This is a genomic window from Stenotrophomonas maltophilia group sp. RNC7, from assembly GCF_030910085.1.
GTDB classification, from domain to species: Bacteria; Pseudomonadota; Gammaproteobacteria; order Xanthomonadales; family Xanthomonadaceae; genus Stenotrophomonas; species Stenotrophomonas sepilia.
This window is the reverse complement of the sequence record NZ_JAVFVN010000348.1, coordinates 57672-106302: the sequence shown is the minus strand read 5'-3', so window position 1 is coordinate 106302 and position 48631 is coordinate 57672. Positions and strand designations below refer to the sequence as shown.

Here is a 48631-nt window from a genome sequence, read left to right as displayed (position 1 = left end):
GCCACTACCCACTCAACGCCAGGACCATTGCAGGCCCACGCTGGCCCGGCGGCTGGGCCCCGGTTCGTAGAAGCGCCCGTTGCCGTCATTGACGATCACCGAGCCGATGTAGGCCTGGTCCAGCACGTTCTCCAGCCGGGCGAAGGCGCGCAGCTCGCCACCTGGCAGTGTCCAGCGACGGCCACCTTCCAGGTTCAGCAACGCGTAGCCCGGCGCCCGCTCGGTGGCCACGTCGTTGACCACGGTGTCGCTGCTGGCGGCGGCCTCCAGCGCCCACTGCCAGTCGGCCGGCGTCCACTGCAGCCGGGCAAACGCCTGCTGGCGCGGTACCCCGGGCAGGCGGCTGCCGGCGGAGACCCAGGTGTTCGAGGTCTGGTACGGCGCACGCACCTGCGCCTGCAGCCAGGTCCAGGCCACCTGCAGTTCCAACTGTTCTGCCAACGGCTGCCGGTAGCGCAGTTCCACACCCTGGCGGCGGGTGCGGCCGATGTTGCGATAGGTGCTGCGTCCGCCGATGTTGCTGGCAACTGCCAACTCATCGTCGGTATCTGCGCGGAACAGGCTGATATCGAGCTGGGTTCCATCCTGTGCATGCCATTTGCTGCCCACCTCCAGGCTGCGGCTGCGCGCCGCCGCCAGATCCAGCGCCAGTCCCGCCTGCCCGTCGGCGCGATACCCCAGCTCGTTGAAGGTGGGCGTCTCGAAGCCACGGCCCACCGCCGCGTGCAGCCGCCACTGCGGGCTGGCCGCGAAGCTGATCCCGGCCACCGGCGTGGTGGCCTGGTAGCGGCGGTGGCCGCTGTCGTCCGGGTTGCGGGCGGTGATGTAGCGATCGTCGGATTCGAAGCGCACGGCGCTGCGACGCACGCCAGCCAGCAATGACCAGCGTGGACTCCACTGCCACCACGCCTGGGCGAACTGATCGACGTTCTGCACGGTGTCGATCTGGTCTCTGCGCAGCCGCCCACGCACGCCGAGAGCGCTGCCGATGAAGTTCTCGTAGCCGGTGCGATGCTGGCGCTGGCGGTCGGCGCTGAGCCCGGCCACCAGATCCAGCGGCCGGCCGGCGAGGTCGCCGTGCCAGCCCCAGCGCGCGTCCAGCCCGCCATAGCCGCCCTCCAGGTCGATCACCCCGCCGGCATGCAACGGGCTGTTGGTCTGAGCTGCCGGCGGGATCGGCAGGTACTGGCGTACCGCGCGCTGGCCGGCATAGCCCATCAGCTGCCAACGCTGCGCCCTGGTTTCACGGGTCCAGCGCAGGCCGGCCTGCTGCTGGCGCACCGATTTACGGGTGTTGTACTGGTGCGCCACGGCGGTGGCCTGGCGCGGATCGGCCGTCACCTGGGCACGGCTCAGGCCCAGCGGGTCCTGCGCATCGGGGGCATCGAAGGCATTGAGCAGCAGCTCCAGCCGCCCCCCGCCGAGATCGCCACCGATACGCGCAGTGAGCGATTCGCGGCGGGCACGGCTGTGGTCGCGCCAGCCATCGGTGCGGAAGTGATTGGCGGCGATGTTGTAATCCAGAACACGGCCGGCACCCTTCAGTTGCGCGCCGACGCTGAGCGTGTTGTCGGCGCCAGCGTTGAGCCGCAACCGCCACGGGTCGCCGGCCTGGCCCTGCGCGCTCCAGACCTGCAGCACGCCACCGGAGGAGTTGCCGTACAGCGCCGAGAACGGCCCGCGCAGCACCTCGACGCGTTCGGCGCCCAACAGGCTGGCGTGTGACAGCTGGCCCTGGCCATCGGGCATGGTGGCCGGCACCCCGTCGATCAACACCCGCACCCCACGCACACCGAAGGTCGAGCGCGCACCAAAGCCACGGATCGACAGCTGGGTGTCCTGCGCGAAGTTCTGGCGGTCGCGGGCGACCAGGCCCGGGACCCCGGCCAGCGCCTCGGACAGCTGTGCGCCGGCGCCGGGACGGGCGGCGTCGATCCAGACCGTGTCCTGGCTGGCCGGCAGCGCGAACGGGTCGATGCCGGGCACGCGTGCGGCCTGCACCTGCACGCTGGGCAGGGCGGTCGGCGCGGACTCGGCCAGCGCCGCCCAAGGCGACAACAGCAGGGCAGCGAGCGGCAGGCAATGGCGGCGTGCGGCGGGATTCATGATTCAGGTTGATGGATCAGGCGGCAACGCACGCCATGGTACGGGGCCACGGATGACGATGGCGGCGGCCAGCCCCGGCAGGCTTTGTTACGATGGGCTGTTTCCGGCTGCAAGGCCGCAGACCGCGTAGCGCACTTCCTCCCCCTTTCCGTCTACCGAACGAGTACCGCCGTGTCCTTCTTTGCAAACGTGGAACTGGTCCCAGGCGACCCGATCCTGGGCCTGACCGAGGCGTACAACGCCGACAGCCGCCCGACCAAGGTCAACCTGGGTGTGGGCATCTACTACGACGAGAGCGGCCGCATCCCGCTGCTGCGCGCCGTCAAGCAGATCGAGCAGCAGCTTGCCGCTGACGCCAAACCGCGCGGCTACCTGCCGATCGATGGCCTGCCGGCATACACGCAGGCCACGCGAGAGCTGGTGTTCGGCAAGGACTCGCCGCTGCTGGCCGCCGGCCGCGTCACCACCGCACAGACCGTCGGTGGCAGCGGTGCGCTGCGCGTCGGCGCCGACGTGCTGAAGAAGCTGCTGCCGCACGCCACCGTTGCGCTGAGCAACCCCAGCTGGGAAAACCACCGCGCCGTGTTCAGCGCGGCCGGCTTCGAGGTGGTGGATTACACCTACTTCGACCCGACCACCCACGGCGTCAACTTCGACGGCCTGCTGGCCGACCTGGGCAAGCTGGAAGCCGGCACCGTGGTGCTGCTGCACGCCTGCTGCCACAACCCCACCGGTGCCGACCTCACGGTCAGCCAGTGGAAGCAGGTCGCGCAGCTGCTGAAGGACAAGCAGCTGTTCCCCTTCATCGACATGGCCTACCAGGGCTTCGACAAGGGCATCGAGCAGGATGGCGCCGCCGTGCGCATCATCGCCGAAGCCGGCATCGACAGCTTCATCGTCGCCAACTCGTACTCCAAGTCGTTCTCGCTGTATGGCGAGCGCGTGGGTGCGCTGTCGATGGTGGCGCCGACCGCTGCTGACGCCAAGGCCGTGCAGTCGCAGGTCAAGCGCGTGATCCGCACCATCTACTCCAGCCCGTCCACCCACGGTGCTGCGCTGGTGGCCGGCGTGCTGACCAATCCGGAACTGCGCGCGATGTGGGAGCAGGAGCTGACCGAGATGCGCGAGCGCATCCACGCCCTGCGCCAGGGCCTGGTCGAGAAGCTGGCCGCTGCCGGTGCGCCGCAGTTCGGCTTCATCAACGAACAGGCCGGCATGTTCTCCTACTCGGGCCTGAGCCGTGAGCAGGTCGAACGTCTGCGCGACGAGTTCGGCATCTACGCCGTCGGCACCGGCCGCATCTGCGTGGCCGCGCTGAACCAGAACAACCTGGAATACGTCGCCAAGGCCGTGGCCACCGTCGCCAAGGGCTGAAGCAAGGCTGCAGTGGTTTGAACAAAGGCGCCGAAAGGCGCCTTTGTTTTTTTGCGCCCAGGTCTCTGTGGAGCCGGGCTACGCTCGGCTTGTGCGGCATGAAGGACGAAGAGCAGCCGAGCGCGGGCTCGGCTCTACAGAAGGAAGGCGCCACCAGCGCAACGCATCTGGAAACGGTTACGCCTTCCCGCGCTCACGCACGCCCCCGCCAGACGGGCGACAATAGGCGTTTTCCCGCTGCCGAGACCTGCCCGACCATGTCCCGTACTTCGTTGACCCGCTTCCTGATCCAGGAACAGCACGCCGGCCGCATCAATGCCGACCTGCGCCAGCTGATCGCGGTCGTCGCCCGCGCCTGCACCAGCATCTCCATCGCCGTCAGCAAGGGCGCCCTCGGTGGCGTGCTCGGCGACGCCGGTACCGGCAACGTGCAGGGCGAAGCGCAGAAGAAGCTGGACGTCATCAGCAACGAGATCCTGCTCGAAGCCAATGCCTGGGGCGGCCACCTTGCCGCCTGCGCCTCGGAGGAAATGGACCACAGCCAGCCGGTGCCGGACATCTATCCGCGCGGTGATTTCCTGCTGCTGTTCGATCCCCTCGATGGCAGCTCCAACATCGACGTCAACGTCTCCGTCGGCACCATCTTCTCGGTGCTGCGCTGCCCGACCAACGTCGAGCTGCCGGGCGATGACGCCTTCCTGCAGCCGGGCAGCAAGCAGATCGCCGCTGGCTACTGCATCTACGGGCCCAGCACCCAGCTGGTGCTGACCGTCGGCCACGGCACGCACGCCTTCACTCTGGACCGCGAGAAGGGCGAGTTCGTGCTGACCACCGAGAACATGCAGATTCCGGCGACCACCCAGGAATTCGCCATCAACATGTCCAACCAGCGTCACTGGGAGGCGCCGATGCAGGCCTACGTCAGTGATCTGCTGGCCGGCAAGGAAGGCGCGCGCGGCAAGAACTTCAACATGCGCTGGATCGCCAGCATGGTGGCCGACGTGCATCGCATCCTGACCCGCGGCGGCATCTTCATCTACCCGTGGGACAAGAAGGATCCGTCCAAGGCCGGCAAGCTGCGCCTGATGTACGAAGCCAACCCGATGGGCCTGCTGGTCGAACAGGCCGGCGGCGCCGCCTGGACCGGCCGCGAGCGCATCCTCGACATCCAGCCCGACCAGCTGCACCAGCGCGTGCCGGTGTTCCTGGGTTCGCGCGAGGAAGTGGCCGAAGCGGTGCGTTACCACCACGCGCACGACGAAGCGAAGGGCTGACGGCTCAACGCCTGACGGCGGTCATGGCAGTTCGATGACATGACCGCAGGGTGACACCGCGGGCGGCAAACGGCACCATCAAGCCGTTGCCGCCGAAGGAATGCACGCATGCACGAGCAGGGCCCGGTCGATTTCATCGAGGTCATCCACAACGCCGTCCCCAGTGAGGTCTGCGCGGCCATCGTCGAGCGCATGCGTGCCACGCGTGGCCTGCTGCCCGGTGCGGTGGGCAGTGGCGTGTTCCCGGAACTCAAGCACAGCAAGGATCTGCGCATCAGTGGCCTGGACGGCTGGCAGGATGTTGATCAGCAGCTGCAGATTGCGGTGTTCAACGGCCTGCTGACTTATCTACGCCGTTATCCACAGGCGTTGATTGCCCCGCTGATGTTGCAGATCCAGGACAGCAATGGCCAACCGCGACGCCTGTCTGCCGAGGACTTCCCCGACATGCCGCAACAGCAGCTGGCCGACCTGGCCCGCACCTGCCTGCGTCCGGGCGCGATCAACCTGCAGTGGTATGCCGCGGGCGAGGGTGGCTACCCGTACTGGCACTGCGAGCTGTACCCGAAGGATGCGCAGGCCGAGACCCTGCACCGGCACGTGCTGTGGACGCTGTACCTCAATGACGACTTCGACGAAGGCGAAACCGAGTTCCTGTTCCAGGGGCGGAAGATCGCGCCACGCACCGGTAGCCTGCTGATTGCGCCGACGGCGTTCACCCACACCCATCGCGGCAATCGGCCACAGGGTGGCGACAAGTTCATCGCCACCAGCTGGATCCTGTTCCAGAGTGCGCAGAAGTTGTTTGGCGGGTGATCCCGAGCTGCTCGTCGGCCTTGATGTAGAGTCGAGCCATGCTCGACTGATGGCCTCAGAACAACGACCCCTGCGGCGAATCCTTCTTCGGCGGCAGCGGCTTCTGGAACCGGCTGCAATCCAGCTTCGGCCAATGGCTGTTCTGCGCATTGAATCCCAACCGCTTGCGCGCCAGCTTGAAGCGGTTGTTCAGCAGATCGGGCTACACACCCTGGCCGCGCATGCGGGTGCCGAACTGGCTGTCGTAGTCCTTGCCACCACGCAGCTGCTGGATGGTACTCATCACGTGCGCGGCGCGATCGGGATGATGGGTATCGAGCCAGTCGCGGAACAGCGGCGCCACTTCCAGCGGCAGGCGCAGCAGCACGTAGCCCGCGGTACTGGCGCCGGCATCGTGCGCAGCCTCCAGCACCGCTTCAAGTTCGCTGTCGTTGATCCACGGAATCACCGGCGCCACCATCACGCCCACCGGGATACCCGCGTCATGCAGACGCTTCATCGCGCGCAACCGTGCATGAGGTGCTGATGCGCGCGGTTCCAGCTTCGCGGAAAGATGCGGGTCCAGCGAGGTCACCGAGAAATGCACACTGACCAGGTTCTCCGCCGCCAGCGGCGCGAGCAGATCAATGTCGCGCTCGACCAGTGCGTTCTTGGTGATCAGCGAGAACGGATGCCTGGTTTCCAGCATCACTTCGATCAGCTGGCGGGTCAGTTTGAACTTGCGCTCGATCGGCTGGTACGCATCGGTGTTGATGCCCAGCGCGATCGGCTGCGGCACGTAACCGGGTTTCGACAGTTCCTTGCGCAGCAGCTGAGGCGCATTGATCTTGGCGAACAGCTTGGTCTCGAAGTCCAGGCCAGGCGACAGGTTCAGATAGGCATGCGAAGGGCGCGCGAAGCAGTAGGAACACCAACACTATATGTGTTCGAGGAAAAGTGTTCAGCACTGCGTCCCCTACGGCGGCTTCCCTACAGACTACCTGCGGAGTTCCGTCCTCTTGTATTCCAGCCCAAGGCGGTAAAGGGTAGGTTAGCCGGGCATTGCGACTACCCCCAGACTTGAGGCTCTGCGAGCAGGCCAATTCAGGATGAATTCTTCCTGCTCCGCAGTCTCCACTGCACCAGGGCGCACCGAGCGCACCTTAGCGATCGCATCGATGCCGTCTGGAGCGCAGCCCGTGTCAATGAGAAGCATCGACGCCACGGTCCCCGCTCGCCCTAGGCCTCCTTTGCAGTGCACCACGATCCTGCTTCCGGACAAGAGCTCGGCTGCGAACTGGGGTCCTGTGGATTGCCATGGCAGAAGCAGCCGTGCATCAGGAGCCGCACCATCCTTAATCGGTAGGCCGTGCCACATCAAGCCATGCGCTTTGGCACGCTCTGCCAAGGAGGTAATTCGTAGCTCTTCGAACTCCCACGGCTCAATCAACGTGATCAGATGCTGTGCTCCCCACGCGACTATCGACGCCAGATCGATATCCAAGTCTCGGGCCCAAGACCCCGTCATTGCGACGTCCTGATATTTTCCCGGTGCAAAGGTAACGCCGATCGCACCGCCATTCACGCCGATAGGCAGCGTCGCAATCTGCAGTGGATGAGAATTACTTGTTCTGCTCACCTGCGCTCTCCGAAATCAATGGCCCTGTTGGGCGAGAAGCGAACGCTGCGCCCTTTTAACCTGAAAGTCCAACGGTGAGCCTAGTGGTACGGATATGGTCTTACTGAATCCCATAAGCAGCGCAGAATCGCCCAACGCCTGAGAGAGGGGCCAGGCCCCATTCGACGTTGGAACGAGCCTGGAGGACGCGGTTCCAGAGAGCAGTGAGGCCCAGTTCCAGCCTCTGGCCGGCACCATCCTTACTGGGCGGCCGCTATCGGCCAGAAGCGGCAGCAGGCGCGGCGATACCTGAGGCAATGCGATCTGATCGGAGTGGGCTTAAGCGACGCCCTCCCTCGAGCGCCAAGCCATAACTGGATCAGGGGGGGCTCCAACTCAGGGCTCTCGACAACTCAGCTTGACTGCCTCTATTCTTCCTTTCATGTCCGCCTTCTCGGCCCGCCACCGTCGACTCATCCGGTTCAGCCTTTTCGTGCTGATGCTGTTGAGCGTCGTTGTTCGGCCGATCGTGATCCAACAGGGCGAGCTCCATACTGCCGAGCACGACATCGCTGCAACGGCAGAGCACGGGCACTCACACGGTCCTGGAACTGGCGACAACGTAGATCCGAAGCATGCATCGGGCGTGCACAGCGTCCTTCACCAGGCCGATGTGAGCTTTGCCGGCATGCTGGTGTCTTCGAATCTGAACCTAGCAACTGTTCCGCCGGCATCTTTACTGCCCGGCCTGCACTCCGTCGATGAGCCCTCTGGTCATCGCGGCTCGCCATTCAGACCTCCGATCGTCTGACGACACCTGCCGCGCTGTAGCGGCCTGAGCGCGCTGTCCACCCAATGTTGGCCGGCAGCGCGTCGTCATGACCATCGTCGGAGATTTTCCGTGAAATTACGTAGTTTGTGGGCGCTCGCCATAGCCGGCGCCTACGGTGTGGCCGTGCCTGGCCATGCCGCTGAAGTGCTGCGCTTGGAGGATGTGGTCGCCCGCGCCCTCGGCACCCATCCCAGCGTCCAGGCAGACACCGCTCGACTGGAAGCTGTCAGAAGCCGGGCGGGCCGGGAGGCATTGCCTACGCCGCTCGTGCTGGGCGGCGAGCTTGAAAACGTGGCTGGCTCAGGCGGCCTGAGCGGCCTAGACGCCGCCGAATCCACCTTCCGCATCTCCAAGGTTCTAGAACTGGGTGGGAAGCGGGCTGCGCGCCAAGCGCTCGGCGGCGCCGAGGTGGACGCTGCCCGAAGCGAAGCGGACGTCACCCGTATCGCTATCGCAACTTTGGCCGCAGGGCGTTTCGTCGACGTGCTGGCCGCCCAGGAGCATGTCGAGCACGCCGAAGAGCGCATCAAAATGGCCAGCGCCATGCGCCGTGAAGTGGCCCGTTGGGTCGCGGCCGCCCGCAATCCCGACTCGGACCTGAGATCCGCCGAGATCGCCCTGCTCGATGCCGAGCTGAAGCGGGAGCAGGCATTGCAGGCTCTGGAAAGCGCGCGAATGTCGCTGGCTGCCACGTGGGGGGCGCCAAGTCCGGATTTCGGCTCGGTTGCAGGGGATACCGCGGTCCTTCCCCCTCTGGATGATTTTGATGATCTGAGCCGGCGCCTCGCCACGACACCACAACAGCGCGCCTTGGACGCTCAAGCCGGAGTTATAGATGCAAGGAGGGAGATCGCCCGCGCTAGCGCCAAGCCGGATGTCAGCGTTGGCCTCGGCATCCGCCGACTGGAAGCCACCAAGGACAGCGGCCTGGTGATGTCCGTCTCCGTCCCGTTGGGGAGCCGTCGGCGATCGGACTTCTCCGTGGCTGAAGCGGACTACGAACTCACCTCTCTCAAATACCGGCGCCAGGCGCAGATGCTGGAAATGCGTCAGGAGCTGTTTGGCATCTACCAACAGCTCAAGCAAGCGCAATCGGAAGTGGAGTCAGTGCGCCAGCGTCAGTTGCCAAAGGCCCAGCAGGCCTTTGATCAGAGCCGCAGGGGCTTTGAGGAAGGACGCTTCTCCTTCCTGGTACTCAGCCAGGCTCAGCAAAGGCTCTTCGATCTTCGCGAACGGGAAGTCGAAGCCGCCGCGCGCTATCTCCGTCTCCTGGTCGAGGCCGACCGCCTCACCGCTTCTGCCTTGGACATTCGCCCATGAACCGATACGTATTCCTGATCCTGCTTCCAATTGCCCTGGCTGCGTGCGGTGGCAACGAATCGTCGCAACGAGCAAAGCCAGAGGACACTGCTGCGACCGCAGGCGACTATGAGCGAGGGCCGCATCGCGGTCGCATGCTTCGCGACGGCGACTTCGCCCTTGAAGTAACTGTTTACGAAACCAATACCCCGCCTCATTTCCGGCTGTATGCCTATCGCAACGACAAACCGCTGGCACCTGGAGAAGTCAAAGCGACGATACAACTCAAGCGTCTGGACGGCGAAGTCAACAACTTCAGCTTTATTCCAGAGAAGGACTACCTGGTCGGCAGCGGGGAGGTGGTCGAGCCGCATTCCTTTGATGTCAAAGCCGATGCGGTGGTGGGTGGAAAGAACTACGCCTGGTCTTACGCCTCCTATGAAGGGCGCACCACGATAGATCCGAAAGCCGCTGCCGACGCAGGTGTCGTGGTCGAGTCCGCCGAACCGGGGACCATCCGGGACACCGTTTCCCTCATGGGCAACGTCGCGGTCGACACCGGCCGATTTGCTGCGGTCAAGGCACGCTTCCCTGGCGTGGTCCGCAGTGTGGCGGTCGAGATGGGACAACGCGTCTCGGCTGGTCAGACGTTGGCCACAGTCGAGGGCAATGACAGCATGCGGACCTACTCCGTCACGGCACCTTTCAGTGGAGTCGTACTCGCGCGCAGCACGTCGGTAGGCGATGTCGCTGCCGACAACACGCTGTTTGAAATTGCCGACCTTTCGGAGGTCTGGGTGGACCTGCGTGCGCTGGGAAGCGATGCCGAGCGACTGTCGCCAGGCCAGATGGTGACCATTCGCTCGGCAACAGGCGGTTTGGAAGCAACGGGAAAGCTGCAGGGCATCCTTCCGTTGGCCAGCGCTGGCCAGACCGTGGTGGCACGTGTGGCCCTTACCAACAGCGAGGGCAGGTGGCGACCAGGAATGGCCGTATCCGCCGAAGTCGTCATCGCGGAAACGGAGGTTCCATTAACAGTAAAGGAATCGGGCCTGCAGCGTTTTCGGGACTTCACCGTGGTATTCGCCCAAGTGGGCAACAGCTATGAGGTGCGGATGCTTGAACTGGGTAGGCGCGATGGCGATCGCGTGGAGGTACTGAAAGGGCTTAAGCCGGGAACCCGGTACGTTTCCGAGCAGAGCTACCTGATTCGTGCCGACATCGAAAAGTCCGGCGCAAGCCACGACCACTAAGGACGCACCATGCTAGAGCGAATCATTCGCGCGTCTATCGCGCACAGATGGCTTGTGCTCCTTCTGGTCCTGGCCCTCTCAGGCCTTGGGATCTGGAACTACAGCAAGCTTCCCATCGACGCCGTTCCTGACATTACCAATGTCCAGGTGCAGATCAACACCGAAGCTCCGGGCTACTCACCGCTGGAGGCCGAGCAACGGGTCACCTTCCCGGTCGAAACAGCGTTGGCCGGGTTGGCAAAGCTGGAATACACCCGTTCCATCTCACGCTACGGCCTGTCTCAGGTCACGGTCGTGTTTGAAGATGGCACAGATATCTACTTCGCCCGTCAGCAGGTCGCAGAGAGACTTCAGCAAGCGGGATCCCAATTGCCCGTGGGACTAAAGCCAAGCCTTGGACCGGTAGCGACGGGCCTGGGTGAGATCTTCATGTACACCGTGGAAGCGGAGTCCGGTGCTGAAGAGACGTGGACACCAATGGCGCTTCGTACGCTGCAGGACTGGGTGATCCGACCGCAGATGCGCCACTTGAAAGGCGTAACCGAGGTCAACACCGTCGGAGGCTATGTTCGCCAGTTTCACATCACGCCGGACCCGAAGAAGCTCCAAGCATACGGACTGACGCTGCAGGATGTGCTCGAAGCCGTGGCCCGCAGCAACACTAACGTGGGTGCCGGCTACATCGAGAAAAGCGGTGAGCAGTACTTGGTACGCGTGCCGGGCCAAGTGGCCGACATGGCGGGTTTGCGCAAGATCGTAGTGGCTAACCGTGATGGCATGCCATTGCGTGTTGGCGATCTGGCAGAAGTTGTAGAAGGCACCGAACTTCGTACAGGCGCGGCAACCAAGGATGGCAACGAAGTGGTCCTTGGTACGGCGTTCATGCTCATCGGCGAAAACAGCCGGGACGTGGCTCAGCGAACCGCGGCCAAGCTCAAGGACATCGACGCTACGCTGCCTGACGGCGTTCGGGCGCATCCTGTGTATGACAGAACCGAACTGGTGGATCGGACCATCGAGACGGTGAAGAAGAACCTCCTCGAAGGCGCCTTGCTCGTCATCGCGGTGCTCTTCCTGCTTTTGGGCAATCTTCGTGCGGCACTGATCACTGCGGCGGTCATTCCATTGACGATGCTGCTGACGATCACAGGCATGGTCCAGAATCGCGTCTCTGCGAATCTGATGAGCCTGGGCGCACTGGATTTTGGCTTGATCGTCGATGGGGCAGTCATCATCGTAGAGAACTGCCTGCGTCGCTTTGGCGAGCGGCAACACCTTCAGGGCCGTTTGTTGACTCGGGAAGAACGATTTTCCTTGGCGGCAAGTGCCAGTGCAGAGGTGATCAAGCCAAGCCTGTTCGGCCTTTTCATCATCGCGGCGGTCTACATCCCGATCTTTGCCCTCTCCGGCGTGGAAGGGAAGATGTTCCACCCGATGGCGCTTACCGTGGTCATCGCGCTTACCGGTGCCATGGCACTGTCCTTGACATTCGTACCTGCCGCTGTGGCTCAGTTCGTAACGGGAAAGGTTTCGGAGAAGGAAACCAAAGCCATTCGCCGAGTCACCAACGTGTATGGCCCGATGCTTGAGCGTGCCGTCAATGCACGCAAGGTAGTGGTGGCCTCTGCTGCGGTGCTCACCGTCCTGGCGGGCCTGCTTGCAAGTCGCCTCGGCACCGAGTTCATTCCGAACCTGGATGAGGGCGATATCGCCTTGCATGCGCTTCGAATTCCAGGGACCAGCTTGACCCAGGCGATCGGCATGCAACGTCAGCTGGAAGCGGCGATCAAACAGTTCCCCGAGGTAGATGAAGTCGTCGCAAAGATCGGCACTGCCGAGGTGGCCACCGATCCCATGCCCCCCTCCGTAGCCGACACCTTCATCATGCTCAAAGATCGGGACCAATGGCCTGATCCGCGCAAGCCGAAGGCACAGCTTGTTGCCGAGCTCGAGAAAGTGGTTCGCGCCATTCCTGGCAACAACTATGAGTTCACCCAGCCGGTGCAGATGCGGATGAACGAGCTCATTGCGGGCGTTCGGGCTGAGGTTGCTGTCAAGCTGTACGGCGACGACCTGGAGCAACTGGCAACCATCGGCAGCCAGGTAGAGAACGTTGCCAGTGAGATCCAGGGAGCGGCCGACGTGAAACTTGAGCAGATCACCGGTCTGCCATTGATGACGATCACGCCGGACCTGGATGCACTTGCACGATACGGCGTAGCCATTGACGACGTGCAGAAGACCATCTCGGTGGCGCTGGGAGGTGAATCGGTCGGCCAGGTGTTCGAAGGCGATCGGCGCTTCGATATCGTGGTTCGTCTGTCGGAGAACCTTCGCCAGGACGTCCGGACACTGGCGTCACTACCTGTGGCCGTCGCGCCCGGGGTGAGCACAGGCCAAGAGCGCAGCTTCGTGCCGCTGGGCCAGTTGGCCAAGGTCGAGATCGCGCCTGGTCCGAACCAGATCAGCCGTGAGAATGGTAAACGCAGGGTGGTGATCACAAGCAATGTGCGCGGGCGCGACTTAGGGTCCTTTGTCGAGGAGTTGCGCACCAAGGTCGGACAGGAGGTCCAGCTGCCGGAAGGGTACTGGATCGAGTACGGCGGCACGTTTGAGCAGTTGATCTCGGCAAGCAAGCGGCTGTCCGTCGTCGTGCCAGTGGTTCTGGTGATGATCTTCGGATTGTTGTTCATGGCATTCGGCTCAGGGAAGGACGCTGCGATCGTATTCAGTGGCGTGCCGCTTGCACTGACCGGGGGCGTGGTGGCGCTGTGGCTGCGCGACATTCCCATGTCCATCTCCGCAGGTGTGGGCTTCATCGCTCTTTCGGGCGTTGCCGTGCTCAATGGCCTGGTAATGATCAGCTTCATCAAGAACCTGCGGGAAGAAGGCGTCCCCCTGCACAAGGCTGTCACCGAAGGTGCTCTTACCCGCCTCCGGCCAGTCCTGATGACGGCCTTGGTGGCGAGTCTGGGCTTCCTTCCTATGGCCCTGAACGTCGGTGCTGGCGCGGAAGTTCAGCGTCCGCTCGCCACTGTTGTTATCGGCGGAATCATCTCTTCAACGCTGCTGACACTTCTCGTGCTGCCGGCGCTGTATCGATTGGTTCACCGCGAAGATTCTGTTCTGGAAAGTCGCTCCTCATGAACCACCCGTCCCCTTTCTGCACAAGGAACTTGTCTTTGACTTCTTCCAACAAGCTCTTTGCTTGGCTTTCGATGCTTGCCGCAGTCCTCCTGCCGTTTGCGGCGTTCGCGCACGGTGTAAGCGAGGGAGACCAGGCCTTCCTTGAAGAAAGCACCGGTAGGCAACTGATCGCGTTTACCTACCTTGGCGCCAAGCACATGGTGACTGGATACGACCACCTTCTATTTCTGTTCGGGGTGATCTTCTTCCTATACCGCATGCGGGACGTGAGCATCTACGTCACCTTGTTCGCCATTGGCCACAGCACGACGCTGCTGCTCGGCGTGCTCGGCGGCTTTCATGTCGACGCCTATCTGGTCGACGCGATCATCGGTCTCTCGGTGGTCTACAAGGCCTTGGACAACATGGGCGCGTTCAAGCGGTGGTTCGGCGTGCAACCCAACACCAAGATTGCAGTCCTTGTCTTCGGCTTCTTCCACGGCTTCGGCCTGGCCACGAAGCTTCAGGACTTCTCGCTATCGCCGGACGGGCTGGTCCCCAACATGCTTGCGTTCAACGTGGGCGTTGAGCTCGGCCAACTTCTGGCGCTTGCCGGCATCTTGATCGTGATGGGCTTCTGGCGTCGGCTGCCTTCCTTCAACCGCCAGGCCTACGGCGTGAACACCATCTTGATGACGGCCGGCTTCGTGCTCATCGGCATGCAGCTCACCGGCTACTTCGCTTCCTGATTTCTGACCGAGACCCATCATGTCAATCACTATCAATCAACCACTTCCCACGACTGGCCGCCTGCTGAAGTCGACCCTTGTCGCTGCCGCCATTGCCGGCGCGCTTCTCGTTACGGCCGTTCTGCCGGCGGAGTACGGCATTGATCCCACCGGGATCGGCCGAGCGCTGGGCCTGACTGCCCTGGCAGACGGCGGAAGCACCGCCGCAGACCCGGCTACGCCGACGTCCTCGACAGCATCGGACGCAGCGACCACCTTGGCGGAAAAGGCTGCGGCTGCGTTCGGGGCGAACAAGGGGCAATCGCTTGATCCAGCCGCGGTATCGCTCACCAACGGTGAGCTTCGCCAGGACGCGATGACGATCACGCTGGAGCCGGGGAAAGGCAAAGAGGTCAAATCCCACATGGCTGCTGGCGCGGGAATTCTGTTCAGCTGGAAGGCGACCGGTGATGTAGCAGTCGATATGCATGGTGAGCGGCCCGACGTGAAGGGTGCATGGACCAGCTACGCCGTCGAAGCTGCGCAGCGGGAGGCGCACGGCACCTTCGTCGCGCCATTTGAAGGAACTCATGGGTGGTACTGGCAGAACCGAAGCGACACGCCGGTGACCGTGAGCATCGAACTTGTGGGCTACCAAGCCGACATCTATCAGCCGTAACACCCGGCACTTCGCCGACCCAACCCGAGGAGAAACAACATGAAAACTCATAGCGCAGTAATTGCCGGCCTGCTTTTCAGCATGTCCCTTTTCACCACGGCATCCGCTCATGATCCTGCCCTCCATGCCGATCCGGCTCCCCCGGCTGCTCCCAAGGCCAAGCCGACGACTTGCGAACAGCTTGCCGACCGTTCGAAGTACAAGGTGGACCTCAAGGATGCCCAGACCAAGGCGCTGAAGGAACGTTGCGACGCACAGGCAGCTCCGAAGAAGAAGTAAATCCACTCGGATTTAGCCAACGACCCTGCCATTCCGGCGGGGTCGTCACCTCGACCCGAACAGTGGTGGGCGTACACTCCGCCTGTCTGCCGCCTCTGCCCTGAATCCGGGCAAAAGGGCGCACACGGGTTGGTGCCGTCAGAACGTTGCTACCAGGACAATCCCATGCTCGAAGTACTGAGTCACCCGGCGTTTCGGCGCCTGTTTGGTGCCCAGATAGTCGCCCTGGTCGGAACCGGCTTGGCGACTGTCGCCCTTGCCCTCCTGGCCTACGACCTCGCTGGCAGCCAGGCCGGAGCGGTGTTGGGCACCGCGCTGGCGATCAAGATGGTCGTGTACGTGACCTTGGCGCCCGTTTCAGGAGCGTTGGTCCCTGCACGGCTGCGCAAGCGGGTGCTGATCGCACTCGATCTGGTTCGTGCGGTTGTGGCGGTCTGCCTGCCCTTCGTCACCGAGATCTGGCAGGTGTATGTCCTCATCGCTGTGCTGCAGTCGGCATCGGCATGTTTCACGCCGCTGTTTCAATCCACCATCCCCGAAATTCTTCAAGAAGAGCGTGATTACACCCGTGCGCTCTCACTTTCCCGATTGGCATATGACCTTGAAAGCCTGCTGAGCCCGGCGCTTGCTGCCGCACTGCTGACGATCATTAGCTTCCACGGGCTGTTCGCTGGTACCTCGGTAGGTTTCATCCTCTCGGCGCTGCTCGTCGCGTCCACCACCTTCCCGGCCCTCGCTGCGGTCTCTTCCAAGGACGGTCCCTATGCCCGAGCCATCCGTGGAATGCGAATCTACCTCCGCACACCGCGATTGCAGGGCCTGCTCGCGTTGAACCTCTGCGCCGCAGCCGGCGGCGCGATGGTGTTCGTCAATACGGTGGTTATGGTCCGCACCGTTCTGGGCGGGGCGGAGGAGCAGGTTGCATGGGCGCTGGCGGCCTTCGGAGGCGGGTCCATGCTGGTCGCACTTCTTCTTCCGAAGGTTCTCGACCGCATTTCGGACCGGACAGTAATGTTGGCTGCAGGACTGTTCATGTCAGTTGTCCTGGTTACCTTCCTTGGCGTCTGGTTTGCCCTGAAGGGACATCCCGGGTGGACGGCGGTCATTCCGGCCTGGACGCTGCTGGGCATGGCGTATGCCGGCTTGGTTACCCCCGGCGGGCGGCTGCTGCGGCGTTCGGCTGAGTCCGCCGATCTACCATTCCTCTTCGCTGCCCAATTTTCCCTATCGCATGTTTGCTGGTTGATCGCCTATCCACTCGCCGGGTGGGTTGGTGCGCGCTACGGCTTGCATGTTGCCTTGGCCGCCTTGGGGATTCTGGCCACACTCGGTTTGGTCGCCGCGTGGCGCAGATGGCCGGCGCACGATCCAGAGGAGATAGCGCATAAGCACGAACATCTTGCTGAGGACGACCCGCACCTCTTGGCACACCGAGACGTGGATGGCACGCACCGTCACCGGTTTGTCATCGATCAACTTCACACACGCTGGCCAGGCTGACCAAGGCGCCAGGCGGGCGGCGAGCACGGAGCTACCTACTTGCGAGTTTGGTCGCAGACGTACAAGTCCATGTCGACGTCATATCGACACGCGCGCCCACATTCGTAAGATCCCACTTCCTGCGCCCCTGGCAGTGGAGGGCTATTTCTCAGGGCGGCTATTGCAGCCGCCTGGCAATGCTCGAAGGTGTCGTAATCGCCATAAACAGCGTGACGGACTTCCTGAGTGGACGCGCCGGGCGGATAGACAAAGGCAGTCCAGCGCCCCTGGGACCCGCCGCAAGAAACCGCGACTATGGCGACGCCGACGGTTAAGGTTGTCCGACCGATGTCCATGGCCGAATCCTAGCACCGCCGCGCGCCGGGCGGACACCAGCTCAAGCCTATTCAGCTTCGCGAACCAATTTCCTTCGCTCAGGGAAGTCCGCTGTTGGCGATGAACGGACCTCCGTCGCCTGCAAGCGGGCAGGTGACCACGGAAGAAGCGACCTGGAACCGCTCTCTCAGTGTTGCCGCGTTACAGGTTAGGGAAGTTCGCGAAGCAGCTCGGCGTGGCGCCAAGTTCCACCAATGAGCCAATGACTGGCAGAACGCTTTAGGGCTAGGATTGCCTCAGGGGCGTAGTAGGAGTTGGTGTCAGTCTGCGTCCTACACGGACCGTTGACCAAGCCTCTTACAGGACGCCCCATGCCTCGAATTCGCCATTTGGCCATTCGGAACTTTCGATCCATCAAGGCGCTCGACTGGTCGCCCGCCCCGGGCATCAACTGTTTGATCGGTCCTGGCGATAGTGGCAAGTCCACCATCCTCGATGCCATCGACCTGTGCTTGGGTGCTCGACGAAGCATTTCCTTCGGCGACATGGACTTTTTTGACCTCGATGTCTCAGAGCCCATTCGTATTGCCGTGACATTCGGGGAACTGCCGGCATCGCTGATGGACATTGATGTCTATGGCGACTTCTTGCGAGGATTCGATTCGGTATTTGACACCCTAGAAGACGAACCCGCCGCGGGGTTGGAGACAGTGCTTACGCTGCTGCTTCAAGTCGGGGCGGACCTTGAGCCCAGCTGGACGCTGATCTCCGATAGGTCGCTTCAACAAGGCTTGGAACGAAGCCTGCCTTGGAAAGAACGCATCGTGTTAGCTCCGGCACGCATCGGCAGCTTTACAAGCTCCAACTTATCTTGGAGCCGCGGGTCGGTGCTCAACCGGCTAACAGACGAGCGCGCAGAATTGGGAGCCCAGCTCGCTCTAGCAGCGCGTCAGGCGCGCGCCAACTTTGGCGCTCAAGCATCGCCCCACCTGAGTCAGACACTCGGAATCGTCCGGACAACTGCCCAGAGCCTTGGAGTTGACGTCGGATCGATGCCGCAGGCCTTACTCGACTCGCACTCCGTCTCCATCGGCGAAGGCGCCATCGCGCTTCACAGCGAGGCAGGCATCCCCCTTCGGTCCCTTGGTACGGGTTCTTCTCGACTCTTGGTGACGGGACTTCAACGGGCCGCGGCGGAGTCAGCGCCGATTGCCTTGGTGGATGAGGTGGAATATGGGTTAGAGCCCCATCGGCTCATGCGGCTGCTGGATTCCTTGGGAGCCAAGGAGACGCCGCCGCCTCTCCAAGCGTTTCTCACAACACACTCCCCTGTGGCACTTCGTGAGCTTTCAGGTGAGCAGCTGCTTGTAGTTCGGCCACGACCGGCTGGCCATGTCGTCATTTCCGCTGGCTCGACCGACGAGATTCAAAGCACGCTGCGCACTGACCCGGAGGCCTTTCTGGCGAAGTCTGTGATTGTGTGCGAGGGAGCAAGCGAGGTAGGGTTTGTGCGTGGCCTCGATCTATGGGGGGTAGCCAGCAAAGAATCCTCTTTCTTGGCTTTAGGTGGTGCATACGTCAATGCAGGCGGAGGCACTCCGGACAACGCTTTTGCCCGAGCGACTGCGCTTATGGATCTGGGTTACCGAGTCCTCGTCTTCATAGACGCTGACAAACCTGCCGCTCCAGGTGTTGCAGAAGCATATCTTCAATCAGGCGGCAGCCTCGTGACTTGGCGGGCAGGAATGACGTTGGAGGACGAGCTGTTCCTCTGCCTTCCTGACACATCGATTGATGCCCTGCTCCTGAAGGCTAAAGAGCGTGTTGGCGAAGATCTTATGAACCAACAGCTGGTTGCCAAATCGAACGGTCTAACAACTTTGGCGTCCATCGAAGCGCTGAGGCCGAATTCACCCTATCCGCCTGATATTCGCGTACTGCTTGGCGAAGTCTCCCGTATCAAAAAGAATAGCTGGTTCAAGTCGCTTACGACTTACCAGTCAATCGTCCTGGATATCGTCTCTCGGGGCTACGCAAACGCGGACGCTAGCTTCAAGGCAGTAGTAGACCAACTCTGGGCCTTTACCCGTGCTGCCTGAAATCGATCTGCTAGCTATCCAACGCGGATCGATCACCGCCCCAGCAGGATGCGGCAAAACCCAGCTGATTGCCGAGGCGCTGGCATCCCACTCTGGGAACAGACCGATCCTTGTTCTGACTCACACAAATGCTGGCGTCACCGCGTTGAGGACACGCTTGAAACGCGCGGGGGTGCCCAGCTCTGCCTATCGGCTGTCGACGATTGATGGATTCGCTATGCGTCTCATCGCCAAGTTCCCGGCGCGCAGTGGCCATCATCCCCAACTCTTGGAGCTCAACAACGCGGGTAGCGACTACCCCGCGATCCGTGAATCATTCCGGCAACTCTTGGACTCGGGGCATATCGCTGCACCCATCGCAGCCACTTACGCCCGGCTTTTGGTTGACGAGTATCAGGATTGCAGCACCGTTCAGCACTCCATCGTGTCCACCCTCGCTGCGCTTTTGCCCACGTGCGTCCTCGGTGACCCTCTGCAGGCCATCTTCGGATTTGGCGGAAATCGGCTGGTTCACTGGGAACAAGACGTTCAATCGTCCTTCCCAGCAGCGGGTAGCCTTCGAACCCCTTGGCGCTGGCAAATTGCAGGTAATGAAGAGCTGGGCCAGTGGCTGCTATCCCAAAGGCATGCTCTTACGGCCGGCTTACCCATTGATCTAACTACGGCTCCGTCATCCGTTCGTTGGATCCAGCTGGTTGCCGGTAGTGAAGTGCAGCAAAGATTGACTGCGGCACGGACCAATGCGCCTGGTAGCCAAGGAACGGTTCTGGTAATTGGCGAGTCCATGAATGTTCAAGGCCGCCACCAACTCACCAGCCAAACGCCTGGGGCAATGGCGGTAGAAGCCGTGGACATGCGAGACCTCGTCAACTTCGCCAGGCAATTCAATCTTCAGGCTCCTAGTGCGCTGCAAGACTTGGCCACCTTCTCCGCTCTCATGATGACGGGCGTCGGCACGGCGAATCTAGTGACGCGTGTCGGTACCATTCGTAGAGGGAGAGCCAGGACACCTCCAACTCCTGTAGAAGCTGAGGCAGTCGCCTTTGAGTCCGAGCGGACCATGACGCGCGCCTTGCGGCTGGTGGACGCTTTGGCCGAACAGACAGGCACTCGGGTCTATCGGCCCGAGATTCTGCACTGCTGTCGATCAGCCATGCGAAGCGTTATCAACGGAGAGCAAGATCTATTAGGAGCCGCACTTCATGCCCGCGAGCGAAATCGTCACCTCAGCCGCCCCATTGCGCGCAGAGCAGTCGGCAGCACTCTCCTTCTGAAAGGTCTCGAGGCAGACATTGCCGTGGTCCTCTATCCGGAGAGCATGAGCGTGCAGAACCTCTATGTAGCCCTCACGCGTGGTGCGAAAGGGCTGGTGATCTGCTCCAGTACCCCAACGCTGACCCCGACCCCATAGCCTCAACCTAACCATTCTGCGCCCTATCAGGCACGAAGCTTTGCGGCGCTTCATCATTGCAATGGTCACAATGGACCTTGTCCCAAAGTCGTTGCTGAACATCTGGGTCTGAAGAACGTGGGTCTCGCCGGGCAGCGACTGCATCAGGATTGATTTCAAGGTTCTCCTTGTCCCACCTAGATGATTGGGCGGCGAAGGTGGCGTAGGCTATCTGCTTACCAATGATGCGTCAGCGGACAGCAGAATGAGCAGACCCAACTCAGTAGAGGATAAGGCATTGGCCGCTCTTGACCGCCTGGTGAAGCGACGCCCGACCAATGAACTGCTGAAGGCAAAGATGGCCGCAGGTCATCGGATCATCACGCCTACCGCGGTCGCGGCAGAGGCAGGAGTAAATAGAGGGAGCTTTGGATCAAGGCACGCTCGACTTGGGCACGTCTGGCTTAAAATTCAGGAGCTGGCTGAGGAGGAGAGGCGAGGCTCAGTAGCTGAAGAGCTCGCCAGGGTTAAGGCTGAGAACGCAAGGTTGAAGGCTCTGCTTTACAAGACCAACATCCACAACGCATCTCTCCAACTCGCAGTGTCCCGGCTTCAGAAGCAGAGTACCAAGAGAGACGATGGAGCAAATGTCGTCAACTTTCGCCGGAACGATCGGAAGCGTCCCCGGTAGCGTTGGATATCATCCTCAGCACTGCTCGACTCTGAACAACACGGCTCATAGCAATCTTGGAATACTGATCCCTAGAGTTGGTCCGCTCCATCTGGACAATGGCCTGATTTTTCAGGAGGCGATCCTCCCAAAAGTCCTTATGCTCTGGCAGGATGATGCAGCACTTGCACCCCGCGCACAGGCCGGGCGACCGTAGGCCGAAGTTCGGCGAGGCGCGGACAGTGAGGAGGCTTGCTTGTGGGTTGCAGCTGGAACGGTCAGGCAACATATCAATCAGGCAACTTGCGTAGGTCCCTGTCCATATCCGCAGGTCGGTGAGTTTCACGTATGCCACGGCCTTATCGATCGGCGTCTCTCCGTCCATCTTGGACAGTGCCTCGGTCATTGATTCGGCATGCTGCATGAGAAGACGCTGCGCCGGTCCACCTCCGATCGGCCTGCCGAGGGTGATTTGAACTAGGAACCGAGAGGTCTCCATGACTCTCTCTCCTTCCAAGTTCTCGAGCAGAGCCGCATCGTTTCCAATGTACCCTTGATCCGTGATCTGCTCGCTCATGTGACGGAAGTGCGTCCGTAGCGCTGGCATTAGTTCCGGCTTGGATCGGAACACATAGTGCGCAAAGGTGATCCTCCATCGCTGCGGGCGTAGGTACCTCACCTCGTAAACAGCTTGCGTCGTTTCGATGCCACGCTTCTTCGTGTGGGCTTCGACGGCAAACTCACGTTGCAGCAGAGAATTTCTGGATGCTGTCATTCGGCCGATTCCATCGGGACCCGATGGAAGGGACTTGGCGTGGGAGAAGCTGAGCATCAGTGACTTAGTGCCCGATAGTGCTCGCCAAGGCTCCATTAGCCGCACCAGCACCTCGACGGATTTCAGCACGATCGGCAGGTGATTCGTGCCCAACGGGCGCAGTCCGGCAGTCCACTCATGGCGAGTCGCTTCCCTTTTGGCGGAAATGCCACAGATGGAGAACACCTCCATTAGTCCGTCTAGCGACGTCACTGACTTGACCACACCGTGCTGTAGCGTCGGATCGTGGTCCAGGGAGAGGCCAATCAGCTCATGAGCTCGAATCCCGGTGCATCCCTGCAGCAAGACACTGCATGCGCTTTGAGTCATTAGTATTAGGCGTCTCAGGCCCTGAGTTCCGCTAATCTCGCGCTCGTCACCAGCGTCATCAATCCGATCTATGGTGGCCAATGGCTCATGCCAGGGTGTCAGTGTCCCTGGGATCGGGCTCATCTGGAACTCCTCGATGTGCCGTTTGATCTGACGAAAGCAGGCGATTCGTCTCGGTCCCGTAGCACTTCTTGCGTCGATCAGCATCGGGATGACCTCAGCCTGAAGTCTGATCACATCCTCCGAGCCGTACTCAATCCATTCACATGCGTAGGAAAGAATCGGTACCGAGATCTCGTCCGGGACAGGCATCAATCCACCCGTTCGAGCAAGCCCGAGCGGCTCTGTCACGACGTCGTAGGTCTTTCTTCCGTCAAACGGCGCTTCGCACGGTGCTTGTCCGCCTCTGGCGCGCAAGCTGTCCGCGATTTCGTAGATCTGTGTAAGTGGATGGATGAGTTTGTAGGCGGTCGCATGCGTCCACGCCCTGTCTCGACCGGCATCACTTCGGGCCGTCATGTACTGCTCTTCGAGACCTTCGACGTAGTCCCAGCTCATCGCCGTGGTGATATCGAAGAGGGAGTGGATCTCCCGCTCTCCCATGAACTTCACCAGCTCCCTCATGCCCATGTAAGTGCCAGGGATAGACCCAACCGTCATACGTACGGTGTCCTCAATGATGGCGGTCTTGAGGTAGCACTTCAGCTCAGAGAGCAGTCCTCTGTGCTTGTAGTCCGTGAGCAACTCTCCGCGTGCCACAGGGATTGCCCAGTCAACTGTGACAAACTCCTTCTGTTGGCCGACCGTGGTCTGGGCAAAGGTCCAGACATCACTGTCATAGTCAACTTGGAAGGAAGGATGCAGGGTCGCTGCCTGCGCTGTTTCGACCTTTCTTGCTGCGGGCATAGCCATATCTCTAGAATTGATTCGCTAGTGGCGGTACAGCCGGACTATTCAAGTCCAGGCAGGGGCGTCAGCATGATCATCATCGCTGATTGTCGATTCGCAGTTGTGCTCACTGCTGGGATCCATGAATCGCGGAGAGCGAGATAGGCATTCTCGAACTTTCGCCTCCAGATCTCGCTGCCGAGCTCTGCCCTGGCTTCTTCGTATAGCTCCTGCAGTTGAAGAAAGCGCGCGAGCGCGTAGGCTTCGTTTGGATCAGCTGCGGCGAGCGGGCATGCAGGACAGGAACCATAGCTGGTGCAGAGCTTTCCATGGCGCTGCCCTGGTTGAGGACTTTGGAATGGATCTGCACAGCAGAAGCCCTGCGTGGCTGCCGTTTGCTCACGATCACTTCGGGCGGAGCGTGTGTCGATCTTTCCATTTGAAGTCACCCAGCGCTCCTGTGCGGTCATGGCTCCTGCCAGCTGTTCCTTTTGCCGATGCTGCATCGTGGTTGTCTGGTAACTGTCTTGACCAGTTGACAGTAGCCGATGGCCTAGCATTGCTCGGAGCTCGAAGGCGTCGCCGTCGGTCAGCCCATCAACCGCTTCGGAGAACGCAAGCCTGTTTGCTTGAGAGCCAGAGTACTTAAGCCCCCTTCGTTTGCAGAACAACGTGATGTAACCGGTCACCCGCGTGGTCACGTCGTCGGTTCTGGCTGAGTAGGAGTCGATGTGCATTCCTCGGCGCTTGTGCCGCCCGCCTTCGGAAACTGCGTGGAGGAAGAAGTCATTGGCAAGCTCACCAGCAGCGTAGTCTCTGATTCGTTTGGTCCAAGCAATAACGAAACTGATCAATCTTTCAGGTGCTAGCGGGTGATCGCTAGCGGGGAAGGCTGCTCGCTGTGTCGCGCCCTGAGCGGAACTTCCAGCCCTGCGCTTGGAGGACTTGATCACCGTTCGCTTTTGTCCAAGCGGGTAGTGCTCCGATATGCCATTCAGGGTGAGTGTTCTAAGTGGCTGCTCGTTGAAGCCCGAGTGCATGGCTAGTACGAGAAAGAATGGGATCAGATCGCCGCCGATCGGGTGCGCTAGTCTCCTCAGACGGAAGTACTCGCTTTCGCTGATCTTTCCTACGCCTGGGAGCTTGTGAACCGCGCCTTGGCGAGGAAGATGACCGTCAAAGTTTGCCAATATTTGAGCAATTGCCTCTGCCGGATCGCTTAGCGATACAGCGTCGCCCTTTTTCTTCTGAGCGAGGGCACTGTGAACCCTATCTAGAAGCGGCCACACTTCGTCCATTGTCGATATGCATTCTTCGACCGCCGCCTTCATGACGTTGGCCCAAGCCGCACGGTCCAGCTCTTTCGGCTTGCTCTTCCGTGGCAGTCCTGCGAACGGCTTTGGCGGAATACGGATCACCTTCCACCGTGGATCCATCTCGTGCAGCGCAAGAACGACCTTCTTGAAGGTCCCGTAATAGTGGCGCTGGGTCTCCACCGAGAGAACTGTCGGGTGCGTGGTATCCCTACCTTTCAGATACGTTAGAAAGGACTCGCCGAGATCCATTGGAGTGTCGTCTGGGCCGCTTATCTTTACCCCTTTTACGGTTAGGTACTGCACCAGGCCACTCACGATGTTGTTAGCTGAAGAGGATCTAGTCGTCTCCCTGCTGTTCTTGTTAGCTCGGCAGAACGCCTCGGCGAAGAGCGGTGCCGCTGCACCTATGCCCTTCCACCGGCTGAGATTAACGATGTTGTCGCGCAGGTCTCCGGCGCGCCTGAACGCGACTTCTAGGCGACCAGCGCTCTCGCGGACATCCCATTTCTTTGTGTTGCCTACCTTTTCCTCAACTACTACGGCGTGCCGCAGCTGGGCGGATCTTCTTCCTGCCACGTAACGCTCCAATCCGTGTTCAATCTGATTTGATAAGGTGAGTCGGTCACATGCGAGGAGTAGTGCGTATGCTGGCCGTGGAGCCGTGTGAGCTCCAACTCGTCAGGCCTCGACGCCGATTCGCATAAAGGGTTGACCTTCAAGGTGCAGTCTGATCGATTCCCTGGTTTCGCTCTCGAATGCGTTCGCGCTTCGCAGGTAGATGGACTCAGTCGTATCCCTGAGACTGTGTCCCAGTACCGACTGAACATACTTGATCGCATCCATGTCACCGTTTGCGCGCTTCTCCATGTACGTGTACAAGGCGAAGGTGTGTCGAAGGGCGTGAATGGTTATTCGCTCGCGCTGCGTGGATTCGTAGCGAGCCAGGTCACGCTCTTTGGAGAGCCGTTTGAGCAGCCTGTCCTTGGCCTGGGCGAAATGCCGGTCGAAGATCTGCGGGGTTATCGGATTGCCCGCATGCTTGCGGTTGTTTGCGTCGAGGACGAATAGGACGCCGTGATCCTCGAGCTTGTGGTATCCCAGTCGGAGGTCAACGAGGCGCTGCCGAACACCTTTGGCATAGCGCTTCAACGCGTTGAGTAGCCAGACTGGAACGGGAACATTGCGCTTCTTGTTACCTTTCCCGAGCACGGGGATGGCGACTGCAGTGAGAGGATCGCGCCCTTCCGTACGGGCCTGAAGGATGGTTTTCGCTTTGAGATCGCACACTTCCGCCCGCCTCAGTCCTGCTTGATAGCAAAGCTCAGCCATCAATCGCTGCGCCGTGGTTGCGTATGCCAGTTCAACCAGACCGTTTCGCTCGAGCACAGGGTTTGGACCTAGTTCGTCAAGAATACCGACGACGGTCTCGGGATGGAGCGCAGTGATGAGTTCGTCAGCGTCGTTCAGCCCGGGAAGGTCGACGCCAACGTCGAGAACTTGAACAGTTCCTCGCTTCGTCTGCTTGCTCAGCAGCGCTGGTGCCTTCCTCAGGTATCCCCGTTTCACGCAGAATGCGATTAGCTTGGTCACGGTCGACCATCTTCGATGAATAGTCGCGGCGGCGAGCTTATCCAAGGTCACCGCAGAGTCCAGGTCAGTCAAGGTGTCCGCATAGGATCTGAGGAGATCCTCATCTACGTCGGAAACGAGCTTTTTTCTTGCGTCAAGAAAGTGATGGAAGTCGGTGAGGTCAGCCGCGATAGCTGCGGTTGTGTTCTTGCTGCAGGCAAGCTTTGGCTTTGGACCGATCGTTAGATGGGCATCTGCAAAGAATTCAAAAGCGGGCTGAACGATCGTTCCATCAGACCTGCTGACCAAAAAGCAGAAGCCTTCGGGTAAGGGTACGCCTTGCGCACACTTGATTCCTGTCGCTTCCGAAGCGATTGCACGTGCGGTGCATATTTCGACGTCATAGACCATGGCGCCGAAAGCTATCAGGTATACGGAAAGTTTTTTTTGCTGTGAGCCTTACGGTACGTTAACAACTGAAATGAGAATCATGCCTACTTTTTACTTCCATTGATTCATATATTTACGCGTGATCGTGACCCTACTGGTACGCTCGGTGTGAAGGAAGACCTGCTCGCTGGTACGGGGGAAGTGCGCAACAGAGAGGTGGGTTCGTTCGTCGCGCAGGCTAGATTTGCTCCTTCAGTACCAATGTTGGTGTCCGCTTGGCGCGGCAATCGGTAGCGCGCGGTCAATGGCTACCCAAGGCTGGCAGTGAGTTGACATCATCAATCGGGAGACGCCGCGGTTGCTACTGCGCGTTCTTTAGGGAAGCGTGTTGGCTGGGCAGTGGGTACGCCTGGAGCTACCGATTCAATTGCTGCCGGCAAAGGTAAGGTTGCCGCAACGCCACTGCACCACTTTTGATTGCTGGCAACCTTTGGTTGGCCGTCTCCGGGTTCTCCGGAGCGACGCTATCAAAGAGTTTCTCGAGTGCTGCCCGCGTGCTGATCCCTAACTGTGCCGAATGTGCGAGAGGACGGCCGCTGCATACGCGCTCTTTCAACGAGCCATCGAGACAACGCGCTGCTCAGCCATGATCGGCGATCATGTGGCCAAGGTCGGATGCACTCTGCAGTTCAATGATGCGATCGGTCAGGCGTTCAGCTGCGATCTGCAACCCGTCATCGTCTGACGAGTACGGGGAGCCGAACAGCGGGATCTCGACCCACAGTCTCTCCTGCCCATCATGCACATAGGGGCCATGGTCATCCAAGAGAAGGGCTTCACCCACGTGGGGGGAGACATAGGAAAGATCCTTTGTCCTTCCAGACCAGTGGATGTATCGAAGCTCGACAAACCATGCCGGAACACTGCCTTCCCTAGCCAGGAGTCCGGCAATTCTTCTTGCAAGTGCCTCGGGAACCGTAGTGAACAGTACAAGTTCCTCGAACTGCGATCGGACATCCTCTAGGAACCGGTGAAGCCCAGGGCGAGGAATCTGACTGACTGCGTTGGAGATGAGCGTGCCTTCGAGGTCCAGTGCCAGGATGGTTGGCTTCATTGGGAGTTCCTGTCTAAGCTTCTAAGCCTGAGTAAACGCATCGGTAGGTAGCTATCCATGGCGTGGGTCACAGGGTACCGGTTCGGGCTACGCCCCTCTGAAACTTTGCCCAACCACTTCACTTCCGTTGGATTGCTTCTGAGACCTCTACGGCCCAACGCGAGGTGTGGATGATCCTGGTCTCCTGCAGCTGCTCTTGAAGGATCTGGCGTTTGGTGAGCTGAGACACCGCCTCCCACTCGTTCCTGAAGATGTAAGTGGCATTGCCTGACTCGGGACTCTCGAACACGTATCGATTCCTTCCCGTGAACCCAAAAACGATGTACTCACTGAAACCGCCTAATCCGACTGCCATGAAGTCGGGCTCGTGACGAGTGATGGTCCGGATGCGCTGCTTAGCGACTGCGCGGTCGCTGTCGGTCAACTGCTTCAGATAACTATCCAATACCTGCATCGCTCTATCGAACGGGAACTTCCCCGGAGGGAGAATGCGCCAGTTGATCTTCTCGACCCTGACCGGCACCGCGAGGTCCGGGTCAACGATTTCGAAGTGTTGGAAGCATTCCAGGTAGATGTTGAGGAGGTTTGCAATGCTCTCTTCTGGCTCCGTCCGGTCAATGATCCTAGTAGCCATTGCGATACCACTGTCTGTATCTACAGCAGTGAGGAATTCACCAGGTGGTGCAACGTATTCCCTGGGATAGGTCTCATAGGATCTTGTCTGAGTACCGTGGTGAGTGTGTCCGTGCCAGTCCTTCCACGAGGTATTGATTGATCGAGACTTGGTGACCATCGGAAGGTCCTTTCGGATGATCTCTTTGCCTCGGGCATTGAATAACGTCGCGGGTCCTTCGGCGCTTGGCACAATGGAAGCGCCTGCGAGCGGAAGGTCGTCGAATCCCAGCATCGCCGCTTGGTGTTCTGTGAGTGGGCCGCTAAGAATGCGAAACTGTGGCAGCCGCTCAATCGTGCTTCGGTAGACTGATAAACCTCTCACTTGCTTGGGCATACGCTGGTCCTTTTCATGAGGAAGCGGGATAACCAAATATGTTTGGAAAGCCGTCTAAGCTTGCTGCGGAGGAGATGCTATTTCCTTTTCGGGGAGATGGTATCAGTACTCAGAAACCTAGGACGCTCTGTCCCTGTAGGCGCCGCTCGGACTGCATCCATAGCTTTGTACTGATGCTAGCCTCGTTTTCCGTTCGGCTAGAAAAGTTGCCCCTGTGGCGACTTGTCTTGGGGAGGTTGAAAAAGATGAGTGGCCAGCGCTGGCAGCCTAGTGAAACCGAGTTCACGATGCTTCTTTTCAAAGCGCTTCCGGATCAAGTCCGCTACAGGGCCAGTTCCGGACATCCTGGTGCCAAAGCTGGCGTCATACTCCTTTCCACCATGCATCTGTCGCATCAAGCTAAGCACGTGCGCAGCGCGGTCCGGATAGTGCAGCTCGAGCCATTCTCTCCAAATGTCCTTAATCTCGTTGGGTAGCCTGAGAAGCACGTAGCCTGCTGCCCGAGCGCCGTGTTCGTGAGCAGCCTCAAGGATGGCTTCTAGGTCATGGTCGGTGATCATGGGAATGACCGGCGCGATCAAAACCCCTACCGGTACTCCTGCCTCGTGCAGCTGATTCATTGCTCGCAGCCTTGCGTGGGGAGCAGCAGCTCGTGGTTCCAGTTTTGCAGATAGCTTCCTGTCGAGCGTGGTGACCGAGAAGTAGACCGTAACCAACCGATCCTTGGCCATCGACGCCAGCAGTTCGACGTCCCTGGTGATCAAGGCACTCTTGGTGACGAAGCTCACCGGATGCTTGGCATCAGCAAGCACCTCAAGGCATTGGCGTGTAATTTGGTAATTCCTTTCAATCGGCTGATAGCCGTCTGTGTTTATCCCCAACGCAATCGGGGTGCACTTGTAGTTCGACTTGCTAATTTCTGCTCTGAGGCGCTCCGGGGCATTTGTCTTTGCAAACAGGCGCGTCTCGAAGTCTAAGCCTGGTGAAAGGCTCAAGTAGGAGTGAGAAGGGCGAGCAAAACAGTAAACACAGCCATGCTCGCAGCCGCGGTACGGGTTGACCGACGCGCTAAAGCCAACGTCAGGGGATGAGTTGTGGCTGATCACTGTGCGCGCTCGCTCTTCCTGCACCTGAGTTCTCAGCGGTGGCGCGTCTTCCATCTCCTGGTAGACCGACTCCCAGCCGTCGTCGACTCCCACTGTTGCAGTGGTATCGAAACGGCTTGGGACACGCGATGCGGCCCCTCTGCCTTTGAGGGGAACTTGGGCCTTTCGAGCATCCTGTTCCATGGCGACAACTTGGGAAGGTCGGGCCGTTAGTATTATTGCTAACCACAGGCGCCGCAACACCGTGAAATTCAGCTAGCTGTAGGCCATACGGTCGTTTGGCGAGTAGGTTCTGCCCAGGCTTATCCACAGCTTCGGCTGGCAAGGCCTTTATCAGCTGCGTTGGCCATGGAGCGCTTTGGCTTCCGCCAAGAAGATCTGCATCAATGCCCGCGATCGACGTGTTGCTGCAGGCAGTGGAATGCCCAACTGTGCGCAGAGCGAAGTCGCATATGCCATCTGTGCACCCGTGGGCGGCTTGATGTCCCAATCCGTTAGCTGGGGGATGAGCTTTGAGAGCTCTTCTGCCAGGCGGTACTCAAAGCCTCTTGCTTGCCCTTCCTCTTCTTGCATTCGACGCATCTGCATAGCGACCTGCTCCCTGCCCATGGGAGAAAAGGGAAGCTCAAGAGTGAACTCCAGTTCCGGACATACGAGGTAAAAGTTCATGGGAGATGCAATTAGTACTTATAAGTAGACTACCTTTAGAGGCGTAGTCTTTAAAGTACTGGAACCACAAGCTGCTTCGTATGGTCGAGCATACGAACCAAGCGAAACTTGCAGATGTGATCCGCGCGCATCGCATTGATCTGGGTGTCAGCCAAGAAGCCTTTGCTGACCACATCCAGATGCACCGCGCCTACTACAGCAAGATCGAGCGTGGCGAAAAGAACCTCACTCTCGCTACCTTGGAGCGAGTTGCTAAAGGCATGGGTACCTCGATGTCGGCCCTGCTGCGCGCCGCAGGGCTCTAACACTCTTTGCAGACCACGAAGGTTGGCCAACCTCTCCAGGATGGGCGTGTTTGGCCGGCACTGCGCGGGGGATTGTGCCGATAGCAATGTGTTTACTGATTATTCTCTAACCTGTTGATCTATATGGATTTATCTAGTGAACAATCAGGGGGTATTGATACCATGCTCACAACCGCGGTACGGATTCACCGACTGGCTGAAGCCGACGTCTGGCGAAGTGTTGCGGGTGATGATGCTGCGCGCGGTCTCGGCGCGCACCTCGGTGCGCAGGCGCGGCGCGAGGAACTCCTCGCTCTCATCGACCGCCCAGCCGTCGTCCACCGCCTCGCTGACGGTGCTTTCGAAGCGCCCAGCAAGGTGGGACGTGGAACCTCGGCCCTTGATCGCAATACCCATTGCGGCAGCGTACGCCGGGGCTGTCTCAATGGCTGCGACGGCCGTCTGAAGGGTTCAGGGCAAGTCTGAGCCGAGCGTGGGCTCGGCTCTACAGTGGATACGGGTACCTTGTAGAGCCGAGCCCATGCTCGGCTGCATCCATCGGTCAAAGCAGCGTCAGGTACCCGCGCACGGTAGCATCCAGCCCGTCATACAGTGCCTCGCCGATCAGCGCATGGCCAATCGACACCTCCAGCACGTCCGGCACCTGGGCCAGGAAGTCGCGGAGGTTGTCCTGTGACAGGTCATGGCCGGCATTCACTCCCAGCCCCACTGCCTGCGCCCGCCGCGCCGCAGTGGCGAACAGTTCGAGCACTGCCGCAGCGTCGCCCGCCGCATGCGCCTCTGCGTAGGGGCCGGTGTACAGCTCGATGCGGTCGGCCCCGACCTCGGCGGCCTGCTCCAGCGACGGGTTGCCCGCATCGACGAACAGGCTGACCCGGCAGCCCATCGCCTTCAGTTGGGCAATCAACGGGCGCAAGCGCTCGGCGTCGCGCTCGAAGTCGAAACCGTGGTCGGAGGTGATCTGGCCATCGCCGTCGGGCACCAGGGTGGCCTGCGCCGGACGGGTCTGTTCGCACAGCGGCAGCAGCCCCGGGTACCCCTCGCGCGGCGGCGCAAATGGATTGCCCTCGATGTTGAATTCCACGCCACGCGCGCGGGTCAACGTGGACAGGGCCAGCACGTCCTCGGCGGTGATGTGGCGGCGGTCCGGCCGCGGATGCACGGTGATGCCATGCGCGCCGGCATCCAGGCAGGCCTGGGCGGCGCGCACCACGTCCGGTTCGGCACCGCCGCGCGAATTGCGCAGGACGGCGATCTTGTTGACGTTGACGCTGAGCTGGGTCATGGAACGGAACTACTTGGAATGAGGGGACGGATCGCTGCCGTTGGCGTCATCGTTGCGGCGCGCCTGGGCCTGCTCGCGCAGGCGGCGCAGTTCCTCGGCATCGATCAGGGTGGCCGGGTCGCGCTGCAGGTCGCCGAAACGGGCCACGTAACGACCGCGTACCCAGGCCAGCAGGAAGGCGAGCGCAGCCAGCAGGCACAGGGTCATCAACCCCGCGCTTGGGGTCTTCAGCGCGAAGGCAAAGCAGCCCAGCGCCAGCAGCAGGTACAACCAGTACATAGTCGGGCTCCCCGGATGATCGCCGCAGTGTAGCGCTGCGTCAGAGCAGCGGCGAGGCCAGCCGGGCGAAGGCCTCGGGCAGGCGGTGCAGCCACAGCGAGCGCCCGGCCTGGTCATGCACCCGCGTGGCGCGATCGAATTCACCCTGCAGCAGCTCGGCCAGGGCCGCCACGCGGTCCCGGTCGCTGATCATCATCGACAGCTCGAAGTTCAGGCGGAAGCTGCGGTGGTCGAAGTTGGCACTGCCGACAATGCAGACGTCGTCGTCGGCGATGAACGCCTTGGTGTGCAGCATGCGCGGGCCGTACTCGTAGATCTTCACGCCGGCATGCAACAGCTCGTCGAAGTACGAGCGCGCGGCCTGGGTGACGAACCACGAATCGCTCATTTTCGGTACCAGCAGGCGCACGTCCAGGCCGCCCAGCGCGGCCGAAGTCAGCGCCATCCGCGCCGCTTCACCCGGCACGAAATAGGGCGTCACCAGCCACACCCGCTCGTGCGCTTCCTGGATGGCGGCGACGTGCAGCCGGTGGATCGTCTCCCAGCCCGAATCCGGGCCGGACACCAGTACCTGCGCGTTGATCGCGCCATCCCCGCGCAGCGGCATATCGGCCGGCCACAAGCGGGCGATATCCATCCGCGAGGGTTCCTGGCCACTGGCGTAGAGCCAGTCCTCGGCGAACACCAGCTGCAGACTGCGCACCACATGACCGCGGATGCGCATGTGCAGGTCGCGATAGGCGTCGGGCCTGCGGCTTTCGTCTTCCTCGTCGGTGATGTTGATCCCGCCAGTGAAGGCCAGGCGGCCATCGACAATCACCAGCTTGCGGTGCGTGCGCAGGTTCAGCCACGGGCGCTTGAACGGTTTCAGCAGCTGCCGTGGGTGGAACCAGATCGCTTCACCGCCGGCCTCGAGCAGGGGCTGCAGGAAACGGCGGGGCAGGGCGGATGAGCCCACCGCATCCAGCAGCAGGCGCACCTGCACACCGGCACGTGCGCGCTCGACCAGGGCATCGCGCAGGGCGGTGCCTGCGTGATCCGGATTGAAGATGTAGTACTCCAGATGGATGTGATCGTGCGCCTGTGCAACGGCTTCCAGCAAGGCCGCGTAGGTCGCCGCACCGTCCACCAGCCAGGTCACTTCGGTGGCACTGCTTGGGGCCAGTCCGGTCGTGGCCTGGGCCACCTTGGCCAGTTCGGTGCAGTCCGAATCGGGCGGGCAGACATCGCTGTAGTGCTCCATGCCCGAGCGTGCACGGCCACGACGCAGCCGTTGCCGTTTCACCTTCTGCGGGCCCAGCAGGTAGTAGATGAAGAGCCCGAGATAGGGGAGCAGTGCCAGCGAAAGGATCCAGCTCAGCGTGGCCACCGGCTCGCGCTTCTGCAGCATGATCCAGCCCGCCAGCGCGAACAGGTACAGCAGGTAGGCCACCGCCAGGATCGTGCCGAGGTGGGCGATACCGTCGAGCCAATGGCGCAGGGAATCGAAGAGGGCAAGCATGCGCCGATCATAGCGGGCGCGTGCTCCCTGATGGGGTCAGATCCCTTTTCCTGCCAAATAAGGTTCTGACCCCGACTGCATCCCACAAAAAAAAACGCCCCTGTCTCCAGGGGCGTCTGCAGTCGCGTCATGACTGTTGTGTTGCGGTGTCGCGTTTACTGCTGCACAAAACCGATCTTCTTCATCTGAGCGTTCTTCGCGGCGGCCAGAACCTTGGCCATCACGTCGTACTCGGAATCCGGGCTGGCGTCGATGCGCAGTTCCGGCTGGTTGGTCGGGTCACGCTGGACCTCCTGCTCCATCCGCTGCTGCAGCTCGCTGGTATTGATCGGGCTGTTGTTCCACGAGACCTGGTTGCTGGCGTCGATCTTCAGTTCGATCGGCGGCGGCGGTTCGACCAGCTGCGGCGGTGGGTTGAGCACGCGCTGCGGCAGGTCCACGGCGATCGGGTACGTCATGATCGGCGCGGTCACGATGAAGATGATCAGCAGAACCAGCATCACGTCCACGAGGGGCGTGACGTTGATGTCTGCCATGGGGCCCTTGCCACCACCACTACTGAATGCCATGGCTTATTGCCCCTTTTCTTTGGTCGCAACGAAGCCGACGTCCAGCATGCCCTGTTCCTGCGCGACCTTGGTCAGGTCGTTGATGACGCGCATCTTGGTGGTGCGGTCACCACGCAGGTTCAGCGGCGGCTGCGGGGTCTGCTGTGCGGCGGTCGCCAAGCGGGACTCGAGAGTCTGCTTGTTGATTTCTTCGTCGTTCCAGTAGATCGAGCCGTCTTCCTTGACTGCCAGCGTGATCGGGTTGGGACGCTTTTCAGCATCTTCCGGCTTCTGGATCAGGTTGGCTTCCGGCAGATCCACCTTGACCTTGTGGGACATCAGGGGCGCCGTGATGATGAAGATGATCAGCAGCACCAGCATCACGTCCACGAGGGGCGTAACGTTGATGTCGGCCATGGGGCCGCCGCTGTTACCACTACTGAAAGCCATAACGGGCTCCGTCTAGATCTTGGTGACTACTTACTTCGTCGCTGGGTGACGCGCGCCGCAATCAGCGGACGCGCGAACCGGTGGCGAAGAAGTCGTGCAGGTCGTGCGCGAAGGTATCGAACTTGCTGATGGTCGCGCTGTTGATCTTGCTGAAGAAGTTGAAGGCGAACACGGCCGGGATTGCGACGAACAGACCGATCGCGGTCATGATCAGCGCTTCACCCACCGGGCCGGCAACGGCGTCGATCGAAGCGGAGCCGGTGGCACCGATCTTGATCAGCGCGCCGTAGATGCCCCACACGGTACCCAGCAGACCGACGAACGGAGCGGTCGCGCCGACGGTGGCCAGCAGGGTCATGCCCGACTGCAGCTTGTTGCTTTCGCGGGTGACGGCCTGACGCAGAGCGCGGTCGACGAACTCCGAACGGCTCAGGTTCTCACCGACGCCGCCGGTAGCACCGCCTTCAGCGCGCTGGTGGTGGGCAGCTGCCTGGGCAGCGTCCAGGGCGATCTTCGAGAACGGCTCCGAAGCCGGCTGCTCTTCCATCGCACGGATGGCGTCCTGAGCGTTCGGGGTGTCCCAGAACAGGCTGACGACGCGATCAGCGGCGCTCTTCAGGCGGGTGGCACGGAAGATGTTGATGACGGTCCAGTACCAGGACATGGCCGACATGGCGATCAGGGTCAGCAGCACGACCCAGGAAACCGCGAAATCACCCGGCTTGGTGGTCATTTCGTGGATCAGGTGCTCGAAGCCCATCTGCGACAGGGCGTTGGACGGATTGCCCCCGGCAGCAGCGGCGATGAAAATTTCCTGCAGCATGACGCTTACCTTTGTTGTGTGTGGTGATAAAGGGTGTAGCTAAGCTAAACAATCGAACCGGGAGCGGGGGTGGCCAGGCGGCCACCCGGGCGCATCAGTTCAGCGCAAAGTTGACCGGGACGCGAACGCGACCTGCCGTCTTCTTACCGCCTGCTTCAGCGGCGTTGAAGCGCCACTTGCGAGCCGCTTCCATCGCAGCACGGTCCAGGTCGCGGTTACGGCTGGACTTTTCCACCGTGACATTGGTGACGTTGCCGCTGGCATCGACATCAATGATCAGGATCACTTCGCCCTGGATACCTGCGCGGAAGGCTGCCGGCGGGTAGCGCGGCGGATTCATGGCCTTCGACGAGATGTCCACGCTGGCCTCGATCGAGGTCGGCGGTGCCGGCGGCGCCGGAGGCGACGGCGGGGTGACGATATCGTTCGGGCGCGGCTCCGGCACGTCGACAACCGGCGCCTGCGGCGGCGGCGGTACGGGCGACGGCTTCGGCGGCGACAGATTCTTCACCGGCGGTGGCGGAGTATCCTGCGGCGGCGGCGGCGGCGGCGGCGGTGGGGGCGGCGGCGGCGCGTCGACGATGGTCACCATGACGTTGCGCTCCTTCTCCGCGACGGCCTTGGGAGCCACGGCGGGAATCAGGAGCATCATGAAGGCGGCCAGATGCAGGGCAATTACAAACGCGATGCCGACGATGCGAGGCCAGCTCAGCCCCTTGTCATCGGGTTGTTCGTACCGGTGAACGACTAGTTGTTCCGTCATGCGCCAAGAGCTCAATAGTGGGGCCGGAATCCCGGGGGCGGGATCCCTGATCAGCGGTGCATGACACCGCAGGAACCTCCAAGCTTATACCAATCCTGAGCGCCTGCGCATCAACTGAGCAGGCATTCAGGCGTTATTCCTACTTACTTCAGGTTGATGATTTTTTTGGCATCAGCCTGGTTCTTCACGCCCTTCGCCAGCGCCTGCTGGGCGGCCTGCTTGGCCTCGGGGACGCGACCTTCGGCATGCAGGACGCGTGCCAGGTTCAGGTAGGTCTCACCGTCCTTGGAGAGCGGGGCGGCCTTCTGCCACGCATCGATCGCCTGCGGCACCTGGTCGGAGTAGTAGTAGGACTGGGCCAGCGCCAGGTAGACCTGGTAATCCGGCTTCAGGATGCCCTTCTGCAACCCTTCGTTGATGACCGCGATGACGTCCTTTTCCTTGTTCTCGGTGTTGGCATAGATCGAGTACAGCTGCTTGTACTCGCGCTCTTCGGTGAGCTGGCCGCTGCTGCGCAGCTTGTCCATCACCGCGGCGGCCTTCGGCATCTGGTCAGCCTGCATGTACATGTTGGCCAGATTCAGCTGGGCCTTCTTGTCCGACGGGTTCTTGGCCGCCAGCGCTTCTGCGGCCTGCACGGCCTCACCGGTCTGGCCGGCTTCGGAAAGGGCCGCCATCAGCAGCTGGTTCCAGTTGTCCTTCGGCTCGGCAGCGCCCGCGATGGCCTGCTTCAGCACCGGGATCGCTTCCTGGTAGCGCTCCAGCTGGTACAGCGCCTGGCCCTTGGCAATCAGCTCTTCCGGCTTGGTCGACTTGCTCTCGGCGAAGTACTTGTCCAGGGTGGCCAGGCCTTCGGCAGTCTGGTCTTCCTGCAGCTGCAGCTGGCCCAGCATCAGCATCGACTGGAAGTGGCCGTTGTTGTCCAGGCCGTTGAACTGGATGACCTGCTTCAGGTAGGCGATGGCGGCCGGGGTGTCGTCGGTCTGGTAGGCGGCCTGCGAGGCCAGCTGCGCGGCCAGCGACTTGTCGTACTCGTTGGAGGCGCTGTCAGCCAGGATCGCGTCAGCCTGCGTACGCGTCTCCGGGAACTTTTCCTTGTTGTAGCTGTCGATCATTTTCTGCAGCTTGCTGCCCATCTTGGCCGAGGCCTTGACGGTCGGCTCCTGGCGGGTCGCATTCGGGTACAGCGGTTCGGCCTTGGCCTGCTTGCTGCTGCCGCCGCGGCTGCCACGGTCGGAGGAACGCGAGGACTGCGCGAAGGCATCGGTGACCACGGCGCCGGTCAGGGCGGTCGCGACGAGGACGGAAAGCACAGCTTTGTGGTTACGGAAAATCATCGTTCACCTCGATCGAACCGCCGGATAGCGGCAAAGTCGGACTGTCAGAAAAATCTGAGCCGCCAAACGTATCAGAAACAGATGGCGTGAGAAATCGTTTTATGTGCTGCAATACAGCATAGAACTGCGCACTCATCCGCACTTTGGCCGCAGCCCGGCCGCCTGCGCCTGCTGATAGACCGGCGCCAGGCCCGGTGCGTCACGTCGCAGCTCCTGGATCCGGTTGGCCGGATCGGGGTGGGTGGACAGCCATTGCGGGCTTCGACCGCCGCTGGCGGCCATCATGTTCTGCCACAGATCCACGGCCTGGGCCGGGTTGAATCCGGCCTGGGCCATCAGTCGCTGGCCGATCACGTCGGCCTCGCTTTCCTGGGTCCGCGAGCCGGGCAACAGGAAGGCCGCCTGCGCGCCCATGCCGCCCAACTGGTTGACCGTACTGGCGGCACCATCGCCATAGGCGGCACCGGCCAGCGCGCCCAGCACGGCCAGCCCGGTCTGCGCGCCCATCTGCCGGGTGATGCGCTCCTCGTGGTGGCGGGCGATGACGTGGCCGATTTCATGGCCGATTACGGCAGCCAGCTGATCCTGGTTCCTGGCAACGGTGAAGATGCCAGTGTTCACGCCGACCTTGCCGCCGGGCAGGGCGAAGGCGTTGGGCTCCTTGTCGACGAACACCGCCGTCTCCCACCGTACGCCACGGTATTGAGGCGGCAACTGCGCGACCAGGGCATTGACCACGCACTGCACGTAGCCGTTCTGGCGGCCATCGGTGCTGATCTTCTCTTTCTGCTTGGTCTCGGCAAACGCCTGCGCACCGAGCTGGTCAAGCTGCGCCTGCGACACGCCGCCCACCATCTGCCGTCGTCCGGTTGGCGAGGTGGTGGTCGCACAGGCACTGACCACGGTGGTGATGACTAGAGCCAGCAGCAGTTGTTTCATGGGTCCGCCCCCGTGTTCATGTGCGCAGTGTGTAGCGTACCTGCTTAATCTTTCGTCAAGCGGGCACGGCGTTACGTTGACCCCAGGAACACCATTGCGGCGAGCGCGACCGCGTTGTTCAGCGCATGCGCGGCAATCGCCGCCCACAGGGTGCCGGTGCGGCGGTACAGCCAGCAGAAGGCGGCGCCCATGCCACCGTACACCAGCCACAGCTGCGCCATGCCCAGCACCGAGTTCTTGCTGACACCGGGCACTTCGTGGACCAGGGCGAACGCCAGGCTGCTGAGGATCAGGCCCAGCCAGGGGCGGCCGGCCTGCCACAGGCGCCCGAACAGGACGCGGCGGAACAGCAGCTCTTCGTAGGCGGGGGCGAGGACGACCGCAAACAGCACCAGGAACAGCGGGAAGCGAGCGATTGCGCTCTGCATCAGTTCCACGTTGGTGGGCACCGGCTCGATGCCGAACTGCTTGGAAAGGAAGGCGATGCCGTTGCTGCCGAGCACGATCAGCGTGGCCACCAGCAGGGTCCAGCCCCAGGTGGACGGCCGCAGCAACGCCTGTCGCGACGCCATGCGTTCGCCGGCGTTTGCCGGGCGTCGCCAGAAGTACAGCAGCAGCGCGGCGCCACCGGTGGCGATCAGGGCCATCAGGATCTGCGCCAGGGCACCGGGCTGGCCCACTGCCGCGCCGACGGCGTCAGGTGTCAGTCCACCGCCATTGGCCTCGGCGTTGGCGCGGCTGACCACGATTGCACGGTAGAAGCCCCAGAACAGGCCGGTGACCATGCTCAGGCCGACCAGGGTAACGGCGGCGATGCCCAGGTCGATGAAGAAGCCTGCCAACGGTGCCACGGCGCGCGGTGGGGCAGACACCGGCGGAACCGGGGGCGGGGCGGCGGAGACCGGGGTGGATGCGGACATCAGGTACCTGTGTTCAAGGGACGAAGGCCGGTGCAGCTCCCCGCGCACCGGCCAGGTCCCGATTGTGTCAGATATCCAGGTTGGCGACCTTCAGCGCATTGTCTTCGATGAAGTCGCGACGCGGCTCGACGACATCGCCCATCAGGGTGCTGAAGATCTGGTCGGCAGCGACCGCATCCTCGATGCGCACCTGCAGCAGGCGACGGGTTTCCGGGTTCACCGTGGTATCCCACAACTGCTCCGGATTCATTTCACCCAGACCCTTGAATCGCTGGATCTGGCGGCCGCGCTTGGCCTCCTCGAGCAGCCAGTTCTGCGCCTTCGCGAAGCTGTCGACTTCGATCGACTTGGCGCCGCGGGAAATCGTTGCACCTTCGCGCACCAGGCCGTGCAGCAGCTTGGAGGCCTGGTGGATCGCACGCAGTTCGCCACTCTCGAACGCCGACATCGGCAGCACCTGGATGTGCTCCTCGCCCATGTGGCGACGGGTCACCAGCACGGCGGCCGGGCGCTCGTCGTTGGCTTCCTGCAGTTCCAGGCTGAAACGCGGGCTGCCCAGGCTGCCCTGGTTGAGGCGCTTGGCCAGCGCATCCAAGCCTTCGCCTTCGCCGGCATTGCGCAGGCTGTCCATGTCCATCGGCACGAAATCGACCAGCGCTTCGAGCAGGTTGCGGTCATAACGGTGCGCGTTGCGTTCGATGGAATCGAGCGCGGCGGCGTAGGCCAGCAGCAGCTTCTCCAGCGCCAGGCCTTCGATGCCGGGCTCGCCGGTGGCCGGCACCAGTGAAGCGTTTTCCACTGCGCTGCTGGCCAGGTAGCTGTCCAGCGCCGGGTCATCCTTTAAGTACAGCTCCTGCTTGCCCTGCTTGATCTTGTACAGCGGCGGCAGGCCGATGTAGACGTAACCGCGCTCGATCAGCTCCGGCATCTGACGGTAGAAGAACGTCAGCAGCAGGGTGCGGATGTGGGCGCCGTCGACGTCGGCGTCGGTCATGATGATGATCTTGTGGTAGCGCAGCTTGTCCGGGTTGTACTCGTCGCGGCCGATGCCGGTACCCAGTGCGGTGATCAGCGTACCGACCTGGTCGGAGGACAGCATGCGGTCGAAGCGCGCGCGTTCCACGTTGAGAATCTTGCCGCGCAGCGGCAGCACCGCCTGGTTCTTGCGGTTGCGGCCCTGCTTGGCCGAGCCACCTGCCGAGTCACCCTCGACGATGAACAGTTCGGACAGCGCCGGGTCCTTTTCCTGGCAGTCGGCCAGCTTGCCCGGCAGGCCGGCGATGTCCAGCGCGCCCTTGCGGCGGGTCAGGTCGCGGGCCTTGCGCGCAGCTTCACGCGCACGCGCGGCATCGACGATCTTGCCGGCGATCGCCTTGGCTTCGTTCGGGTTTTCCTGCAGGAACTCTTCCAGGCGCGCACCGAAGGCGTTTTCCACCGCCGGACGCACGTCGGAGCTGACCAGCTTCTCCTTGGTCTGGCTGGAGAAGCTCGGGTCCGGCACCTTCACCGACAGCACCGCGATCATGCCTTCGCGCATGTCGTCGCCGGTCAGGTTGATCTTGGCCTGCTTGGCGATGCCGTTCTGCTCGATGTAGTTGTTGAGCACGCGGGTCAACGCACCGCGGAAACCGGCGAGGTGAGTACCGCCGTCCTTCTGCGGGATGTTGTTGGTGAAGCAGTACATCGTCTCCTGGTAGGAGTCGGTCCACTGCAGCGCCACCTCCACGACGATGCCGTTGTGCTCGCCGGTGACGGAGATGACATTCGGGTGCAGCGGGGTCTTCAGCTGGGCCAGATGCTCCACGAAGCTGCGGATGCCGCCTTCGTAGTGGAAGTCATCGCGACGGCCGTCGCCGCGCTCGTCGGCAAGGACGATCTTGACGCCGGAGTTCAGGAACGACAACTCGCGCAGACGGCGGGCCAGGATGTCGTAGTGGAATTCCACGTTGTCGTGGAAGGCGACGGTGGACGGCCAGAAGCGCACGGTGGTGCCACGCTTGGTGGTGGCTTCCAGCTTGGCGAGCGGGGTCACGACCGCGCCGTTGCTGAATTCCTGCTGGTAGTGGGAGCCGTTCTGGAACACGTCCACCAGCAGCTTCTGCGACAGCGCGTTGACCACGCTGACGCCGACGCCGTGCAGGCCGCCGGAAACCTTGTAGCTGTTGTCGTCGAACTTGCCGCCTGCGTGCAGGACGGTCATGACGACTTCGGCGGCGGACACTTCGCGACCGAGCTTGGCGCTCATCTGCTCGTGCTTGCCGGTCGGGATGCCGCGACCGTTGTCGGACACCGAGACCGAACCGTCAGCGTGGATCGTCACCGCGACATGGTCGGCGTGGCCGGCCAGCGCTTCGTCGATCGAGTTGTCGACAACCTCGAACACCATGTGGTGCAGACCGGTGCCGTCATGCACGTCACCGATGTACATGCCGGGTCGCTTGCGGACAGCCTCCAGGCCTTCCAGGGCGGTAATGCTGTTGGCGTCGTAATTGCCGTTGTTTGCCGGGGTGTTCTGTTCGTCGCTCATTGCGCTTGCCGTAGGCTCCGCAGGTCGGACACCGCTTGGGGCGATGTGCCGAGAATGAAAGGATTCCAACCCGAATTATACCAGCCGGGGTCGAGTGGCCCTGATGTGCCCACTATGGCACAGCCACGATCTGTGCATGTTCCACGTGGAACCGGGCGATCTGGGTCAGGCCCTGCAGGGCCGCCGGAGGTTCAGTAGCGGTGACGAAGATCTGCGCCGGGCCGGTGAGCAGGCGCTCCAATACCCGCGCCTGGTGGGTACGATCCAGTTCGGAGGCCAGATCGTCCAGTGCGATCACCGGCCATTCGCCGCGCTGTTCTGCATAGTCCTCAGCCTGCGCTATCAGGCACGCCAATGCGGTGAGCTTGGCCTGACCGCGTGACAGTGCATCGCGACCAGGAATGCTATGGAAATCCACACTCCAGTCCGCCCGGTGCGGCCCAACCGAGGTGTAGCCGGCCTGGCGGTCACGATCCCGGGCCAGAAGCAGAGCATCTGCCAGGGGAAGCTCATGCCGACGCCAGCCCGGACTGAGTTGCAGTGCCTGGATGCCGAGTTGCGGCGCCAAACTGGCAGCCAGCGCCACGGCACGCTGCTGCAGCCGCTCAAGGTAGTGCTGACGCCGGCTGGTAAGGGGCTCTCCGGCCTCAGCCAACTCGTGATCCCAGGTGTCCAGCATCCGCGACGGGCCGCCCTGCTTGAGCAGGGCATTGCGCTGCTTCAGCGCCCTTGAATAGCGGCGCCACAAGGACAGGAAATCAGGTTCCACGTGGAACAAGCCCCAATCCAGGAAGCGACGGCGGGGCTCGCCACCGCCGCTGACCAGCGCATGGCTGCCGGGCTCGAACGTCACCACCGCCAGCGCTGCGCAGAGGTTGCCGAGCTGAGCCACATCTTCACCGTCCAATCGTCCCTTCCAGTCCTGGCCACTGTGGCGCAGGCCGGCCTTTCGGCGATGCGGCGCGTGGTCGGCACGTTGCTCGTCCCATTCCACGAAGATCTCCAGCGCCTCCTGGCCCTGGCGTACCAGTCCATCGCGGACCCGGCCGCGGAAGCTGCGGCCATAGGCCATCAGATGCAGGGCCTCCAGCACGCTGGTCTTGCCGGCACCATTGTCGCCAGTGAGCAGGTTCAGCCCCGGCTGGGGCAAGAGATCCACCGCACTGAAGCGACGCAGTTGGTGCAAGGCGAGGCGGCGGATAAGCATGGGGCGCGAACGACCATCCGCTCGAGGCGGTAGAGGGGCAGGGAATCCATCAGCTTACTGCATCGGTCAAGCCGGACGCGCTGCACCCGCATCGATGCGTAGCAGAAGCTCCCGCACACCAACTGATCGCGGGTTCCACGTGGCGCCGGTTCACCGGCATGCCCGTTTCCAGCTCCGGACGCAGCTGAAATTCCTTTAATTCTGCACAGGGTTGCGGGGCGTGGCCCGCCAGATTTCAAGGATTTCAGGACCACTGCCGCAGGTGTTTGCTGAACGCTTGCCCGGCCAGGTGAGCGGGCGGGGGCCCGGGTTCCTCCAAATCTGCGATCCGATGCCATGGGAGGTTCCACAGATTTCAAAGAATCCGGCCCATTCGTTTCACGCTGTCCACAGCGGGACTGTATGACTTATACACAAGGTATGGGCAATCTGTGGATAAAAAAGCCATTTTGCTTGGGTCTGGAAACTATCCACAGGTTCCCCCCCAGCCTGAGGCGCCTCTATACAGGGGGTTTCACCCACATAAATTCCTTTTAAATCATGTAGATAACACATTTCTCCACGAAATCTGGCTCTACCATCACCACCATGCTTTAGATTTATACCCAGATTTAGAAGCTAGGCTTGGCTCGATCTGCCCCGAATGAGTCCTGTGGACAGAGAGGATTTCAGAAACAGCGAGCACCGTCGCCGCAGCGTGGATGCGCTTCGGCATCCGACCAGGCCAGGTCCATAGCAACTGCGTTGAGACTCCAGGTACCGGCCCCGATCAAACTTGATTCGGAAGCAGTCCCTGGCATCGACTCAAAGTCCCGTCGGTAGTTGGGAAGCAAAGCGCACGCAACCGGGTGCATCAAGGAAGATGCGTTCCGTCCGAAATACACGCTGGAAAGGGTCGGCCCGATGATCCACGTGGAACGTGCAAAAAAAAACGCCCGGGAGCTTCCCGGGCGTCGTTATGTTCCACGTGGAACCGGGCTGATGTCAGAGACGCAGCGGCATGACCACGTGGCGCGACTTCTCGCTGCTGGACTCACGCACCAGCGCCGAGGAGTTGGAGTCGCGCAGCTGGATGATGACTTCCTCATCGCGCAGGGCGGAGAGGGCATCCAGCAAGTAGTTCACGTTGAAGCCGATGGCGAGATCGCTGACCGTGGTATCGGCTTCGATCTCTTCCTGGGCTTCCTCCTGCTCCGGGTTGTGCGCGCTGATCTTCAGGTTGCCCGGCGACACTTCCACGCGGATGCCGCGGTACTTCTCGTTGGACAGGATCGCAGCGCGCTGCAGCGAGGCGCGCAGCGCTTCACGATCAACCTTCACCTCACGGTCGGCACCGATCGGAATCACCGCTTCGTAATCCGGGAAACGGCCGTCGATCAGCTTGGAGGTAAAGGTGACATCGTCGCGCTTGACGCGGACGTGGCTGCGGCCGACTTCCAGCTCGATCTCGCGATCACCGCTTTCCAGCAGGCGCTGCAGTTCGGTCACGCCCTTGCGCGGCACGATGATCTGGCGCTTGGAACCGCTCGGCTTGGCCAGGTCGGTTTCACACAGCGCCAGACGGTGGCCGTCGGTGGCAACGGTACGCAGGGCGTCGCCGCGCAGATCGAACAGCAGGCCATTGAGGTAATAGCGCACGTCCTGCTGCGCCATCGCGAACGCGGTGCGCTCGATGAGCTCCTTCAGGGTCGCTTCGCCGATGGCCACGCGCTCAGTGGCTTCCACTTCGTCAACCGACGGGAAGTCATTGGAGGGCAGGGTTGCCAGGGTGAAGCGGCTACGACCGGCCTGCACGGTGATCTTGTCTCCGGTCTGCGACACGGTGATCCGGCTGCCATCGGGCAGGGCGCGGATGATCTCGAACAGCTTGCGGGCGGGGATGGTGGTTTCGCCGTCCTGGGCATCTTCAACCGCGATCCGCGACACCATCTCCACTTCCAGGTCGGTACCGGTCAGCGACAGCTGGCCGTTCTGCACCTGGACCAGGAAATTGGCCAGAACCGGAAGGGTCTGGCGGCGTTCGACCACGTTGACGACCTGTGCCAACGGCTTGAGAAAGGCTTCGCGCTGCAGTGTGAAACGCATGTGGTTCCGTGCCCCTATGCTTTAAAAAATGTGGAATAAATCAAAAGCTTGGTGGTGCTGGTAGAGACAGAATCGCTGGAAAACAATGCTAAGTCTTTGTAAATAAAGGAGTTTCAGGCATCGAAACCCTCTGTATTACCGACCCCCAAGGGGTGGGGAAAGCTGTGGATAAATTCGACGGGATTTCAGACGCCATTTTTATCCACAACGTGTCCCGCGCTTGCTACCGGATTCTGCACCGTTTTGTGCGATGACGCCTCATCGGCATCCGTGCATCATTCGCTCAGCTTCCGGATCAGCTTGTCCCAGTCTTCGCGGAGCTTGCCGTCGGTTTCCATCAGGGTCCGGATCTGGCGGCAGGCATGCAGCACCGTGGTGTGATCGCGACCGGCAAAGGCGTCGCCGATCTCGGGCAGGCTGTGCTCGGTCAGTTCCTTGGTCAGGGCCATGGCGACCTGGCGGGGGCGAGCGAGCGAGCGGGTCCGACGCTTCGACAGCAGATCCTTGATCTGCAGGCCGTAGTAGTCGGCAACGGTTTTCTGGATGTTGGGAATGCTGATCGCCTGCTGCTGGGCGCGCAGCAGGTCGCGCAGGGTTTCCTGAGCGAATTCGGTGGTGATCGCGCGGCCGGTGAAGTTGGCGCGGGCGGTCAGGGTATTGAGCGCGCCCTCGAGGTCGCGCACGTTGGAGCGCATCTTCTTGGCGATCAGGAACGCAACATCATCGGGAATCTCGGCACCGCGTTCGCGCGCCTTGGCCAGCACGATCGCGGCGCGGGTCTCGAAGTCCGGCGGTTCGATCGCGACCGACAGGCCCCAGGCAAGCCGCGACTTCAGGCGCGCTTCCAGGCCTTCGACCTCCCGCGGATAGCGGTCACAGGTCAGGATGATCTGCTGCTTGCCATCGAACAACGCGTTGAAGGTGTGGAAGAACTCTTCCTGCGTGCGGTCCTTGCCGGCGAAGAACTGGATGTCATCGATCAACAGCGCGTCCACCTGCTGGAACTGGCGCTTGAACTGATCCATGGTCTTTTCCTGCAGGGCCCGGATCATGGCGCTGAAGAACTGTTCCGAACGCAGGTACAGCACCTTCGCGACTGGATTGGCCTGGCGCATCGCGTTGCCGGCGGCGAACATCAGGTGGGTCTTGCCCAGGCCGGTGCCTCCGTACAGCAGCAGCGGGTTGTGGGCCCGGTCGCCCGGCTTCTGCGCTGCCTGGAAGGCAGCGGCCAGGCCCAGCTGGTTACTGCGCCCTTCGACGAAGTTGGCGAAGGTGTAGTGATTGTCCAGATTGCCGGCAAACGGCACCTGCGGTTCGCTGGACACAGGCGCCGACGACGTGGAAACCGGCGCGTTCTGCGCCTCCACGGGGCGCGGGCGCGAGCCGATTTCAAGAAAAACGTCGCTGAAACCGGCGAAGTGAGCCAGCAGTTCGCGGATCCGGGCCAGGTACAACTCGCGGACCTGGTCGACGATGAAGGCATTCGGTGCATACAGCACCAGGCTGTCCACGCGCAGATCGGCCTGCAGCGGCTTCAACCAGGTATGAACGTCTTCCGGCGGGAACTCCGCTTCGAGGCGCTCGAGACTACGGGACCAGGCATCCATCAGCAATAATCGTCCGGTGGCCGGGGCATGGACGCGACAAGGCGCCCAAACACAGGCCGGAAAGGGGGGAAATGGATGGCTCAGACTACCACCGAGCGCCCGCCTTCGGAATGCTTGTCCCCTACTTATTCACAAAAACATCCACAGCTATTGCACAGCCCGGTGAATTCGCGTAGTCCCCAGGGGTTGACGTGAGGGGGGAGACCTCTCTAGAATTTCCGGTTCTTTCCGTCCCATTCATACGAGAGGCCCCCAATGGCCACGAAGCGCACCTACCAGCCCAGCAACCTCAAGCGTAAGCGCGACCACGGCTTCCGTGCCCGTATGAAGACCGCTGACGGCCGCAAGATCCTGTCGCGTCGCCGCGCCAAGGGCCGCAAAGTCCTGAGCGCCTGATTGCCATGCCGCACCCTGCGGCAGACGCAATCCCTTCGACAGTGAATACTGCAGACCCGCGCAAGCGATTCCCTCGCTCTGCGCGGGTTCGCACGCGTGCCGAATACTCAACGGTCTTCAACGGCGCCCGCCGTGTGTCCGATCCGCTGATGACCCTGCACTGGCTGCCGGCTGACCGGCCGGCCAGGCTGGGTCTGGCGGTTTCCCGCAAGGTCGATCCGAACGCCGTTGGGCGTAACCGGATCAAGCGCGTCCTGCGCGACATCCTGCGTCAGACACGTACCGATATCCAGCCAGGCGACTTCGTCGTCGTGGCCCGTAGTGCTGCGCGTTCCGCCAGCAACGACGAGATCCGCCAGGCCTTCCTGCGCCTGCTGCGTCGCCTGCGTGCATTGCCCGCGCCGGGCGTGGACGGCACAATGCCGCCGCCTGATGGCATCGCAACTCCTTCTTTGACCGAGCCGGCATCGCGTCCCGGCCCCGCCGAGCCTGTCCGCTGATGAACCAGACCCGCGTATTCCTCATTTTTGCCTGGCTGATGGTGGCCGTGCTGCTGTGGATGGAGTGGAGCCGTGAAAAGGCTGCTCCGACCCCGGCACCGACTACCACGTCCGCCCCGGCTGCCGCACAGAGTGTTCCGGGCGCTGCCTCGGGCGGCATTCCCAGTGCACAGGTCCCGGGCGCCCCGGGCCAGGCCGCTGTGCAGGCGCAGGCCAGTGCCACCCCGGCCAGCCAGCGCGTGACCGTCACCACCGACGTGCTGCGCCTGGTGCTTGATGGTGGCCGCGTGCTCGACGCCGAGCTGCTGCAGTTCCCGCAGACCAAGGACGAAGGCAGCCCGCCGGTTCGCCTGCTGACCGAAGACCCCGCGCATCCGTACAGCGCGATCAGTGGCTGGGCCAGCGAAGACAAGAACACCCCGGTTCCCGGCGCCGACGGCTTCAAGCTGGTCGGTGACACCAAGGACTTCGTGCTGGCCAAGGGCCAGAACGAGCTGCAGATCCCGTTCGTGTGGACGGCCGACAACGGCGTGACCATCAAGCGCACCCTGACCGTCTCGCGCAACGAGTATGCCGTGCGCTTCAAGGACGAAGTCAGCAATACCGGCGCCGCGCCG

The 48631-nt window shown here is 61.7% G+C and carries 41 protein-coding genes and 2 pseudogenes (1 of these 43 running past the window's edge); 18 read left to right on the top strand and 25 right to left on the bottom strand.

Annotated elements, in window-relative coordinates; translation table 11 throughout:
- Positions 1–12: 12 nt before the first annotated feature.
- Positions 13–2106: a TonB-dependent receptor gene (locus RCF13_RS05885; RefSeq protein WP_231352423.1), complete on the bottom strand. Its 2094-nt coding sequence runs from the start codon at positions 2104–2106 to the stop codon at positions 13–15.
- Positions 2107–2277: 171 nt separating this feature from the next.
- Here RCF13_RS05885 and RCF13_RS05880 point away from each other — a divergent pair, with 171 nt between their 5' ends.
- The 3 genes from RCF13_RS05880 (at position 2278) to RCF13_RS05870 (ending at position 5570) form a co-directional block, all read left to right on the top strand.
- Positions 2278–3480 carry an amino acid aminotransferase gene (locus RCF13_RS05880; protein WP_134968147.1) on the top strand — a complete coding sequence of 401 codons (1203 nt, stop codon included), beginning with the start codon at positions 2278–2280 and terminating at the stop codon, positions 3478–3480.
- 257 nt (positions 3481–3737) lie between these two features.
- Positions 3738–4754 (top strand): class 1 fructose-bisphosphatase, encoded by a 1017-nt coding sequence (locus RCF13_RS05875; RefSeq protein WP_134968146.1) that lies wholly within the window; start codon positions 3738–3740, stop codon positions 4752–4754.
- Positions 4755–4862: 108 nt separating this feature from the next.
- Positions 4863–5570, top strand: a complete 708-nt coding sequence (locus tag RCF13_RS05870) for a 2OG-Fe(II) oxygenase (RefSeq protein ID WP_032957940.1) — start codon at positions 4863–4865, stop codon at positions 5568–5570.
- A 55-nt stretch (positions 5571–5625) separates the two neighbouring features.
- Here RCF13_RS05870 and RCF13_RS05865 read toward each other — a convergent pair.
- Together RCF13_RS05865 and RCF13_RS05860 are read right to left on the bottom strand one after the other, a co-directional pair.
- Positions 5626–6480 (bottom strand): annotated as a pseudogene (locus RCF13_RS05865) (PA0069 family radical SAM protein); the annotation flags it as partial.
- Between the two features lie 120 nt (positions 6481–6600).
- A complete protein-coding gene (locus RCF13_RS05860; protein ID WP_012478648.1) occupies positions 6601–7188 on the bottom strand; it encodes a cyclin-dependent kinase inhibitor 3 family protein in 588 nt (195 codons plus the stop codon).
- 397 nt (positions 7189–7585) lie between these two features.
- On the opposite strand from RCF13_RS05860, the gene RCF13_RS05855 reads away from it, so the two are divergent.
- From RCF13_RS05855 to RCF13_RS05805, 11 genes are all read left to right on the top strand, one after another.
- The gene (locus RCF13_RS05855) at positions 7586–7978 is read left to right on the top strand and encodes a hypothetical protein (RefSeq protein ID WP_229298500.1); all 393 of its coding nucleotides are present in this window, start codon (positions 7586–7588) and stop codon (positions 7976–7978) included.
- A 90-nt stretch (positions 7979–8068) separates the two neighbouring features.
- A complete protein-coding gene (locus tag RCF13_RS05850; RefSeq protein ID WP_012478646.1) occupies positions 8069–9319 on the top strand; it encodes a TolC family protein in 1251 nt (416 codons plus the stop codon).
- Positions 9316–10551: an efflux RND transporter periplasmic adaptor subunit gene (locus RCF13_RS05845; protein ID WP_005411786.1), complete on the top strand. Its 1236-nt coding sequence runs from the start codon at positions 9316–9318 to the stop codon at positions 10549–10551. The genes RCF13_RS05850 and RCF13_RS05845 overlap by 4 nt, the downstream gene beginning before the upstream one ends.
- Before the next feature lie 9 nt (positions 10552–10560).
- Complete coding sequence (locus RCF13_RS05840) at positions 10561–13698, top strand: CusA/CzcA family heavy metal efflux RND transporter (RefSeq protein WP_061201540.1); 3138 nt, start codon at positions 10561–10563, stop codon at positions 13696–13698.
- Positions 13695–14426, top strand: coding sequence for a HupE/UreJ family protein (locus RCF13_RS05835; protein WP_012478644.1), 732 nt, complete (start codon positions 13695–13697; stop codon positions 14424–14426). Before RCF13_RS05840 ends, RCF13_RS05835 begins: the two co-directional genes overlap by 4 nt.
- A gap of 19 nt (positions 14427–14445) precedes the next feature.
- Positions 14446–15084 carry a hypothetical protein gene (locus RCF13_RS05830; RefSeq protein ID WP_012478643.1) on the top strand — a complete coding sequence of 213 codons (639 nt, stop codon included), beginning with the start codon at positions 14446–14448 and terminating at the stop codon, positions 15082–15084.
- Between the two features lie 39 nt (positions 15085–15123).
- The gene (locus RCF13_RS05825; protein ID WP_005414985.1) at positions 15124–15363 is read left to right on the top strand and encodes a hypothetical protein; all 240 of its coding nucleotides are present in this window, start codon (positions 15124–15126) and stop codon (positions 15361–15363) included.
- Between the two features lie 165 nt (positions 15364–15528).
- Positions 15529–16863, top strand: coding sequence for an MFS transporter (locus tag RCF13_RS05820; protein WP_005414984.1), 1335 nt, complete (start codon positions 15529–15531; stop codon positions 16861–16863).
- A 686-nt stretch (positions 16864–17549) separates the two neighbouring features.
- Complete coding sequence (locus RCF13_RS05815; RefSeq protein WP_005414983.1) at positions 17550–19277, top strand: ATP-binding protein; 1728 nt, start codon at positions 17550–17552, stop codon at positions 19275–19277.
- Complete coding sequence (locus RCF13_RS05810; protein ID WP_012478642.1) at positions 19267–20688, top strand: UvrD-helicase domain-containing protein; 1422 nt, start codon at positions 19267–19269, stop codon at positions 20686–20688. The genes RCF13_RS05815 and RCF13_RS05810 overlap by 11 nt, the downstream gene beginning before the upstream one ends.
- Before the next feature lie 244 nt (positions 20689–20932).
- A complete protein-coding gene (locus tag RCF13_RS05805; RefSeq protein WP_125892599.1) occupies positions 20933–21358 on the top strand; it encodes a hypothetical protein in 426 nt (141 codons plus the stop codon).
- Here RCF13_RS05805 and RCF13_RS05800 read toward each other — a convergent pair.
- The 7 genes from RCF13_RS05800 to RCF13_RS05770 form a co-directional block, all read right to left on the bottom strand.
- Entirely contained in the window at positions 21321–23387 is a 2067-nt protein-coding gene (locus RCF13_RS05800) for an integrase (RefSeq protein ID WP_308140948.1), read from the bottom strand. The two genes, RCF13_RS05805 and RCF13_RS05800, sit on opposite strands and share 38 nt — an antisense overlap.
- 44 nt (positions 23388–23431) lie before the next feature.
- The gene (locus RCF13_RS05795) at positions 23432–25273 is read right to left on the bottom strand and encodes a hypothetical protein (RefSeq protein ID WP_021204602.1); all 1842 of its coding nucleotides are present in this window, start codon (positions 25271–25273) and stop codon (positions 23432–23434) included.
- A 90-nt stretch (positions 25274–25363) separates the two neighbouring features.
- Positions 25364–26665 (bottom strand): tyrosine-type recombinase/integrase, encoded by a 1302-nt coding sequence (locus tag RCF13_RS05790; protein ID WP_012478638.1) that lies wholly within the window; start codon positions 26663–26665, stop codon positions 25364–25366.
- Positions 26666–27284: 619 nt separating this feature from the next.
- Positions 27285–27758 carry an NIF family HAD-type phosphatase gene (locus RCF13_RS05785; protein ID WP_021204601.1) on the bottom strand — a complete coding sequence of 158 codons (474 nt, stop codon included), beginning with the start codon at positions 27756–27758 and terminating at the stop codon, positions 27285–27287.
- A gap of 118 nt (positions 27759–27876) precedes the next feature.
- Positions 27877–28551 (bottom strand): hypothetical protein, encoded by a 675-nt coding sequence (locus tag RCF13_RS05780; protein WP_229298499.1) that lies wholly within the window; start codon positions 28549–28551, stop codon positions 27877–27879.
- A 413-nt stretch (positions 28552–28964) separates the two neighbouring features.
- Positions 28965–30056 (bottom strand): PA0069 family radical SAM protein, encoded by a 1092-nt coding sequence (locus RCF13_RS05775; RefSeq protein WP_021204599.1) that lies wholly within the window; start codon positions 30054–30056, stop codon positions 28965–28967.
- 150 nt (positions 30057–30206) lie between these two features.
- The gene (locus RCF13_RS05770; protein WP_012478634.1) at positions 30207–30542 is read right to left on the bottom strand and encodes a hypothetical protein; all 336 of its coding nucleotides are present in this window, start codon (positions 30540–30542) and stop codon (positions 30207–30209) included.
- Between the two features lie 80 nt (positions 30543–30622).
- Between RCF13_RS05770 and RCF13_RS05765 the strand changes: the two genes are divergently transcribed.
- The gene (locus tag RCF13_RS05765; protein WP_012478633.1) at positions 30623–30847 is read left to right on the top strand and encodes a helix-turn-helix transcriptional regulator; all 225 of its coding nucleotides are present in this window, start codon (positions 30623–30625) and stop codon (positions 30845–30847) included.
- A gap of 159 nt (positions 30848–31006) precedes the next feature.
- On the opposite strand, the pseudogene RCF13_RS05760 reads toward RCF13_RS05765, so the two are convergent.
- The 15 genes and pseudogenes from RCF13_RS05760 to dnaA form a co-directional block, all read right to left on the bottom strand.
- Positions 31007–31243 (bottom strand): annotated as a pseudogene (locus RCF13_RS05760) (radical SAM protein); the annotation flags it as partial.
- Positions 31244–31388: 145 nt separating this feature from the next.
- Positions 31389–32132, bottom strand: a complete 744-nt coding sequence (locus RCF13_RS05755; protein ID WP_134968144.1) for a pyridoxine 5'-phosphate synthase — start codon at positions 32130–32132, stop codon at positions 31389–31391.
- 9 nt (positions 32133–32141) lie between these two features.
- Complete coding sequence (locus tag RCF13_RS05750; RefSeq protein ID WP_061480714.1) at positions 32142–32411, bottom strand: hypothetical protein; 270 nt, start codon at positions 32409–32411, stop codon at positions 32142–32144.
- Positions 32412–32451: 40 nt separating this feature from the next.
- Entirely contained in the window at positions 32452–33912 is a 1461-nt protein-coding gene (gene cls / locus RCF13_RS05745) for a cardiolipin synthase (RefSeq protein WP_049413411.1), read from the bottom strand.
- A 155-nt stretch (positions 33913–34067) separates the two neighbouring features.
- Positions 34068–34481 (bottom strand): biopolymer transporter ExbD, encoded by a 414-nt coding sequence (locus RCF13_RS05740; RefSeq protein ID WP_005411740.1) that lies wholly within the window; start codon positions 34479–34481, stop codon positions 34068–34070.
- A gap of 3 nt (positions 34482–34484) precedes the next feature.
- Positions 34485–34910 carry a biopolymer transporter ExbD gene (locus RCF13_RS05735; RefSeq protein WP_005421196.1) on the bottom strand — a complete coding sequence of 142 codons (426 nt, stop codon included), beginning with the start codon at positions 34908–34910 and terminating at the stop codon, positions 34485–34487.
- Positions 34911–34971: 61 nt separating this feature from the next.
- Positions 34972–35733, bottom strand: coding sequence for a TonB-system energizer ExbB (gene exbB / locus RCF13_RS05730; RefSeq protein WP_005411738.1), 762 nt, complete (start codon positions 35731–35733; stop codon positions 34972–34974).
- A 94-nt stretch (positions 35734–35827) separates the two neighbouring features.
- A complete protein-coding gene (locus tag RCF13_RS05725; RefSeq protein ID WP_171956535.1) occupies positions 35828–36385 on the bottom strand; it encodes an energy transducer TonB in 558 nt (185 codons plus the stop codon).
- Positions 36386–36639: 254 nt separating this feature from the next.
- Positions 36640–37833: a tetratricopeptide repeat protein gene (locus tag RCF13_RS05720; RefSeq protein ID WP_061480436.1), complete on the bottom strand. Its 1194-nt coding sequence runs from the start codon at positions 37831–37833 to the stop codon at positions 36640–36642.
- A gap of 132 nt (positions 37834–37965) precedes the next feature.
- Positions 37966–38772 (bottom strand): M48 family metallopeptidase, encoded by an 807-nt coding sequence (locus tag RCF13_RS05715; RefSeq protein ID WP_061480435.1) that lies wholly within the window; start codon positions 38770–38772, stop codon positions 37966–37968.
- 71 nt (positions 38773–38843) lie between these two features.
- Positions 38844–39692 (bottom strand): CPBP family intramembrane glutamic endopeptidase, encoded by an 849-nt coding sequence (locus tag RCF13_RS05710; protein WP_134968172.1) that lies wholly within the window; start codon positions 39690–39692, stop codon positions 38844–38846.
- Between the two features lie 67 nt (positions 39693–39759).
- Entirely contained in the window at positions 39760–42219 is a 2460-nt protein-coding gene (gyrB, locus tag RCF13_RS05705) for a DNA topoisomerase (ATP-hydrolyzing) subunit B (protein WP_308140947.1), read from the bottom strand.
- A gap of 112 nt (positions 42220–42331) precedes the next feature.
- Positions 42332–43426, bottom strand: a complete 1095-nt coding sequence (gene recF / locus RCF13_RS05700; RefSeq protein WP_134968173.1) for a DNA replication/repair protein RecF — start codon at positions 43424–43426, stop codon at positions 42332–42334.
- Between the two features lie 984 nt (positions 43427–44410).
- Entirely contained in the window at positions 44411–45511 is a 1101-nt protein-coding gene (dnaN, locus tag RCF13_RS05695) for a DNA polymerase III subunit beta (protein WP_005411731.1), read from the bottom strand.
- A 275-nt stretch (positions 45512–45786) separates the two neighbouring features.
- Positions 45787–47118, bottom strand: a complete 1332-nt coding sequence (dnaA, locus tag RCF13_RS05690) for a chromosomal replication initiator protein DnaA (RefSeq protein WP_061480432.1) — start codon at positions 47116–47118, stop codon at positions 45787–45789.
- A gap of 255 nt (positions 47119–47373) precedes the next feature.
- Between dnaA and rpmH the strand changes: the two genes are divergently transcribed.
- The 3 genes in view from rpmH to yidC are tightly spaced (at most 5 nt apart) and all read left to right on the top strand, a layout consistent with a single transcriptional unit that may run on beyond the window.
- Positions 47374–47514, top strand: coding sequence for a 50S ribosomal protein L34 (gene rpmH, locus RCF13_RS05685; RefSeq protein WP_005411729.1), 141 nt, complete (start codon positions 47374–47376; stop codon positions 47512–47514).
- Between the two features lie 5 nt (positions 47515–47519).
- Positions 47520–48014, top strand: a complete 495-nt coding sequence (gene rnpA, locus RCF13_RS05680; protein ID WP_072168770.1) for a ribonuclease P protein component — start codon at positions 47520–47522, stop codon at positions 48012–48014.
- Positions 48014–48631, top strand: partial view of a membrane protein insertase YidC gene (gene yidC / locus RCF13_RS05675; RefSeq protein ID WP_061480431.1) — the start only. 1098 nt of this gene lie beyond the right edge of the window; only the first 618 of its 1716 coding nucleotides appear in the window; it begins with the start codon at positions 48014–48016; its stop codon lies off the right edge, out of view. Before rnpA ends, yidC begins: the two co-directional genes overlap by 1 nt.

Excerpts from the sequence above, each read along its gene's own strand:
- RCF13_RS05885 (WP_231352423.1), bottom strand. The coding sequence starts at position 2,106 with ATGAATCCCGCCGCACGCCGCCATTGCCTGCCGCTCGCTGCCCTGCTG.
- RCF13_RS05875 (WP_134968146.1), top strand. The coding sequence starts at position 3,738 with ATGTCCCGTACTTCGTTGACCCGCTTCCTGATCCAGGAACAGCACGCC.
- RCF13_RS05870 (WP_032957940.1), top strand. The coding sequence starts at position 4,863 with ATGCACGAGCAGGGCCCGGTCGATTTCATCGAGGTCATCCACAACGCC.
- RCF13_RS05845 (WP_005411786.1), top strand. The coding sequence starts at position 9,316 with ATGAACCGATACGTATTCCTGATCCTGCTTCCAATTGCCCTGGCTGCG.
- RCF13_RS05840 (WP_061201540.1), top strand. The coding sequence starts at position 10,561 with ATGCTAGAGCGAATCATTCGCGCGTCTATCGCGCACAGATGGCTTGTG.
- RCF13_RS05835 (WP_012478644.1), top strand. The coding sequence starts at position 13,695 with ATGAACCACCCGTCCCCTTTCTGCACAAGGAACTTGTCTTTGACTTCT.
- RCF13_RS05830 (WP_012478643.1), top strand. The coding sequence starts at position 14,446 with ATGTCAATCACTATCAATCAACCACTTCCCACGACTGGCCGCCTGCTG.
- RCF13_RS05825 (WP_005414985.1), top strand. The coding sequence starts at position 15,124 with ATGAAAACTCATAGCGCAGTAATTGCCGGCCTGCTTTTCAGCATGTCC.
- RCF13_RS05820 (WP_005414984.1), top strand. The coding sequence starts at position 15,529 with ATGCTCGAAGTACTGAGTCACCCGGCGTTTCGGCGCCTGTTTGGTGCC.
- RCF13_RS05815 (WP_005414983.1), top strand. The coding sequence starts at position 17,550 with ATGCCTCGAATTCGCCATTTGGCCATTCGGAACTTTCGATCCATCAAG.
- RCF13_RS05805 (WP_125892599.1), top strand. The coding sequence starts at position 20,933 with ATGAGCAGACCCAACTCAGTAGAGGATAAGGCATTGGCCGCTCTTGAC.
- RCF13_RS05800 (WP_308140948.1), bottom strand. The coding sequence starts at position 23,387 with ATGCCCGCAGCAAGAAAGGTCGAAACAGCGCAGGCAGCGACCCTGCAT.
- RCF13_RS05790 (WP_012478638.1), bottom strand. The coding sequence starts at position 26,665 with ATGGTCTATGACGTCGAAATATGCACCGCACGTGCAATCGCTTCGGAA.
- RCF13_RS05785 (WP_021204601.1), bottom strand. The coding sequence starts at position 27,758 with ATGAAGCCAACCATCCTGGCACTGGACCTCGAAGGCACGCTCATCTCC.
- RCF13_RS05780 (WP_229298499.1), bottom strand. The coding sequence starts at position 28,551 with ATGGTCACCAAGTCTCGATCAATCAATACCTCGTGGAAGGACTGGCAC.
- RCF13_RS05775 (WP_021204599.1), bottom strand. The coding sequence starts at position 30,056 with ATGGAACAGGATGCTCGAAAGGCCCAAGTTCCCCTCAAAGGCAGAGGG.
- RCF13_RS05770 (WP_012478634.1), bottom strand. The coding sequence starts at position 30,542 with ATGAACTTTTACCTCGTATGTCCGGAACTGGAGTTCACTCTTGAGCTT.
- RCF13_RS05765 (WP_012478633.1), top strand. The coding sequence starts at position 30,623 with ATGGTCGAGCATACGAACCAAGCGAAACTTGCAGATGTGATCCGCGCG.
- RCF13_RS05755 (WP_134968144.1), bottom strand. The coding sequence starts at position 32,132 with ATGACCCAGCTCAGCGTCAACGTCAACAAGATCGCCGTCCTGCGCAAT.
- RCF13_RS05750 (WP_061480714.1), bottom strand. The coding sequence starts at position 32,411 with ATGTACTGGTTGTACCTGCTGCTGGCGCTGGGCTGCTTTGCCTTCGCG.
- cls (WP_049413411.1), bottom strand. The coding sequence starts at position 33,912 with ATGCTTGCCCTCTTCGATTCCCTGCGCCATTGGCTCGACGGTATCGCC.
- RCF13_RS05740 (WP_005411740.1), bottom strand. The coding sequence starts at position 34,481 with ATGGCATTCAGTAGTGGTGGTGGCAAGGGCCCCATGGCAGACATCAAC.
- RCF13_RS05735 (WP_005421196.1), bottom strand. The coding sequence starts at position 34,910 with ATGGCTTTCAGTAGTGGTAACAGCGGCGGCCCCATGGCCGACATCAAC.
- exbB (WP_005411738.1), bottom strand. The coding sequence starts at position 35,733 with ATGCTGCAGGAAATTTTCATCGCCGCTGCTGCCGGGGGCAATCCGTCC.
- RCF13_RS05725 (WP_171956535.1), bottom strand. The coding sequence starts at position 36,385 with ATGATGCTCCTGATTCCCGCCGTGGCTCCCAAGGCCGTCGCGGAGAAG.
- RCF13_RS05720 (WP_061480436.1), bottom strand. The coding sequence starts at position 37,833 with ATGATTTTCCGTAACCACAAAGCTGTGCTTTCCGTCCTCGTCGCGACC.
- RCF13_RS05715 (WP_061480435.1), bottom strand. The coding sequence starts at position 38,772 with ATGAAACAACTGCTGCTGGCTCTAGTCATCACCACCGTGGTCAGTGCC.
- RCF13_RS05710 (WP_134968172.1), bottom strand. The coding sequence starts at position 39,692 with ATGTCCGCATCCACCCCGGTCTCCGCCGCCCCGCCCCCGGTTCCGCCG.
- gyrB (WP_308140947.1), bottom strand. The coding sequence starts at position 42,219 with ATGAGCGACGAACAGAACACCCCGGCAAACAACGGCAATTACGACGCC.
- recF (WP_134968173.1), bottom strand. The coding sequence starts at position 43,426 with ATGCTTATCCGCCGCCTCGCCTTGCACCAACTGCGTCGCTTCAGTGCG.
- dnaN (WP_005411731.1), bottom strand. The coding sequence starts at position 45,511 with ATGCGTTTCACACTGCAGCGCGAAGCCTTTCTCAAGCCGTTGGCACAG.
- dnaA (WP_061480432.1), bottom strand. The coding sequence starts at position 47,118 with ATGGATGCCTGGTCCCGTAGTCTCGAGCGCCTCGAAGCGGAGTTCCCG.
- rpmH (WP_005411729.1), top strand. The coding sequence starts at position 47,374 with ATGGCCACGAAGCGCACCTACCAGCCCAGCAACCTCAAGCGTAAGCGC.
- rnpA (WP_072168770.1), top strand. The coding sequence starts at position 47,520 with ATGCCGCACCCTGCGGCAGACGCAATCCCTTCGACAGTGAATACTGCA.